Source organism: Actinoplanes sp. NPDC049265 (assembly GCF_043197135.1).
GTDB lineage: Bacteria > Actinomycetota > Actinomycetes > Mycobacteriales > Micromonosporaceae > Actinoplanes.
In genome coordinates, this window is sequence record NZ_JBICSP010000005.1 from 1 (window position 1) to 56,672 (window position 56,672).

At 69.7% G+C, this 56,672-nt stretch carries 53 protein-coding genes and 1 riboswitch (1 of these 54 running past the window's edge); of the genes, 22 read left to right on the plus strand and 31 right to left on the minus strand.

The genetic code is table 11. From position 1 onward, the window contains the following. Positions 1–942: hypothetical protein (locus ACGFIO_RS14550; RefSeq protein ID WP_392826427.1), on the minus strand; the 942-nt coding region annotated here is incomplete at its 3' end. Positions 943–1,102: 160 nt separating this feature from the next. Between ACGFIO_RS14550 and ACGFIO_RS14555 the strand changes: the two genes are divergently transcribed. Both ACGFIO_RS14555 and ACGFIO_RS14560 read left to right on the plus strand, forming a co-directional pair. After that, the gene (locus ACGFIO_RS14555; protein ID WP_392826429.1) at positions 1,103–3,829 is read left to right on the plus strand and encodes a right-handed parallel beta-helix repeat-containing protein; all 2,727 of its coding nucleotides are present in this window, start codon (positions 1,103–1,105) and stop codon (positions 3,827–3,829) included. A gap of 17 nt (positions 3,830–3,846) precedes the next feature. Next, complete coding sequence (locus ACGFIO_RS14560) at positions 3,847–4,533, plus strand: hypothetical protein (RefSeq protein WP_392826430.1); 687 nt, start codon at positions 3,847–3,849, stop codon at positions 4,531–4,533. Positions 4,534–4,566: 33 nt separating this feature from the next. Here ACGFIO_RS14560 and ACGFIO_RS14565 read toward each other — a convergent pair whose 3' ends face one another. Beyond that, positions 4,567–4,740, minus strand: a complete 174-nt coding sequence (locus ACGFIO_RS14565; RefSeq protein ID WP_392826431.1) for a zf-HC2 domain-containing protein — start codon at positions 4,738–4,740, stop codon at positions 4,567–4,569. A gap of 64 nt (positions 4,741–4,804) precedes the next feature. Next, entirely contained in the window at positions 4,805–5,413 is a 609-nt protein-coding gene (locus ACGFIO_RS14570; RefSeq protein ID WP_392826433.1) for a sigma-70 family RNA polymerase sigma factor, read from the minus strand. A gap of 240 nt (positions 5,414–5,653) precedes the next feature. On the opposite strand from ACGFIO_RS14570, the gene ACGFIO_RS14575 reads away from it, so the two are divergent. Continuing rightward, positions 5,654–6,295 (plus strand): response regulator transcription factor, encoded by a 642-nt coding sequence (locus ACGFIO_RS14575; RefSeq protein ID WP_392826434.1) that lies wholly within the window; start codon positions 5,654–5,656, stop codon positions 6,293–6,295. Positions 6,296–6,345: 50 nt separating this feature from the next. On the opposite strand, the gene ACGFIO_RS14580 is transcribed toward ACGFIO_RS14575, so the two are convergent. From ACGFIO_RS14580 to ACGFIO_RS14600, 5 genes are all read right to left on the minus strand, one after another. After that, entirely contained in the window at positions 6,346–8,220 is a 1,875-nt protein-coding gene (locus ACGFIO_RS14580) for a S8 family serine peptidase (RefSeq protein ID WP_392826435.1), read from the minus strand. 393 nt (positions 8,221–8,613) lie between these two features. Next, positions 8,614–9,381 (minus strand): ABC transporter permease, encoded by a 768-nt coding sequence (locus ACGFIO_RS14585; RefSeq protein WP_392826437.1) that lies wholly within the window; start codon positions 9,379–9,381, stop codon positions 8,614–8,616. Next, positions 9,378–10,217 carry an ABC transporter ATP-binding protein gene (locus ACGFIO_RS14590; protein ID WP_392826438.1) on the minus strand — a complete coding sequence of 280 codons (840 nt, stop codon included), beginning with the start codon at positions 10,215–10,217 and terminating at the stop codon, positions 9,378–9,380. Before ACGFIO_RS14590 ends, ACGFIO_RS14585 begins: the two co-directional genes overlap by 4 nt. Beyond that, entirely contained in the window at positions 10,214–10,660 is a 447-nt protein-coding gene (locus tag ACGFIO_RS14595) for a Clp protease N-terminal domain-containing protein (RefSeq protein ID WP_392826439.1), read from the minus strand. Before ACGFIO_RS14595 ends, ACGFIO_RS14590 begins: the two co-directional genes overlap by 4 nt. Next, a complete protein-coding gene (locus ACGFIO_RS14600) occupies positions 10,660–10,884 on the minus strand; it encodes a hypothetical protein (RefSeq protein WP_392826440.1) in 225 nt (74 codons plus the stop codon). The genes ACGFIO_RS14595 and ACGFIO_RS14600 overlap by 1 nt, the downstream gene beginning before the upstream one ends. Before the next feature lie 123 nt (positions 10,885–11,007). Between ACGFIO_RS14600 and ACGFIO_RS14605 the strand changes: the two genes are divergently transcribed. Together ACGFIO_RS14605 and ACGFIO_RS14610 are read left to right on the plus strand one after the other, a co-directional pair. Then, on the plus strand, positions 11,008–11,427 hold the full coding sequence (locus ACGFIO_RS14605; protein ID WP_392826442.1) for a YciI family protein: 420 nt from the start codon (positions 11,008–11,010) through the stop codon (positions 11,425–11,427). Between the two features lie 29 nt (positions 11,428–11,456). Continuing rightward, entirely contained in the window at positions 11,457–12,641 is a 1,185-nt protein-coding gene (locus ACGFIO_RS14610; RefSeq protein WP_392827067.1) for an RNA polymerase sigma factor, read from the plus strand. 4 nt (positions 12,642–12,645) lie between these two features. Here the strand turns inward: ACGFIO_RS14610 and ACGFIO_RS14615 are convergent, their stop codons facing one another. From ACGFIO_RS14615 to ACGFIO_RS14645, 7 genes are all read right to left on the minus strand, one after another. Then, positions 12,646–14,232 carry an ABC transporter permease gene (locus ACGFIO_RS14615; protein WP_392826443.1) on the minus strand — a complete coding sequence of 529 codons (1,587 nt, stop codon included), beginning with the start codon at positions 14,230–14,232 and terminating at the stop codon, positions 12,646–12,648. Position 14,233: 1 nt separating this feature from the next. Next, positions 14,234–15,124, minus strand: a complete 891-nt coding sequence (locus tag ACGFIO_RS14620; protein ID WP_392826445.1) for an ATP-binding cassette domain-containing protein — start codon at positions 15,122–15,124, stop codon at positions 14,234–14,236. Between the two features lie 12 nt (positions 15,125–15,136). Next, complete coding sequence (locus tag ACGFIO_RS14625; RefSeq protein WP_392826446.1) at positions 15,137–15,757, minus strand: helix-turn-helix domain-containing protein; 621 nt, start codon at positions 15,755–15,757, stop codon at positions 15,137–15,139. A 194-nt stretch (positions 15,758–15,951) separates the two neighbouring features. Beyond that, the gene (locus ACGFIO_RS14630) at positions 15,952–17,196 is read right to left on the minus strand and encodes an FxsB family cyclophane-forming radical SAM/SPASM peptide maturase (protein ID WP_392826448.1); all 1,245 of its coding nucleotides are present in this window, start codon (positions 17,194–17,196) and stop codon (positions 15,952–15,954) included. A 69-nt stretch (positions 17,197–17,265) separates the two neighbouring features. After that, the gene (locus ACGFIO_RS14635; RefSeq protein WP_392826450.1) at positions 17,266–18,045 is read right to left on the minus strand and encodes an ATP-binding cassette domain-containing protein; all 780 of its coding nucleotides are present in this window, start codon (positions 18,043–18,045) and stop codon (positions 17,266–17,268) included. Further along, positions 18,042–19,064: an ABC transporter permease gene (locus tag ACGFIO_RS14640; RefSeq protein ID WP_392826452.1), complete on the minus strand. Its 1,023-nt coding sequence runs from the start codon at positions 19,062–19,064 to the stop codon at positions 18,042–18,044. The genes ACGFIO_RS14635 and ACGFIO_RS14640 overlap by 4 nt, the downstream gene beginning before the upstream one ends. 2 nt (positions 19,065–19,066) lie before the next feature. After that, on the minus strand, positions 19,067–20,119 hold the full coding sequence (locus ACGFIO_RS14645) for a sugar ABC transporter substrate-binding protein (protein WP_392826454.1): 1,053 nt from the start codon (positions 20,117–20,119) through the stop codon (positions 19,067–19,069). Positions 20,120–20,277: 158 nt separating this feature from the next. On the opposite strand from ACGFIO_RS14645, the gene ACGFIO_RS14650 reads away from it, so the two are divergent. From ACGFIO_RS14650 to ACGFIO_RS14670, 5 genes are all read left to right on the plus strand, one after another. After that, entirely contained in the window at positions 20,278–21,276 is a 999-nt protein-coding gene (locus tag ACGFIO_RS14650; RefSeq protein WP_392826455.1) for a LacI family DNA-binding transcriptional regulator, read from the plus strand. A 203-nt stretch (positions 21,277–21,479) separates the two neighbouring features. Next, on the plus strand, positions 21,480–21,992 hold the full coding sequence (locus ACGFIO_RS14655) for a metallophosphoesterase family protein (RefSeq protein WP_392826457.1): 513 nt from the start codon (positions 21,480–21,482) through the stop codon (positions 21,990–21,992). A 326-nt stretch (positions 21,993–22,318) separates the two neighbouring features. After that, the gene (locus ACGFIO_RS14660; RefSeq protein WP_392826459.1) at positions 22,319–22,609 is read left to right on the plus strand and encodes a DUF3311 domain-containing protein; all 291 of its coding nucleotides are present in this window, start codon (positions 22,319–22,321) and stop codon (positions 22,607–22,609) included. A gap of 2 nt (positions 22,610–22,611) precedes the next feature. After that, a complete protein-coding gene (locus ACGFIO_RS14665; RefSeq protein ID WP_392826461.1) occupies positions 22,612–24,381 on the plus strand; it encodes a sodium:solute symporter in 1,770 nt (589 codons plus the stop codon). 346 nt (positions 24,382–24,727) lie between these two features. Then, the gene (locus ACGFIO_RS14670; RefSeq protein ID WP_392826462.1) at positions 24,728–27,796 is read left to right on the plus strand and encodes a discoidin domain-containing protein; all 3,069 of its coding nucleotides are present in this window, start codon (positions 24,728–24,730) and stop codon (positions 27,794–27,796) included. Between the two features lie 269 nt (positions 27,797–28,065). On the opposite strand, the gene ACGFIO_RS14675 is transcribed toward ACGFIO_RS14670, so the two are convergent. From ACGFIO_RS14675 to ACGFIO_RS14690, 4 genes are all read right to left on the minus strand, one after another. Then, complete coding sequence (locus ACGFIO_RS14675; RefSeq protein ID WP_392826463.1) at positions 28,066–28,266, minus strand: DUF397 domain-containing protein; 201 nt, start codon at positions 28,264–28,266, stop codon at positions 28,066–28,068. Between the two features lie 204 nt (positions 28,267–28,470). Further along, on the minus strand, positions 28,471–29,376 hold the full coding sequence (locus tag ACGFIO_RS14680; RefSeq protein ID WP_392826465.1) for a helix-turn-helix domain-containing protein: 906 nt from the start codon (positions 29,374–29,376) through the stop codon (positions 28,471–28,473). Positions 29,377–29,801: 425 nt separating this feature from the next. Continuing rightward, positions 29,802–30,566: a 23S ribosomal RNA methyltransferase Erm gene (erm, locus tag ACGFIO_RS14685; RefSeq protein ID WP_392826466.1), complete on the minus strand. Its 765-nt coding sequence runs from the start codon at positions 30,564–30,566 to the stop codon at positions 29,802–29,804. Positions 30,567–30,778: 212 nt separating this feature from the next. Then, positions 30,779–32,254: a cation:proton antiporter gene (locus ACGFIO_RS14690; RefSeq protein WP_392826467.1), complete on the minus strand. Its 1,476-nt coding sequence runs from the start codon at positions 32,252–32,254 to the stop codon at positions 30,779–30,781. Between the two features lie 29 nt (positions 32,255–32,283). After that, positions 32,284–32,381: riboswitch (ZMP/ZTP riboswitch) on the plus strand. Between the two features lie 21 nt (positions 32,382–32,402). Between ACGFIO_RS14690 and ACGFIO_RS14695 the strand changes: the two genes are divergently transcribed. Continuing rightward, entirely contained in the window at positions 32,403–33,818 is a 1,416-nt protein-coding gene (locus tag ACGFIO_RS14695; RefSeq protein ID WP_392826468.1) for a glycine hydroxymethyltransferase, read from the plus strand. A gap of 860 nt (positions 33,819–34,678) precedes the next feature. On the opposite strand, the gene ACGFIO_RS14700 is transcribed toward ACGFIO_RS14695, so the two are convergent. From ACGFIO_RS14700 to ACGFIO_RS14710, 3 genes are all read right to left on the minus strand, one after another. Beyond that, positions 34,679–34,819 carry a hypothetical protein gene (locus ACGFIO_RS14700; protein ID WP_392826469.1) on the minus strand — a complete coding sequence of 47 codons (141 nt, stop codon included), beginning with the start codon at positions 34,817–34,819 and terminating at the stop codon, positions 34,679–34,681. 66 nt (positions 34,820–34,885) lie between these two features. After that, a complete protein-coding gene (locus ACGFIO_RS14705; RefSeq protein WP_392826471.1) occupies positions 34,886–35,080 on the minus strand; it encodes a hypothetical protein in 195 nt (64 codons plus the stop codon). A gap of 63 nt (positions 35,081–35,143) precedes the next feature. Beyond that, positions 35,144–36,949, minus strand: coding sequence for a DUF1996 domain-containing protein (locus tag ACGFIO_RS14710; protein WP_392826472.1), 1,806 nt, complete (start codon positions 36,947–36,949; stop codon positions 35,144–35,146). A 34-nt stretch (positions 36,950–36,983) separates the two neighbouring features. Between ACGFIO_RS14710 and ACGFIO_RS14715 the strand changes: the two genes are divergently transcribed. The 3 genes from ACGFIO_RS14715 (at position 36,984) to ACGFIO_RS14725 (ending at position 39,594) form a co-directional block, all read left to right on the plus strand. Beyond that, on the plus strand, positions 36,984–37,964 hold the full coding sequence (locus ACGFIO_RS14715; protein ID WP_392826474.1) for a sensor histidine kinase: 981 nt from the start codon (positions 36,984–36,986) through the stop codon (positions 37,962–37,964). Between the two features lie 228 nt (positions 37,965–38,192). Further along, complete coding sequence (locus ACGFIO_RS14720) at positions 38,193–38,846, plus strand: response regulator (RefSeq protein ID WP_392826475.1); 654 nt, start codon at positions 38,193–38,195, stop codon at positions 38,844–38,846. Between the two features lie 46 nt (positions 38,847–38,892). Next, positions 38,893–39,594: a hypothetical protein gene (locus ACGFIO_RS14725; RefSeq protein ID WP_392826477.1), complete on the plus strand. Its 702-nt coding sequence runs from the start codon at positions 38,893–38,895 to the stop codon at positions 39,592–39,594. Between the two features lie 182 nt (positions 39,595–39,776). Here the strand turns inward: ACGFIO_RS14725 and ACGFIO_RS14730 are convergent, their stop codons facing one another. The 7 genes from ACGFIO_RS14730 to nhaA form a co-directional block, all read right to left on the minus strand. After that, complete coding sequence (locus ACGFIO_RS14730) at positions 39,777–40,640, minus strand: alpha/beta fold hydrolase (RefSeq protein ID WP_392826479.1); 864 nt, start codon at positions 40,638–40,640, stop codon at positions 39,777–39,779. Between the two features lie 185 nt (positions 40,641–40,825). Then, positions 40,826–41,467 carry a hypothetical protein gene (locus tag ACGFIO_RS14735; RefSeq protein WP_392826481.1) on the minus strand — a complete coding sequence of 214 codons (642 nt, stop codon included), beginning with the start codon at positions 41,465–41,467 and terminating at the stop codon, positions 40,826–40,828. Then, positions 41,467–41,985, minus strand: a complete 519-nt coding sequence (locus ACGFIO_RS14740) for a SigE family RNA polymerase sigma factor (protein ID WP_392826482.1) — start codon at positions 41,983–41,985, stop codon at positions 41,467–41,469. The genes ACGFIO_RS14735 and ACGFIO_RS14740 overlap by 1 nt, the downstream gene beginning before the upstream one ends. Before the next feature lie 62 nt (positions 41,986–42,047). Further along, a complete protein-coding gene (locus ACGFIO_RS14745; protein ID WP_392826484.1) occupies positions 42,048–42,518 on the minus strand; it encodes a hypothetical protein in 471 nt (156 codons plus the stop codon). An 84-nt stretch (positions 42,519–42,602) separates the two neighbouring features. Next, a complete protein-coding gene (locus tag ACGFIO_RS14750; RefSeq protein ID WP_392826486.1) occupies positions 42,603–43,655 on the minus strand; it encodes a glycoside hydrolase family 3 N-terminal domain-containing protein in 1,053 nt (350 codons plus the stop codon). A 150-nt stretch (positions 43,656–43,805) separates the two neighbouring features. After that, on the minus strand, positions 43,806–44,864 hold the full coding sequence (locus ACGFIO_RS14755) for an aldo/keto reductase (RefSeq protein WP_392826488.1): 1,059 nt from the start codon (positions 44,862–44,864) through the stop codon (positions 43,806–43,808). A 9-nt stretch (positions 44,865–44,873) separates the two neighbouring features. Beyond that, complete coding sequence (nhaA, locus tag ACGFIO_RS14760; RefSeq protein ID WP_392826490.1) at positions 44,874–46,094, minus strand: Na+/H+ antiporter NhaA; 1,221 nt, start codon at positions 46,092–46,094, stop codon at positions 44,874–44,876. A gap of 160 nt (positions 46,095–46,254) precedes the next feature. Between nhaA and ACGFIO_RS14765 the strand changes: the two genes are divergently transcribed. Together ACGFIO_RS14765 and ACGFIO_RS14770 are read left to right on the plus strand one after the other, a co-directional pair. Further along, the gene (locus ACGFIO_RS14765; RefSeq protein ID WP_392826492.1) at positions 46,255–46,818 is read left to right on the plus strand and encodes a copper resistance protein CopC; all 564 of its coding nucleotides are present in this window, start codon (positions 46,255–46,257) and stop codon (positions 46,816–46,818) included. 275 nt (positions 46,819–47,093) lie between these two features. After that, on the plus strand, positions 47,094–47,903 hold the full coding sequence (locus ACGFIO_RS14770; RefSeq protein ID WP_392826493.1) for an RNA polymerase sigma factor SigF: 810 nt from the start codon (positions 47,094–47,096) through the stop codon (positions 47,901–47,903). A gap of 184 nt (positions 47,904–48,087) precedes the next feature. Here ACGFIO_RS14770 and ACGFIO_RS14775 read toward each other — a convergent pair whose 3' ends face one another. Then, positions 48,088–48,444 (minus strand): nuclear transport factor 2 family protein, encoded by a 357-nt coding sequence (locus tag ACGFIO_RS14775; protein ID WP_392826495.1) that lies wholly within the window; start codon positions 48,442–48,444, stop codon positions 48,088–48,090. A gap of 22 nt (positions 48,445–48,466) precedes the next feature. On the opposite strand from ACGFIO_RS14775, the gene ACGFIO_RS14780 reads away from it, so the two are divergent. The 6 genes from ACGFIO_RS14780 (at position 48,467) to ACGFIO_RS14805 (ending at position 55,744) form a co-directional block, all read left to right on the plus strand. Then, positions 48,467–48,820 (plus strand): DNA polymerase ligase N-terminal domain-containing protein, encoded by a 354-nt coding sequence (locus ACGFIO_RS14780; RefSeq protein ID WP_392826497.1) that lies wholly within the window; start codon positions 48,467–48,469, stop codon positions 48,818–48,820. A gap of 55 nt (positions 48,821–48,875) precedes the next feature. Next, on the plus strand, positions 48,876–51,710 hold the full coding sequence (locus tag ACGFIO_RS14785) for a GH92 family glycosyl hydrolase (protein WP_392826498.1): 2,835 nt from the start codon (positions 48,876–48,878) through the stop codon (positions 51,708–51,710). Between the two features lie 37 nt (positions 51,711–51,747). Next, entirely contained in the window at positions 51,748–52,725 is a 978-nt protein-coding gene (locus tag ACGFIO_RS14790; RefSeq protein WP_392826499.1) for a DedA family protein, read from the plus strand. 113 nt (positions 52,726–52,838) lie between these two features. Beyond that, positions 52,839–53,681, plus strand: a complete 843-nt coding sequence (locus tag ACGFIO_RS14795; protein ID WP_392826501.1) for a hypothetical protein — start codon at positions 52,839–52,841, stop codon at positions 53,679–53,681. A gap of 567 nt (positions 53,682–54,248) precedes the next feature. Next, on the plus strand, positions 54,249–54,866 hold the full coding sequence (locus tag ACGFIO_RS14800) for an HAD-IA family hydrolase (RefSeq protein ID WP_392826503.1): 618 nt from the start codon (positions 54,249–54,251) through the stop codon (positions 54,864–54,866). After that, positions 54,866–55,744, plus strand: coding sequence for an SDR family NAD(P)-dependent oxidoreductase (locus ACGFIO_RS14805; RefSeq protein ID WP_392826505.1), 879 nt, complete (start codon positions 54,866–54,868; stop codon positions 55,742–55,744). The genes ACGFIO_RS14800 and ACGFIO_RS14805 overlap by 1 nt, the downstream gene beginning before the upstream one ends. On the opposite strand, the gene ACGFIO_RS14810 is transcribed toward ACGFIO_RS14805, so the two are convergent. Next, a protein-coding gene (locus ACGFIO_RS14810; RefSeq protein WP_392827069.1) for an alkaline phosphatase family protein crosses the window boundary here: on the minus strand, positions 55,641–56,672 show its 3' portion. It continues 882 nt past the right edge of the window; 1,032 of the gene's 1,914 nt are visible here — the last part of the coding sequence; its start codon lies beyond the right edge, outside the window; its stop codon occupies positions 55,641–55,643. The two genes, ACGFIO_RS14805 and ACGFIO_RS14810, sit on opposite strands and share 104 nt — an antisense overlap.

Sequence of the window (56,672 nt, forward strand, 5' to 3'; positions counted from 1 at the left end):
ATCGTCGCCGCGATACTGAAAAGTCGTAACCTGCCCATCCGCCACCTGCCGAACCAAATGACCATCCGACGAAAACTCCGTCACGTCACCGTTCGGATCAGTCAGGCTGTAACGACCGCCCGCCAGCTTGTGATAAGCCGCCGCCTGCGACTCATCCGCACCCGTCCACTGCTTGATCTCAACGCCATCGGACCCGTACAAAACATGCTGATCACCAGTCGTCGCGACATAATCGTCGCCGCGATACTGAAAAGTCGTAACCTGCCCATCCGCCACCTGCCGAACCAAATGACCATCCGACGAAAACTCCGTCACGTCACCGTTCGAATCGGTCACGGTGCGGCCGCCGCCCGGGCGGCTGTGCTCAGCGGCGTCCGGTTGTGGGCCGGCGGTGTGCGGCCGCACCGCCTCGCCGTCGGCGTTGTATTCGGTGACCGCGCCGCTCGGGTCGGTCAGCGTGTAGCCGCCGTCGGGTGACTGGTGGAAGGTCGCCGCCTGGGCTTCGTCGGCTCCGGTCCACAGTTTGAGCTGAACGCCGTCCGCGCCGTAGAGCACATGCTGGTCGCCGGTGGTGGCGACGTACTGGCCGCCGGGGCGATGTTCGAAGGTGGTGACGTGGCCGTCGACCGTCTGGCGGATGAGCTCGCCGTCGGCGGTGTACTCGGTGACGGCGCCGGTGGGGTCGGTCAGGCTGTAGTCGCCGTCGGACAAGCGGTGGTAGAACGCCGCGCTGGACTCGTCGAGGCCGGCCCACTGCTTGATCTGCACGCCGTCGGAACTGAAGAGCGTGTGGTGGTCGCCGGTGGTGGCCACGTACTGGCCGGCCGCACGGTAGTCGAACGTGGTGACCTGACCGTCCGGTGCCACCTGACGAATGGCCTGGCCGGCCGCGTCATAGTGCATGACCGATCCGTCCGCCTGGTTCACCTGATGATCCGCCATCGATTTCTACACCCCTCAAGCGAGCCACACGCGGCCATGCGGACACGGCGCTTCCACAGATTGCCAGAGAGGTACGGACATCCATCAGTGGCCGAATTAGACGACATCGTCGATCCCGCGCGTCCGTGAACCGGGGGCCCGCGCCGGCCGTTAGGTATATATGGTTGCCACCACTCCGCCGCGACCCCCGCAGGTCAAGGGGCGCGCCACGCAGCGGGTCGCGAGCAAGGGATGGGGCAGTCATCGCACCATCACCGCGGCCTTACGGGCGGCCTCCGCCGGTGAGGTGATCAGTGTGGGGCCGGGCGTCTACCACGAGAGCGTCCTGATCGACCGGGACGTCAGCATCATCGCCGACAGCGAGCACGGCACGGTCGAGGTCGTCTCGCCCGGTGGCCCGGCGCTGGTCAGCCGGGCCGCTCAGGCGGTGGTGCACGGGTTGACGTTGCGCGCCACGCCGGGTTCGGCCGCCGTACACACCAGCGCCGGCGAGCTGGCCATGGTGAACTGCGACATCTCGGCCGGCTGGTTCGAGGCCGAGGGCTGGGCCAAGCCGACCCTGCACGGGACCCGGGTCCACGCGACGAGCGGCATGGGTGTCCGCGTCCACGGCAACGCCCAGCTGAACCTGTTCAACTGCACGGTCGAGGAGATCGACGGTGACGGGGTCGTGGCCGGCCAGTCGGCCCGGGTGACGATGCACGGGACCACGATCGTCCGCCCGACCGGCAGCGGCGTGGTGCTGGCCGAGCAGGTGACCGCCGAGCTGGAGAAGTGCACTGTGGCGCACACCGGCGGGGTCGGGGTGCACGCCCAGGAGCAGGTCCGGATGTGGATCCGGGAGGGCCGGTTCAACGACACCACGGGGGACGCGGTACGGCTGGTCGGGCAGCCGTACGAGGGTGATGGCAGTGCCGCCGCGGACGCCCGATCGGACAGTGACGCCGACCGTTGTGTGGCCGAGGTGACCGACACGGCGATCGCCCGCAGCGGCGCGCACGGCGTTTCCGCCTACGGCGCGGCGCGGCTGACCGTGCGTACCTCCAAGTTCGATGCGGTGGCCCGCAGCGGCGGCTATGCCGATTCGGGGGCCCGGCTGACGATGTCGGACTGCGAGGTGACCGGCAGCGGCAGTACGGGGCTGGTCGCCCGTGGGACGGCCCGGCTCGACGTGGCGGCCTGTGCGGTCGGCCGGTCGGGCGCGAACGCGCTGTTCCTGGACGGTGACTCGGCCGCGGTCGTTCGCGAGTGCACGCTCAAGGCGTCGACCTACAGCGCGGTGCACATGGCCGGGAACGCGTCGGCCGAGCTCGACCGGTGCACGGTGACGGGTACGCCACAGCACGGCGTCCGGGTGACCGGGCGGGCGATGCTGCGGATGTCGGGGGGCCGGATCGAGCGGGCCGAGATGAACGGCATCCAGGTCGAGGAGGACGGTGACGCCACTGTCGCCCATGTGGCGATCGAGAGTGTGGCCGTCGGCATCCGGGTCGAGACGTCGCACCGCCCGCTGTTCGTGGACTGCGCGGTGACGAAGACCTCGCAGGCGGGCATGGAGGTGGCGTCGGAGGCCGGGCCGACGGTACGGGACAGCCGGTTCTCCGACAGCGAGGGCGCCGGCATCTTCCTCGACCGGGACAGCGCGGCCACGATCGAGGACAGCACGGTCCTGGACGTGGGTGGCAGCGGGCTGGTGGCCTGGACGGGCGCGCGGCCGATCGTGCGTACGCTGCGCATCGAACGCCCGGGCAAGAACGGCGTCTACCTCAACGCCGACTCCCGCGGTTTCCTCGACGACCTGTACATCTCCGCCGCCGAGTTCCCGGCCCTGTACATCGGGAAGGGCGCGACGCCGCGGATCCGCCGTGCGCACGTGGACAGCTCGGAGCGTGACCTGAATCTGGCCGACGGCGCCGAGCCCACCTTTGCCGACTGCACGGTCAGCAACGTACGCAACTCGAGCATGCCGGCGTCGAACGCGCCGGCCGTGCGCGCGGTCGCCGGCGGGGGCGGCGCGGGGCCGGCCGCCCCGGACGGCCAGAAGACCGAGGGTGTCACTGAAGCCTTGGACATCGGGGCGCTGCTGCACCGGCTGGACGACCTGGTCGGCCTGGCCGGGGTCAAGAACGATGTGAGCACCCTGGTCAAGCTGATGCAGATGGTGAAGCGACGGCAGGAGATGGGGTTGTCCCCGCCGCCGTTGTCCCGGCATCTGGTGTTCGCCGGCAACCCGGGCACCGGCAAGACCACCGTGGCACGCCTCTACGGTCAGATCCTCAACGCGCTCGGCATGCTCTCCCGGGGCCATCTGGTCGAGGTGGACCGGGGTCAGCTGGTCGGCGAGTATGTCGGGCACACCGCCCCGAAGACGCAGGCGGCGTTCAAGAAGGCGATGGGCGGCGTGCTCTTCATCGACGAGGCGTACGCGCTGGTGCCCGAGGGGCAGTCCAACGACTTCGGGCAGGAGGCCATCTCGACGCTGGTCAAGCTGATGGAGGACCACCGCGATCAGGTCGTCGTGATCGTCGCCGGGTATCCGGGGTCGATGGGCCGGTTCATCGCGGCCAACCCGGGCCTGTCGTCGCGGTTCAACCGGACGCTGACGTTCGTGGACTATCTGCCGGCCGAACTGGTCGAGATCGTCAGCCATCAAGCCGGCGAGCACGAGTACACCCTGCCCGAGGACACGGTGTCCGCGCTGGCCGAGTACTTCGAGTCCAGCGAGGGCGCCAACCGGTCCGGCAACGGCCGGTTCGCGCGGCAGGTCTTCCAGGAGATGACGGAACGGCACGCGTTCCGCATCGCCGAGGTCGACAACCCGACGAAGGAACAGCTGAGCGCCCTCCTGCCGGTCGACGTGCCGGTGCGGGTGGGCGTGGGCGACTGAGGAAAGGAGTTTCGGCCATGGCCGAGGACAATCTCGACGACAAGGTCTGGAACCATACCGGCGACACCGACAAGGCCGAGAACTACTGGAAGAACGACGGCGATGCCGGCAATCCCCTGTCGTGGCACGATACTTTCCCGAGTTCCGAAAACGGCGACACCTCGACGCCGACGGATGTCACCCCGCCCGATCTGACCTGGGTGCCGGAGAAGTGGCCGCTGCCGGCGACGGGCGACCTCGGTTCCGACAACGGCGCCGAGGGCGGCGGCGGTGACACGCCGGTGGTGGCCGACTTCTCGGTCGACATCGGCACTCTCGACGATGCCCAGAACGCTCTGCTGCCGAAGGCCGACACGGCCCTCAAGAGCTACACCTCGCTGAAGACGTCGACGGCGGGCAAGGTGGACTGGATCTTCCAGCAGGAGCACTCGGGTGACCTCGGTACCGAGTCGGTGCAGACCGCCGGCTCGTCCGCGGGCGGCTCGGGTCCGTCGTACCACGACGAGAAGGTCGAGGCCAACGCCGAACTGGTCAAGCAGACACCCAAGATGAAGGCCGTGCTGGACAACATGCTGCTGGCCATCGCCGACTCGGTGAAGCTGGCCGGCGACTACACCAGCTACATCAACACGGCCGCGCAGACGTACGTGTACGCGGACAAGCAGGCGTACATCAAACCGAACGGCACGCCGCCCGCTGCCTGACGGGCCGGGCCGGGGCAGCGGGGCCGGCCGGGGTCACTCGATCAGCGCGAGCGCGGCGAGGACCTCGATCACTTCGTCCGCGCTGTCCCGGCAGCCCGCGCAGATTTCGAGGTGACGGTGCACGGCGTCGCTTTCCACGGGATCGAGCGCGCCCGCGAAATGGGCGCCGAGCAACTCGTCGACGTGGTCGGCGTGGTCTGCAACCAATATCAGATCCTGGGTACGTCGGGTCGTGGCTCGTACGCTCGTGGCGACCCAGACAACGGAGGAACTAGACCGGCGGTTCACCGTTCCGAGTGCCAGATCCACTGTGCTGTCCCGGCCGGAAGTCGAAGCCTCGTTTCACCAGTGCCTCACGCAGGGCACGGAGCGCATAGTAGGTCCGCGACTTGACCGTCCCTTGTGGAACATCGAGCAGTTCGGCCACCTCGGCGACCGGTCGTTCCCGGAAGTAGATCTCGACGACCGCGCTGCGGAGTCGCTCCGGGAGGGCGGCCAGCGCGGCCCGCACCTCCTGGGCGTCGAGCATACGGTCGACGGCGTCCTCCTGCCGGGCGTACGACTCGATGTGCTCGAGGGAGACCTCGTTCGGCCGGGCGTCGGCGGCGCGGATCTGGTCGATGACGATGCGCTTGGCCACGGTGAACAGCCAGGCCCGGCTCCAGCGGCCGTCGTCGTTGCGGGCGTCCGGATTGTTCCAGGCCCGCAGCATGGTCTCCTGCACGATGTCCTCGGCCCGCTGGACGTCGCCGTTGGTCAATCGCGTGACGAAGCTGAGCAGAACAGGGGCGTGCACCTGCTGCAGGTGCCGGAGCGCGTCGGTGTTCTCGTCGTCGGTGAACCGCGGGACGGAAGAAACAGGTTTCCCCACGGCAGTCATGCTGGAACAACCTTTCAACGTTGTCATGTCGGTGATGCGGTTTTCCGGAGCCTGTGGACGGTAAGGCCACCATGTCTGCCCATAGGGGCCGAACGGACACCTCTGGACCACCTCCGGAACGGCCACAAGCCCCTCTTCGGAGACGACCTCGAATCCCCTCCTCGATTCATGAACCGGGGTACCCCCTGGACCGTCTGGTTAGCGGATTCCCGCAGGCGCGGGCGACCGCATGGAGGAGCCGTGTACCAAGTTGCGATCGTGGTGGAGCACCCGATCTCCCGCGCAGGCATGGAGAAGCTGGCGTCCGACGAGAGCGGGATGCACGTTGTCGCCGCCGTCGAGTCGGTCGAGGAGCTGCAGGACCACGGCGGCCGGTACGACATGGTCGTTCTCGACCTGCCGCAGATGACGTCGGCGGCCCTCGACACGGTGGCGAAGGCCGCCGCGGCCGGGCCGACCCTGGTCAGTTCGGTCTGGGACGGCTCGCCGTCGCTGCTGGCGACGGTCCGGGCGGGCGCCCGCGGTTGCGTGAGCCGGCTGGCCGAGCAGCGTGACGTGCGCGAGGCGATGCGCGTGACTACCCAGGGTGGCTTCTACCTCTGCCCCCGGATGGTCGGCAAGTTCCAGGTCGAGCTGGCCAACGCGGGCGCCGAGGAGCAGAGCGGGCTGGCGCCACGAGAGATCGAGACCCTGCGGTTCATCGCGTCGGGTTACACGCATTCGCAGATCGCCACCCGGATGGGCCTGTCGCAGGCCACCGTCAACACGTACGCGAAGCGGATCCGCGCCAAGCTCAACGTGAACAACAAGGCCGACCTCACTCGGATGGCCATCGAACTGGGTCACTTCTCGCAGGGGCGCCGGAGCTCCTCGGCCGCCTAGAACGGAGCAGCCGCACACCGGAAGGTGTGCGGCTGCCGTCGTACCGGCGGTCAGAGAACGTCGGTCACCGCTGTCTCGGTCTTCCGCGGCTTCTTCTCGGCCGAGCCGGCCGCCGAATCCTGCACCACGGTGGTCGCGGACATCGGGCTCACCAGCGGACGTGCCGCCTCGGTGGGCGCCGGCGGAACGGCCGGTGCGGCCGGAATCCCCGGTTCGACCGGCGTGAGCGTGGTGGTCGGCGCGGCCGGCGGAAGCAGCACCGCTCCGGGCGGCGCCGGCGGGATGTGCTGCGTCGGCGGGGCGGGCGGCGCCGGCGGAATGTGCTGCGTCGGCGGGGCGGGCGGCGGAGGCGGCGGACCCTGGCGGTCCCCCAGCGCCGGCTCGGCCTCGGCGTTGTCGTCCTCCTCGTTGTCCAGCAGCATCTTGCGGATCCGCAGGACCAGCAGCACGGCGGCCGCGGTGGCCACCAGCGCGATGATGATGAGCAGCGTCGATCGTCCCTTGGCCGGCTCGCCCAGGCGCATCGACTTGCGCTCACCGGTTTCGGCGGCGGCCTCTTCCGGCAGCACCTTGGTCACCGAGACGGCCGGGTTGATCAGGCCCCAGCCGTACCGGCCGTCCGGCTGGACGTCCCGCACCTTGTCCGACGTGACCTGGATGCGGTGGGCCACCTGGTCGGCCGACAGGTCCGGGTAGGCCGACCGGATCAGCGCCGCCTCACCGGCCACGAAGCCGACCGCGTAGCTGGTGCCACTGACCGCGATCGCGCCCGTACCCGTGATGCCCACGCTGCTCACGTTCACACCCGGCGCCACGACGTGCACGCCGCCGCTGCGGTAGTCGGCCGCGGCCTGACCGTCGACACCGATCCCGCCGACCCGGAGCACTCCCGCGCTCACGTCGGCCTTGGTGTTCACCGGCACGGACGAGAGCGCCGCACCGGCCACGACCACGACGCCCTTCTCGATCGCCTGGTTGGCCGCCTTCGCCACTTCCGGGTCGGTGAGGTCGACATACGCCCCGAGCGCGATGACCGTGGCGCCTTCGGAGACGGCCGAGCCGATGCCGGCGGCGCTGTCCGAGGCCCGTGCCTTGCCGTCCTTGGCGGTGACGCGTACCGGCATGACCGTCGCGTCCGGCGCCATCCCGGCGACCCCGCTGCCCTGGTTGGCCTGGGCCACGATCAGCCCCGCCATCGCCGTGCCGCTGCCCAGGCAGTCGGTGTCGCCTCGCCCGCTGCCGCCGACGATGTCGGTACCGACCGCGACGTGTCCCGCGAGCTGAGGCAGGCTGCCGTCCACGCCGGAGTCGACGATGGCCACCAGCTGCCCTTTGCCGCGGCTCTGGGGCCAGGCCTGATCGGCCGCGAGCCGCAGGGCGGCCCAGTCCGACCGGGTGCTGGAGGCCGAGGTGGTCGCGCACTGCCCCGGCTTCGGCTTGGGGGCCTGGCCGCTCTTGGCCTTCTTGCCCTTGCTCGGCTTGGTCGCGGCCGAGTTGCCGGTCCCGCTCGGCGTGGTGGAGCTTTCGGTCCGCCCGGCCTCCGGCGCCGGCTTGGGCTGGGCACTGCGCGGCGACTTGGTCGGCAGGACGCCGTACTGCACGGTCGAGCCGTTCGCGTCCCAGGGCAGCACCAGCATCCAGCCGGGCCGGAGGCTGGCCGGGTCGGTCAGCAGTCCGCCGTCCGGCTGCTTGCGCCCGGTGTTGAGGTTGAACAATTCGGTGGACCGCTTGCCGTCACCCAGCAACCGGGCGGAGATCTCGGTCAGGTTCTCCGGTTTCCCCTGATACTTCGAGGTCACCGTGTAGTACTTCACGTACTCTTGATCGGCTTTCGCGGCCCAGGCCGGCGTGGAGAGGCCGGCCATCACTATCGCCGCCGCCGCGCCGAGGACGACACGAGCCGCTGATCGTCTGATCCAGGACATCCGTTAACTCACCTTGCCGTCGGGGCCTACGACTTTTCCCGCCTACACGACGAGGCCCACCCGGAGCGGGTTCATCGACTGCCCGAATTTCTCGTCCGCCGATGTTCACCCAGCTCAAGTTCAAGGGCTTGATATACCCGCGTCCGTGCGGGTACAGACCGTATGCTCCCGCGGGCACCGGGCTGGGGCCCATCAGAGATGGCCCGAGCCCTTCCGGCATCGTGCGCGCAAGCCCACCCCAAAGTGGTAGCCCAGCCCGCGGATACCGCCCAAATTCACAGTGGTAGCCACGAGCGGTGTCCGGGTCCCACATAACGCCCGGACCTACCACCCCAAACCACAGTGGTAGCCAGGGGCTGGGTCTGGATTCCGCATGACGCCCGCACCCACGGGTCAGCCGACGCTCCGCAGGAGGCGGGCGCGACGGGCGGCGACCCGGGAACCGGACTCGAGGCGGGACATGCGCCGCAGCAGGACCGGAGCGGCGACCAGCCCGGCCAGCGACCACGCGCCGAGGATCAGGGCGGCGGTGGACAGCTGCCACGTACCCCCGGCCAAGGTCGCGCCGCGCATCCCTTCGCCCAGCCAGTAGACCGGGAACACCTTCGCCGCGGTGGCCACCCACGTGGGCAGGGCGGTGATCGGCACGAAGATGCCGGAGGTGGCGACCAGGGCCAGGACCGGCAACGACAGCACGCCGGCACCGCGTGAGCTGCTGATCAGCGAGCCGAGGACCGCACCGATCGTCTGGGTGGCGATCAGCCCCAGCGCCACGACCCAGATCAGGGTGGGCCATTGGACGGTCAGCCCGGAGAAGAGGATCAGACCGGGGGCGAGCAGGATCGTCAGGTAGGCCAGCACGGTGGCGGAGACCGTCACCAGTTTTCCGATCAGATATCCCCGTATCCCGTCGGGAATCGCCTTGGCCCTGAGCAGGGTGCCGTCCTCGCGGTCGGCGGCCAGGTTCTGAACCATGAGCAGCGTGCCGAAGGCGACGAACATGCCCAGCGTGCCGGGCAGGATCAGGGTGCCGCGGTCGCGCAGCAGCACGACGGCCACGAGCGTGGCGACCGGCCAGAACAGGTTGCCGATGAGCTCGGTGCCGGTGAAGGCCTGACGCAGTTCGATCAGGCCCTGCCGGAGGCCGGGGCGCGGGTTCATGACTGCCTCACCAGGGCCAGGTAGGCGTCCTCGAGGGACGCTCGGCGGACTTCGAGGTCGGCGAGGTCGTCGCCGTACTCCCGGAACAGGTTGTGGACCAAGCGGGTGGAACCGTCGGTGAAGCGGCTGAAGTGTTCGCCGGCGACGGTCCAGCGCACCTCGTCGCGGCCGGTCAGGGACGCGACGGTGCCGTCGGCGACGATCCGGCCGCCGATGAGGACGACGATGCGGCCGGCCAGCCGTTCCGCCTCGGCCAGGTCGTGGGTGGTGAGCAGGATCGTCGTGCCGGTGTCGCGGGCGAGCCGGCCGAGCAGGTCGTGGAACTCGCGGCGGGCCGACGGGTCGAGGCCGGCGGTGGGCTCGTCGAGGAACAGCACGTCGGGCCGGCCGATGATGCCGATGGCCAGGTCGAGGCGGCGCCGTTGACCACCGGACAGGGTGCGCACGAGTTGCCGGGCCTGGTCGGTGAGCCCGACGGCGGTGAGCACCTCGCCGGCGGTCATCGGGGTCGCGTACCCGGTGTAGTAGCCGCCGAGGCAGCCCAGCAGTTCACCGACCCGCCACTTGCCGTGGTCGCGCCACGATTGCAGCACGACGCCGAGACGGGCGCGCCAGCGTTCGTCGCCACGGGCCGGGTCGGTGCCGAGGACCGCGGCGTGGCCCGCGGACCGCGTACGGAATCCCTCGAGAATTTCGATCGTCGTGCTCTTGCCCGCGCCGTTGGGGCCGAGCAGCGCCAGCACCTCACCCGGCCGGCCCATGAAGGTGACGTCGTGCAGGACGTCGGTCGGCCCGTAGCGCATGCGCAGGTTCTCTACCTCGATGGCGGCGGTCATGAGAGTGACTCCCGGACCTGGGCCAGCAGGGCCGCCCGGTCGACGCCGGCCTGGTCGAGCGCCCGCGGCACGGTGCCGGCCTCGGCCGAGAGGATGCCGATCAGCAGGTGGCCGGGCCGCGGCGCGGAACGGCCGGCGGCGCGCATGGCCCGGTCGAGGGCGAGTTGCACCGAGGCGCCGGGGTGGAGCTTCCGGTCGGGGTCGGGGCTGGCCGAGGCCACGTCGAAGGCGGTCGCCGAGACACCGACGGTGCTGAGGCTGTGCTCGAACTCGCGGTCGAGGGCGGCCCGGAAGGCGTCGTGGTCGAGGCCCGGGAGAGGGAGGTCGGGGAAGGGCAGGACGGCCAGCAGCAGGTGTTGTGCCTCGACGGTGGCCGACCGGTCGTGCCGGGCCTCGTCGACGGCCCGATCCATCACCCCGGCGAACCAGGTCTTGAAGTTCATCATCGCCTCCGCAACGTGACGCCGGCGGCGACCAGCCGCCGGAAGTGCTTCTTGTGGACCGCCTGCCGGGTCACGCCGAGCGCCTCGGCGACCCGTGGCCAGCCCCACCCGGCCCGCATCGCCTGTTCGACGGCGGCGTCCTCGATCTGGTCGGCCAGACGGCGCAGGGCGACCACGGCGGCCAGGGCGTCGGCGGGGTCCCGGGGCAGGACGTCATCGGACATGTAAGCAACCGTAGTTGACTAAGCGCGAAATAGTCAACCTAAGTTGCTCAACGCGATTGTCGATCCGGCGCGGGTCCCGTACGACCGGGGAGTGAGAAGGTCGGGACGACGAGAGGAACCATCATGGCGAAGTACATGCTGATCATGCGGGCCACCGACGAGTCGGTCGAGGCGATGAGCAAGGTGTCGTTCGACGAGATGCTGACCACCATGGGGCGCTACAACGAGGAGCTGAAGAACGCCGGCGTGCTGCTCGCCGCCGAGGGGCTGGACGAGGCGGCCAAGGGCGTGGTCATCGACTTCACCGGCGAGAAGCCGGTGGTCACCGACGGCCCGTACGGCGAGACCAAGGAACTGTTCGGCGGCTTCTACCTGCTCGACGTCCCCTCGATGGCGGAGGCGGTCGAGTGGGGCAAGCGGATGCCGCTGATGAACGGCAGCAAGCTGGAGATCCGCCGGGTGCCCTCGATCGACGAGTTCCCGCAGGACAGCGAGTGGGTGGCCAAGGAGCGGGCCTGGCGCGAGCGCACCGGCCAGCTGTGAGTCCGGCGACGCTGGAGGCCGTCTGGCGGATGGAGTCGGCCCGGATCGTCGGCTCGCTGGCCCGGTTCACCGGCGACTTCGCCCTGGCCGAGGACGTCGCCCAGGAGGCGCTGGCCGAGGCCCTGGTGAGCTGGGCCCGCGACGGCGAACCGGCCAATCCGGCCGGCTGGCTGCTCGCCACCGCGCGGCGCCGGGCGGTGGACGCCTTCCGCCGCCGGTCGCTCCGCGAGCGGAAGTACGCGCTGCTGGCCGGCGAGGAGTCCTACGAGCTGCCGTGGGACCCGGACCGGATCGACGACGACGTGCTGGCGCTGATGTTCGTGTCGTGCCACCCGGTGCTCTCTCCGGAGGCCCGGGTGGCGCTCACCCTGCGGGCGGTCGGCGGCCTGGGCACCGAGGAGATCGCGCGCGCGTTCCTGGTGCCGGTGCCGACCGTGCAGGCGCGGATCACCCGGGCCAAGAAGACGATCGCCGCCGCCGGTGTGCCGTTCGAGCTGCCGCCGGCCGGCGAGCGCCGGGAGCGGCTGGGCGGCGTGCTCAGCGTCCTCTACGTGATCTTCACCGAGGGCTCGACCGCCACCAGAGGCGACGACCTGCTCCGGCCGGACCTGGCCTACGAGGCGATCCGGCTGACCCGGATGCTGGTCGCGCTGCAGCCGGACGAGCCCGAGGTGTCCGGCCTGCTGGCGCTGTGCGAGCTGACCGCCGCCCGGTTCCCGGCGCGGACCGGGCCGGACGGCGAACCGGTGCTGCTGGAGGACCAGAACCGCGCGCTGTGGGACCGGTCGGCCATCCGGCGCGGGCTCGCGGCGCTGAAGCGGGCTTCGCGCAACGGCCTCGGTGCGTACGGGCTCCAGGCCGCGATCGCCGCCGCCCACGCCCGGGCGCCCTCGGTGGCCGAGACCGACTGGGAGCGGATCGTGCTGCTCTACGAGGCGCTCGGCCGGGTCGCACCGTCGCCGGTCGTGGACCTGAACCGGGCCGTCGCCGTGGCCCTGGCCGGCTCGGCCGAGGCGGCGCTGTCCATCGTGGACGAGCTGGTCGCCACCGACCGGCTGGCCGGTTCGCATCTGCTGCCGACCGTACGCGGAGAACTGCTCACCCGGCTGGGCCGCACCGCCGAAGCCCGCGCCGAACTCGAGCTCGCCGCACGCCTCTGCGGCAATGCCCAGGAGCGATCGGTGCTCCTGGGCAAAGCCGCGGCATTGGGCTGAGCGGTCAGGCCGGGATGGCCCGCCGGCGCAACGCCGACGCCCCCGCCGCCACCAGAAGCCCGGTCACCACGGCCAGAACCACCAGCGGTGTCCAGGTGATGTCGCTGCCGGGCAGGTGCGGGACGTGCGTGAACGGGCTGACGTCGAGCAGCCACTGGTCGAGCCGCAGGGCGCTGCCGACCACCAGAATCAGCAGGCAGACCGAGAGCGCGCCCCAGGCCAGCCCGGACAGCCGCGGCAGGAGGCCGAAAAGCAACACCGACACGCCGGCCAGCACCCACACCGCCGGCAGCTGGGCCAGCGCCCCGGTCAGCGCGTCGCCGACCACGTTGTCACCGACGATCGCGGTGTACGCCAGCCCCGACACCAGCCCCTCGACCAGCAACAGCACGGCCGGTCCGAGCAGCGCGAAGAGCAGGTGGCCGCCGGCCCAGCGCCACCGGCTCACCGACGCGGTCAGCACCATCTCGGCGTGCCCGGCCGTCTCCTCGTCGCGCATCCGCAGCGTGGCCTGCACGGCGTAGCACGCGCTGATGATGCCGACCATGCCCGCGATCGACGCGAGGTAGCTGTTCACGATCACGTCGCTGCCGCCCATGCGCGCGAAGATGTCGGCCATCGCGGTGCCCCGGCCGATGTCGGCCACACTCTGCCCGACCGCGCCGAAGACCAGGCCCAGCGCGGCGAAGGCGGAGGCCCAACCGATCAGCAGGCCGCGGTGCAGGCGCCAGGCCAGGGCCAGAGGAGTACGCAGGGAGCGCGCCGCCGTGGCCGGCCCAGGGCGAGAAGGGAACAGCCCCGCCCCCACGTCCCGGTGCCCGAGCAGCACCACCCCGGTGACAGTGGTGGCCGCCGCGAACAGCACCGCGAGGACGGCCGGCCACCAGTCGGCCTCGCCGTACGGATAGATGTGCTGCACCCACCCGATCGGCGACACCCACGACAGCCAGGACAGCGGCCCGTCACTCATCGCCGACAGGTCGCCGCCGAGCCGCAGCACGTAGGCCAGCCCGACGGCCAGCACCCCGATCGACCGCGCCCCGCGCGCACCCCCGGTGAGCTGCGCGGCCACCGCCGCGACCCCGGCGAACGCCCAGCCCGCGGCGGCCATCGCGACCCCGGACCAGATCGACCCGGCGACCGGCAGGTCCCGTCCGATCAGGCCGAGCGCCACGATCAGGCCCAGCACCAGAGCGGCCCCCATGGTGGTGATCAGGGCCGCGGCCAGTGGCGCCCGCCGCCCGATGACGCCGGCGCCGACCAGGTCGACCCGCCCGGCCTCCTCGTCGGCCCGGGTGTGCCGGACGACGGTCAGCACCACGAACACGCCGAGCATGACCGGCAGGAACCCGGCCCGCCAGATGGCCAGCTCGGCCACCGTGTCGCCGTGCAACTGGCCGTAGAGGGCGACGAACCCGGCGTTGGTCCGGCTGATCCGCGCGTAGTCCAGCCGCTCGGCGTCGGTGCTGAACAGGCCCTCGATGGTGGTCACGTAGGCCGCCGGCAGGATGCCCAGCACTAGTACCCAGAGCGGCATGATGAAGCGGTCCCGGCGCAGGATGAGCCGGATGAGTTTCCCCGTGCCGGTCATGTCACGCCCCCGCCTGGTACTGCCGCAGGAACAGTTCCTCCAGCGTCGGCGGCTGGCTGACCAGGTTGCGTACGCCGACCTGGACCAGGGCCCGCAGGGCTTGGTCGAGCGCGCCGGTGTCCACCTCGAAGGCGACCCGGTCACCGTCGACGCTGAGGTTGTGCACGCCGGCCAGCGTGGCCAGGCCGTTGGGCGAGCCGGCGAGCTCGGCCCTGATCGAGGTGCGGGTGAGGTGGCGCATCTCGTCGAGCGTCCCGGTCTCGACCGCCCGGCCCTCACGGATGATCGTGACCCGGTCGCAGAGCGCCTCGACCTCGGACAGGATGTGGCTGGAGAGCAACACCGTACGGTCGCCGCGCTGTTTCTCCTCGCGGATCACCTCGCGGAAGACCTCTTCCATGAGCGGGTCGAGGCCGGAGGTGGGCTCGTCCAGGATCAGCAGCTCCACATCGGACGAGAGGGCGGCGACCAGGGCGACCTTTTGCCGGTTGCCCTTGGAGTAGGCCCGGCCCTTCTTGCGCGGGTCGAGCTCGAAGCGGTCGAGCAGGGCGTCGCGGCGCTTGGTGTCGACGCCGCCGCGCAGCCGCCCGAGCAGATCGATCACCTCGCCGCCGCTGAGCGTGGGCCAGAGCGTGACGTCGCCGGGCACGTACGCGAGCCGCCGGTGCAACGCCGTGGCATCCCGCCACGGGTCGCCGCCGAGCAGGGTCGCCGTGCCACCGTCGGGCCGCATCAACCCGAGCAGGATCCGGATGGTGGTGGTCTTCCCGGCGCCGTTCGGGCCCAGGAAGCCGTGCACCTCCCCGGTCCGCACCCGCAGATCCAGCCCGTTCAGAGCGGACGCGCGCCCGAACCTCTTGATGAGCCCCTCGGCATCGATGGCCTCGGTCATGGCTACTCCTCGCTAGTCCTGTTCAGGAATGAGGGAATCCAGTGCCTTGAGTGCCTGCTCGCCCTGCTCGACGGTGAGCAGCGGCCGGCTGAAGATCTCGACCGACGCGCGCAGCATGCGCCGGTGCCCGGCCGGCGTCGTCGTGTCCTCGCCGAGCACATGTGAGATCTGATCGCGCATCAGGAACATGCTGATCTTCATGGCGATCAGCACCGCCAGATAGGCCTCGGGGTCGGAGGGGTGGAAGCCGGCGCGGCTCAACCAGAGCCGCCCCGACTCCATCGCGGCGTCGAACAGCGCCGTCGAGTCGCCCTCCATCATGGAGCGCACGAGGTACGACTGGAGCCGCATCGCGGTCGGGTGCACCGCGGCGAGGATGGCCGGATCCATCATCGCGTCCGGTCCGAGCAGGCGTTCGCGGAGCTCGGTCATCTTGCCCATGGCGTACTCGTCGCACGCCTCGCGCAGCCCGTCCTTGGAACCGAAGTGGTGCCGGAGCAGGCCGGACGACACGCCGGCCCGGTCGGCGATGTCGCGGACGGTGGCGGCCGCGACCCCGCGCTCGGCGAACAACTCGATCGCGGCGTCCCGGATCCGGGCTCGTGCCGTGAGGTCCCCGTTTTTACTACTCACGTGTGCAGGCTACTACACAAGCGTGTAGTCGGCACCACCCCAACCCGGGCGATGCGTATTTGTGCTCAGAGCGCTCTGAGCACAAATACGCATCACTCCGGGCCGCGCTCAGCAGCTCAGTGGACCGCCTCAGTGGACCGGCTCAGTGGACCGGCTCAGCGAACCGGCTCAGCGAACCGGCTCAGCGAACCGGCTCAGCGAACCGGCTCAGCGGACGGCCGCGCGGCCAGCCCCTTCAGGTCGGCCGCGAGCCTGGTTCGGATGTGGCCGATCAGCAGACGGAGATCGGCGCAGTAGACCGAGGGCTGACGGAAACCAGCCCCCGGCCGATAGCGATGCGCATAGTGGCCGCCGCCGCACACCCGGTGCACCGAGCAGCTCAGGCACTCGTCCGACAACGCCCGCGGGCCGATCTGGCGGGCCACCACACCGGGATCGTCGAACGCCGCGTCGAACTCGTCACGGGTCACGTCCAGGCCGGTCGCGCCGGCACCCTCGTACGCCGACTTCAACGCGTCGACCTGCTCGATCGCGCCGTCGGTCTCGATCACCAGCGTGGCCGACGGGCTGAGACCGACCTGCTCGCCCCCGCCGCTGCCGCCCAGCACCAGGCGCATCACGTCCTCGAAGATCCGCACCCGCGGCGCCGCCAGTTGTGCGTACCAGTGGTCGAACGCCGCGACCAGCCATTCCCCGTACGCCGTGGGTGAGGCGCCGGCCGGCAACCACGGTCGCGACCGGTGATTGGCGTGCGGCAGCAGGAAGTCGATCACCGGCGGTTCGAAGGCGGCCAGTTGCTCGTACGTCGCCACCGGATCGGTGTCCGGCGCGATCGTGCACAACAGCCCCGCGTAGAGCGATCGGTTCTCCGGCCGTAGGAGCAGACGCAGACCATCGCGTACGGCCGGGAAGCTGCCCGCCCCGCCCCGGAGCTTGCGGTGCCGGTCGTGGTCGGCTTGGGTGCCGTCCAGGCTGACGCCGCAGCTGATGTCGTGTTCGCGCAGCACGGCCAACGTCGCGTCGGTCAGGCGTACCCCATTGGTCTGCATGCCGATCTCGACCGTGACGCCCTCGGGGGCGGCGGCGCGCAACTCGGCGGCCAGCTCGCCGAGCCGTCGCGGGCCGTAGAGCAGCGGCTCACCACCGTGCAGGATCACCCGGACCCGGGCCAGCCGGTGGCGCTCGGCGTGCCGGCCGATGGCCTCGGCCGCGGCCCGGCGGACCGGCTCGGACATCATCCGCGGCCGGTCGCGCCAGGTCTGGTCGGCCTGCTCGTACACGTAGCAGTAGTCGCAGGCCAGGTTGCAGCGCTGGTGGACCTTGAGCACGACCTCACGAAACGGCGTCGGCGTCCACCCGGCCGCTCTGAGCGCGGCCGGGTCGAGTTCGGCGTACGGCCACCGGGCCGCGGATCGATGCACATGCGTAGCCGGCCACACGCCGCGAGAGTACTTCCACCGCTCGCTGATGCGTATTTGTGCTCAGAGCGCTCTGAGCACAAATACGCATCACCCGGGCCCGGCGTGCGGTGGCGGCGGTGCGGCGCCGGTCATGATGGCCACGGCCTCGGACATGGAATGCGACTCCGGGGTGATGACCGTGGCCCGGCGGCCCAGGCGCTGGATGTGGATCCGGTCGGCCACCTCGAACACGTGCGGCATGTTGTGGCTGATCAGGATGACCGGGAGGCCACGGTCGCGGACGTCGCGGATCAGCTGGAGCACCCGGTTGCCCTCCTTGACGCCCAGCGCGGCGGTCGGTTCGTCCAGGATCACCACCTTGCTGCCGAAGGCGGCCGACCGGGCCACCGCCACCGCCTGCCGCTGGCCGCCGGAGAGCGACTCGACGGCCTGGCCGATGTTCTGCAGCGTGCCGATGCCCAGCTCGGACATGTGCCGCCGGGCCTCGGAGCGCATCGCCGACCGGTCCAGCATCCGGAAGACCGAGCCCAGCACGCCGGGTTTGCGCTGCTCCCGCCCGAGGAACAGGTTGTCGGCGATGTCCAGCCCGGGGGCCACGGCCAGGGTCTGGTAGACGGTCTCGATGCCCGCCTCGCGTGCCTCCATCGGGTTGCGGAACACCACCCGCTGCCCGTCCAGGAAGATCTCCCCGCTGTCCGGCACCAGCGCACCGGACAGGGCCTTGATCAGGCTGGACTTTCCGGCGCCGTTGTCACCGATCACGGCCAGGATCTCGCCCGGGTAGAGCTCGAGATCTCCGCTCTCGATGGCCGTCACGCGTCCATAACGTTTCGTGAGCCCGCGGGCCTGAAGAACCGGAGTCGTCATGACTTGACCTTCCGAATCCACTGGTCGAGCGAGACGGCGACCAGGACCAGCAGGCCGATCGCGAATCCCTGCCAGACCACCTCGACGCCGCCCAGCTGCAGGCCGTTGCGGAAGACGCCGACGATGAGCGCGCCGATCAGGGTGCCGAGCACGCCGCCGCGGCCGCCGAAGAGGCTGGTGCCGCCGAGCACCACGGCGGTGATCGAGTCGAGGTTGTACTCGGTGCCGACGTTCGGGCTGGCCGAGGCCAGGCGGCCGATCAGGATCCAGCCGCCGACCGCGTAGAGCAGGCCGGCCACCGTGTAGACCGAGAACAGCACGCGGTTGGTCCGGATGCCGGCCAGGCGGGCCGCCTCGATGTCGTCGCCGGTGGCGTACACGTGCTTGCCCCAGGCCGTGCGCCCCAACGCGTAGTAGAAGACCGCGAAGAGCAACAACATGATGATCGAGCCGTACGTGAGCCGAAAGCCACCGATCGGGATCGTCGAGCCGGTCCACGACATGATGGCCGGCATGTCGGAGCCGCGTACCGTCTCGCTCTCGCTGATCACCGAGTTGAGCGAGAAGAAGATGGTCAGCGTGCCCAGCGTGACGATGAACGGCGGCAGTTTGATCCGGGTGACCAGGAAACCGTTCAGCGCGCCCATCGCCGTTCCGCAGATCAACCCCAGGATCAAGGCCACGACTCCGGGTACGCCGAGCTTCACGCAGAAGTTGGCCATCAGAATCGACGAGAACACCGCGATGGCGCCGGTGGCCAGGTCGATGCCCGCGGTCAGGATGATCAGGGTCTGCCCCAGGGCCAGCACCGCGATCACGGTGACCTGAGCCAGCACCAGGGACAAGTTGGGCGCCGAGAAGAAGCGCGTGTTGACGATCGAGAAGGCGATGATGGCCACCACGAGCACGGCCAGCGGGCCGAGCACCGGGTTGCCGTGCAGGATGTGCTGGATCCGCAGTCCGAGCGAGTCGTGCTGACGGGTCTCGAACTCGGGTTCTTTCACTGCTGCCGTCGTCATGATCAGCCCCAGCAGTTCTGCTTGCCCCAGGCCGAGTCCTTGGCATCGACTCCGGTCTGCGGCTGGTCGGTGATCAGGGTGGCGCCGGTGTCCACGAAGTCCTTGCCCGCGGACGCCTGCGGCTTGGTGCCGTTCTTGGCGAAGTCGGCCACCGCGGCCACGCCGTCCTCGGCCATCTTGAGCGGGAACTGCATCGAGGTGGCGCCGATGACGCCGGCCTTGACGTTGTCCACGCCCGGGCAGCCGCCGTCGATCGAGACGATGGTGACCGTCTTGTCCTTACCGGCCGCCTTCAACGCCTGGTAGGCACCGGCCGCGGCGGGCTCGTTGATGGTGTAGACCAGGTTGATCGCCGGGTCCTTCTGGAGCAGGTTCTCCATCGCGGTACGCCCACCGTCCTCGGCGCCGTCCGTCACGTCGTGCCCCGAGATCCGCGGGTCGTTCTCATCCCCGATCCGGTTGTTGTCACCCACCGGGATGCCGAAGCCCTCCAGGAAGCCCTGGTCGCGCTGCACATCGACGGAGACGCCGTTCGGGTTGAGGTCCAGCATGGCGATCTTGGCCTGCTTGCCGTCCTTGGCGAACTTGGCTTTCGCCCACTGCCCGATCAGCTTGCCCGCCTGCCGGTTGTCGGTGGCGAAGGTGGCGTCCACGGCGTTGGCCGGATCGGTCGGCGTGTCCAGGGCGATGACCAGCATGCCCTGCTGTTTGGCCTTGTCGATGGACGGGACGATCGCCTTCGAGTCGCTCGGGGTGATCAGGAAGCCCTTGGCGCCGGCCGAGATCAGGTTCTCGATCGCCTGCACCTGGGCCTCGTTGTCGCCGTCCTGCTTGCCGGCGAAGGACTGCAGCTTGACGCCCTGGGCGGTGGCCGCCTTCTGCGCGCCCTCTTTCATCTTGACGAAGAACGGGTTGGTGTCGGTCTTGGTGATCAGACCGACCACGGGCTGGTCGCCGCCGCCTCCGCCGTCGCCGCCGCACGCGGCGACCCCCGGGATCAGCGTCAGGGCGGCGCATGCGGCCATCGTGGACCGCAGCGTCCGGTAATGGCGCATGTTACCTCCAAATCGATTTAGCAATCGCGCTCAATCAGCGGGGTGCGTAGCACCTGACGCGAGACAACGTTGTCTCCACTAGACGCCGAGGCGCATCGAGTGTCAACAATGAGTTTCAGACTTATTGCCATCTGTGATCACCGTGGAGGTGAGCCACCGTGGCCGGCGGATCGCGGCCCACCATGAAGGACGTCGCACGGACCGCCCGGGTCAGCCTCAAAACGGTGTCCCGGGTGGTGAACGGCGAACCCACTGTCGCGCCCGACCTGGCCGCCCGGGTCCACGCCGCCGTCGAATCCCTGCACTACCGCCCGCACCTCGGCGCCAGCATGCTGCGCCGCAACGACCGCCGCACCCGCACCATCGGCGTGCTCCTGGCGGACTTGGCCGGCCCGTTCTCGGCGGCACTGCACCGCGCCATCGCCGACGAGGCCAGCCTGCGCGACGTCCAGGTCCTGGCCGGCAGCACCGACGAGGATCCCCACCGCGAACGCGAACTGACCGCCGCGTTCACCCAGCGGCACGCCGACGGCCTGATCGTCGCCCCCAGCGGCCCCGACCAGTGCCACCTGCGATCACTGACCGACATCCCGGTGGTCCTGGTCGACCGCCCCAGCCCCGGCCTGCCCGCCGACACCATCCTGGCCACCAACACCGCAGGCGCCCACGATGCCGTCCGTCACATGCTCGCCCGAGGTCACCGCCGGATCGCCTTCCTGGGCGACCACGACGGCGTGGCAACCGTCCGGGACCGCTACCGCGGCTATCTCACCGCCTTGACCGACGCCGGCGTCCCCGCGGTCGAGCCGCTCGGGTGGGCGGAGGCCACGGCTCTGGCTCTGCTCGACGGCCCCACGCCACCGACGGCCATCTTCACCGCACACCACCTCCTCACCATCGACGCCGTCCGAGCCCTGCGACTCCGCGGGCTGCATCGCCGCATCGCCCTGGTCGGCTTCGACGACTTCCCCGCCGCCGACCTGCTCGACCCCGGCATCACCGTGGTGGCCCAGGATCCGGCCCGGATGGGCCGCACGGCCGCGCGGGCCCTCCTCGAACGCATCGACGGCATGACCGGCCCACCCCGCGAGTTCTGGATCCCGACCAACCTCATCCGCCGCGGCTCGGGCGAGATCCCGCCACCAGTCGCAGGTTGACGTGCCCACCGACCGGCGTTGTTGTCCGCGCCCTCGGCGAACGCCGCCTCCTCGCCGCGGCCGACGCGGTCGCCCGCCCACCGGCTTCGGACCGCAGCCCCCGGCCCCATCACGTCGACGGAGCCCAGCGCCGCATCTTCGCCGCCTACCGCCAGTCGTGGTGACCCTCCGGGCGTGGATGGAGGCGCCGTAGGGTGAGGTGGGTGCGCCTGGTGATGATGTCTGACACCCACAGCCGGAAGCTGCCGCCGCAGCTGTGGGCGGCCGTCGACGCGGCGGATGTGGTGTTTCACGCCGGGGACTGGGTCGATGAGGGGACGCTGGACGCGCTCGGGGAGCGGGCACGGCGGCTGGTCGGGGTGTACGGCAACAATGACGGGGCCGGGCTGCGGGCGCGGCTGCCGCTGGTCGCTCGGGTGGAGATGGGCGGGGTGCGGTTCGCGGTGGTGCACGAGACGGGGGCCAAGCAGGGGCGGGAAAAGCGCTGCGCCGCCGCCTATCCGGATGTCGACGTGCTGGTCTTCGGGCATTCCCACATCCCATGGGACACCACCGCCGACACCGGGTTGCGCCTGCTCAATCCGGGCTCACCGACCGACCGGCGCACCCAGCCGCACGCGACCTACCTGACCGCGACCGTCGCCGGCGGCTCGCTCTCCGACGTCGTCCTGCACCCCATCCCCCGGCTTGGCGAGCCGACGACCGCTGCGGGGTAAACCGTGCGGCCGCCGTCCTCGGCGCCGATCCTGGCCCCGACCGCGGCGTTTACTGGCGGCAGCGCCGGTCGGAGGCGACGTTCGCTGCCCGGCTCTTGGCCGGTGTCGCGAGACAACGTCACCCCGGCCAGAGGGCCAGAGGTATCGATTGTCAACAATCGGATGAGGTGCATTCGGCCTAATGACACCCGGGCCGCCTGGACGGCCGATTTTTGCCCGGCCATCTTGATCTCTCACCGCCGACGGGCGACGGTGTTGATCCGAGCACACTGTTGATACGTATCAAGGTTCATCCAGGTCATACTCTGTCCGACCAGGGAGCAGGCATGTCAGCTACCCGCTTTGGACCACCCACCGACTGGCCTCCGGCCGCCGGACCTCGACACAGCGCCTCGGAAGATCACCGGACCCGGTCACAACGCACCAGACGCCGCCGCAAGGACGCCAGCCCGTGGAATTGGCTGCTGCTCATCCCGATCGCGCTGCCGCTGCTGCCATTTCTCTACAACCGCGTCGAGCCGACCCTGTGGGGGCTGCCGTTCTTCTACTGGTGCCAGCTCGGTTTCGCCTTCCTGGCCAGCCTGATCCTCGCCATCGTGCACATCAAGGTGCGGTAGCCGTGGGAGAGAACGCCGTTCAGATCATCGTGTTCGTGATCGCCTTCCTCGGCGTCACGCTGCTCGGCTTCGCGGCCGCGCGGTGGCGCCGGCCCGACTCCATCCACAGCCTCGAGGAATGGGGCCTGGGCGGGCGCGCCTTCGGCAACTGGGTCACGTTCTTCCTGCTCAGTGGCGACGTTTACACCGCCTACACGTTCGTCGCCGTGCCCACCCTCGTCTACGGCGTCGGCGCCGCCGGCTTCTTCCCGGTGCCGTTCCTCGTGATCGTCTATCCGATGGTGTTCATGGTGCTGGCGCGCTTCTGGTCGGTCTGCCACGTGCACGGCTTCGTCACACCGGCCGAATTCGTCCGCGCCCGGTTCGGCTCGCGCGGACTCGGCACCCTTATCGCCGTTCTCGGCATCGTCGCCACTATGCCGTACATCGCCCTGCAGCTACTCGGCATGGAGGCGGTGTTCGAGGTGATGCACCTGCCCAAGGGCTGGCCGCTCACCGTGGCCTTCCTGGTCCTGGCGGTCTACACGTTCAACTCGGGCCTGCGCGGCCCGGCACTGGTGTCGATCGTCAAGGACACCCTGGTGCTGTGGGCGGTGTTCTCCGTCCTGATGATCGTCGCGATGACACCCGGCAGCTGGGAGTCGGTATTCCGGATCGCGGAGCTCAGATTCGCGGCCACGCCCAGAGTCGACGACGGTGTACTCCTTCCCGCATCGAGCCAGCTCAACTATGTGACGCTCGCCTTCGGCTCGGCCGTGGCGTTGTTCCTCTACCCGCACACGCAGACCGCCGTGCTGGCCGCCCGCAACCGCGGCACGTTGCGACGCAACCTGGCCGCCCTGCCGATTTACACGCTCAGCCTCGGCGTCCTCATGCTGGTCGGCTTCGCCGCGTTGTACGGCGGCAAGGGACCGATCGGCGGCAACCCGAACACGGTGGTCCCGCAGTGGTTCGCCGAGAACGCGCCGGCCTGGGGCGCCGGACTGGCCTTCGCCGCGATCGGCGTGGGCGCGATGGTGCCGGCCGCCATCATGTCGATCGCCGCCGCGAACCTGTTCACCCGCGGCATCTACCGCGAGTACATCCGCCCCGGCGCGAGCCAGCGGGAGGAAACGTACGTCAGCAAAGCGTTCTCGCTGACCGTCAAGTTCGGGGCCCTGCTGGTCATCCTGCTGCTCAACACGCAGTTCGCCATCGACCTGCAACTTATCGGCGGTGTGGTGATCATGCAGACACTCCCGGCGGTGGCCCTCGGCCTCTACACGCGCTGGTTCCATCGTTACGCGCTCGTCGCGGGCGTGTTCGCCGGCCTGGGGATTGGCATCCTGATGCTCTATCAGGTGCCGAAGCTGGGTGGCCCGGCCGGAAGCACAGTGGTACGCGAGCACTTCGGTGGGTCGGCGTGGCCATTGGCCAAGATCGGCATCGACAGCGACGCGAGCATCTACGTCGGCGTCGTCGCCCTGGCGGTGAACCTGCTCATCGTCGTGGTCGCCACCCCCATCCTCCGGTCGATCTTCCCGGACCGCCCCGACCTCACCGTCGAGGACGACTACGTGGCCGACGAGGGCGACTCGAACGTGCGCCGGATGACCGAGATCCTGGACGGTTCCCCGATCGGCGCCGAGGAACCCGCGTCCGACCCTCGCTACCACCCGGCCGCGGCTCGCGCCATGACGGCCCAGCGATTCGTCAGCCTGCGAGCCCCGGCCGGCCGACGCGACGACCGGGCCGAGAGCCGGTCCGGCGAAGGGCAACACTTCGCTCCGTAACGTTCTCGTCCCGTGGGACACCACCGCCGACACCAGGCTGCGCGTGCTCCATCCGGGCCCACCCCGAGAAGTCGTAAACCGTCGAGGACCTCGCCGGTTTGGCCGCCCCGCGGCCTTGGAGTCGCCCGCCCGGCCCGGCGGGAGCGAGGGTCTGTGCCACCCACCCAGGCACGACATCCTGTTCTTGATCTTGGGGGTCTCGGTGACCAGAAGATCTGCGCCACCCGGCTCTTGATCTAGGAGGTGGAGTACGGGATGGGAGCGTCTCTATAACGAAGAAGACTCCGATTTGTCGTGGTGGGGCGTGGCGGGATATTGATTAGCTCTGCCGCGTCGTGGAGGTCTGATGGTGTCGTTGTCCCGCCGTCGGTTCCTCGCCTATAGCGGGTTCGTCGGTGCGGCCGCGGCCATGCCAGAGCCGCTGGGCGCTATCGCCGTGCCTGATCCGCTGCAAAGTTCGCCCAAGAGCGACGCCGTCTCCGACATCTATCACCGTGTGTTGCATCTGCACACACGCTGGGTGGAACAGCAGTGGGATTCGGGGATCAAGGCCTACAGCGGCGCCGACTTCCGGTTCACGGCCGTGCTGGGCAATGCCGTGCTGCTCACCGACCGGCACTACGACGCCGAGCTGGCCGGCGTGGCGCGAGGGACGCTGCTGGAGCGCACGGTGGCGACGATCCGGCGGTTCGCGGCGACGAACCGGCTGGCCGGCGGCGACGAGTGGGGCAAGCAGCTGTTCTGGGACTCGACGTTCGAGCTGTACTTCGTGCTCGCCGCCCGGCTGCTCTGGGCCGAGCTGGACGAACGGACGCGGACGCGGGTGGCGGCGATCGGGTCGGGGCAGGCCGCGTACGCGTTCGGGCTGGCCTACGCCGATGATCCGCTGAGCGGCGACTGGACGCCGAACGGGGCGGCCGGCGGCTGGGCCGGTGACACCAAGCTCGACGAGATGGGCGTCTACGCGCAGGCCATCGCACCAGGGCTGGCCTGGGGCAAGGACGACGCGGCGCTGCACGAGCGGTTCGCGTTCTGGGCGTCGAACGCGAGCGGGCTGCCGACCGCCGACCGGGCCAACCTGGCGCGCCTGGACGGGCTGCTGATCAAGGAACGCAACCGCGCCCACAACATCCACGACACGTTCATCGTGGAGAACCACGAGACCGTCAACCCGCACTATCAGGCCGAGATGTGGCGGACGGCGGGACGCGCGGCGATCCACTTCATGGCGGCCGGCAAACCGGTGCCCGAGGTGCTACTGCACCAGCCCAACGGCCAACAACTGTGGCGTACGCTGCGGCTGCTCGCCTCGGACGCGGGCGAGCCGGTGATGCCGATGATCGCCGACCGATACCACCTGTACGGGCGGGACGTGCTGCCGCTGGCTTACCTCGCCCAGGTGATCGGCGACCGGCACGCCGCCCGGGCCGAGGCCGACCTGGCCGCGCGGCTGGAACCCTACCTGCGCCACGACCCGGAATACCGGCTGGCCAAGTTCAGCGGCGAGGACAAGTACGAGCCGGAAGCCCGGGCCGAGATCGCCATCTCGTACCTCTTCCACCGCCGCCGCCCGCGGCCCACGTCACCGGTGTCGAGCAGCGAGTTCTTCGCCCGAGCGAGCGGCACCCGCGACTTCGGCACCGTCGTCGGCCTGACCGCGCACCAGTCGCCGGCCGCCTTCGCCGCCGCGGTGACCAAGACCGGCTACGTCAACCTGCTGTGGCAGCCGCGCCACGACAATTGGCTGGTCGACACGCGCGCCGCCGCTTTCCTGCCGGCCTCCGCCCGCAACCCGGAGGAGACCTGGACGCGGGCCTACGACCGGCTACGGGACGGCGTCGACGCCACCGCCACGGTGCTCACCTTCGGTGACAATTTTGCCGGGTACGCGACGCTGCCGACCGGAACGGTGGTGTACGCCAGCACCGGGGTCGGCACCGACGAGGGCCCGCTGACGTTGTTCAACCTGGACATGCCGGGCGTGCCCGGGCTCACCGGCCGGCGCACGTTCACCAGCGCGACCGGCACGATCACGCTGGACGGCAGCGCCGGTGGGGGTGGTGACGGCGGGGTCGACGAGCTGCTGTTCGAGCCGCGTACCGCCCGCTACGTCAGGATGCAGGCGCGTTCCGCGGCCAATCAGTACGGCTACTCACTGTGGACGTTCAGCGTGCTCGACGAGGCCGGCGCCGACCTCGCCCAGGGCGCGCTGCCCGCGGCGTCGTCGTCCGACGTCAGCTATCCGGCCTACAACGCGACCGACGGCAACCCGGAGACCCGCTGGGCCGTCGACCGCACCCAGCGCGAACGCCAGGACAGCTGGTTCGCGGTCGATCTGGGTTCGCCGGTCACGGTGGCGGGGGTCAGGCTTTTCTGGGAGTCCGCGTACGCCACCAGGTATGTGATCCAGACGTCGATGGACGCGATCGGCTGGTCCGACGCGGTCGCCGTCCCCGCCGCGCATGAGATCGGCGGCGGCTGGGTCGACATCGACGGCCGCGCCGCCCTGGTCACCCACGGCACCGACCGCCCGATCACGGTCACCGCGACCGGGGTGATCGCGGCCACCGGCCCGGCGTCGCCGGTGCTGATCGAGGGGTACGCCCACACCGACCTGGACCTGCCGGCCCTGTCCCGCCGCCGCATCCCGCGCACCCCGCCGTCGTTGCGCGCCAGCGACGCCGACGGTTACCTGACCCTGTTCAACCTGTCCCCCGACCCAGTCCGCGGCGCGACGGTTGTCATCCCGTCCACGCGTCGGCTCTACTTCGGCCCGCAGGTGGTCCGCCGGGACGGCCTGGCCTGGTCGGTGACCCAGCCGGCGGCGACCGGCCGGGTCGAAGCGCCCCGTTTCGTGGTGGCCGGCACGCCGCCGATCGGCACCCGTTTCGAGGTGGCCGGCTCGCACCGGGTCACCGTCACCGCGCCGCAGGGCCAGGCGGTGTCGCTGATCCTCGGGGCGGGCGCATGGTCGGCCCCGGTCCAGCTGGCCGCGGGCAAGTCGCGCACCGTGGTGGTGCCGGGCGGCCCGGCCACGCCGACGTCCGACCTGGCCCGCGCCTGCACGACGTTCCCGACGTCACCGCTGCCGGTCGGCATGACCTCCCCGGCCAACGCGGTCGACGCCGACCCGTCAACGTCGTGGCGCCCCGGTCCGACCGGTCGCATGGTCGTCGACCTGGGCGCGGTGCGATCGGTGTCGGCGTTGCGGTTGACCTGGACGCGCGGCGCCCGCCCGCCGATCCGAGTGGAGCGCTCGACCGACGGGGTGTCCTACCCGACGGTGGCCCGGGTCAGGAAGCCGGGCCGCCTGACTGAGATCCCGCTGGACACGTCGGCCCGCTATGTGGCCGTGGTCGTCGACGGCTGGCGCCGCGGCGACGCCGAGCTGGTCGAGCTCACCGCCTTGGGCTGACCCGCGGTTGGTCCGGGATTCCGGCCGACCGGTGCGGGACCAGCCACCGGGTGCGGCGAGGAAAGAACGTTCTGTCCATGCGAAGCGACAAGTCCGAGGCGCACTGGACGCCCGTCAATGGCGGTCGTGCTCGACGGGGCTCGTCGCTCGGCGGCGTCGTACCCGGCTCTGAGCGGTGCCGTTCCGTGCGCGCGGTGACCGGGCCGGGCGGGCCGGCACCTATGGGAAGGGCCGACAATTGAACGAACGTTCAGGCGGGGCCGCGCCGGTCAGACGAATTCGCCGCGGTTGACGCCACCAAGGAAATCGCGCCACTCCTGTGCTGAGAAAAGGAGCACGGATCCGGGGTTCTTGGAGTCGCGAAGAGCAATGGAGGTGCCGCCGTCGACGGGTGCGACCTGGACGCAGTCGCCCGAGGTGCACCGGCTCGAAACAACGAACTCAAGATCCCGCATGGATGATTCAGTCATCTTTGACTCCCATTACGCAGGGTAGCCGCGCGTCGCCCATGGGGGGTACCGCACGTGCTACCCCAACCCCGGGCGGTCGGCGCCAGACTAACAAATTCTGCGCCTGGACGTCGAAAAAACGATCAAGACGTTACGTCCGCGATTTACTCCGTAGAGTGACATAAGTCCGAAAAGCGCATTATAACTGTTCTGCTGGATCTTTGGTTACTCACCGACAGGATGAGCGGACGCCAGCTCATCCATGAACTCGATCGAGAGTTGTTGGTCGAGCGCTCGCTGCGACAAGGCATCAAATGCGTCTTGATAGCCTTTCAGTTCCTCCTCGGACTCGCGGAAAGCGTACTCGTAAAGGGCCTCGATGTAGACCGTCGAGGTGAGACTGGAGGGCGAGTCCACCGCAGCTTCGGCGGTAAATTCGAGAATGGTGAATCCGCCATTCATTCCACTGTGGGCACCAGCCGAGAACGGGATGATCCGAATGGATACGCGTGGTTCCCGGGCCAGCGCCGCCAGCCGCGCGATCTGTCCGCTCATCACCTCGCCCCCGCCGACGATCCGGTGGAGCACCGCCTCGTCGAGAACGATCTCGATCCGCGGCGACGCGTCCCGCCGCAAGATTTGCTGCCGTCGCATTCGGGTGGCGACCGTCCGCCGCACGTAGTCCGGATTTTCCGGATGGAAGGTCGTCGTGACTGCCGTCGCGTAGGCCTCGGTCTGACAGATGCCGGGGATCGCCAAGGGGTGGAATATCTTCACCAGCTCGGCCGCGCCCTCCAGGCCGATCAGCTTCTGCATCCCCGGTGGGATGGAGCTGTCCTCCCACCACCCGCGGCGGCGGCTGCTCTGGGCCAGCTCCATGAGCTCGTCGCGAACCGCCGGTCCGACCTGGTAGATCTCGCAGAGGTAGCGCACGTCGCCGATAGAGGCCTTGCGTTGCGCGTTTTCCAAACGGCTGACCGTGGAGGCCGCCACTGACAGGCGACGGGCCACATCGGTAACTGTCAGGCCGGCGGCCTCGCGATAGCGCCGCAGCGCGCTGCCGAGCTGGCGGCGGCGGACCATCGGCCCGGGGTCATCAGACAATCGGCTCACCTCCGACGGATCGGCCACAGTGCACTCCCGTCATGGCAACTGCCACGCGGCAACAATATCTTGGCAAGTAGTCATTGGCAATTGCCAATGGATCACGCAGCATTGAACTATGGCAAAAGATTGATGACCAGAGGCGGCCCATGAAGGGGGGGTGATCGCAAACCGGCGGTGCGACTCGCCGCGCGTACGCCCTGTGGCTGGGCCGGTGTGGAAGACCGGCCCAGCCGAGGAAACCCTCCAGGATCCGAATCCCATCAGGACGGTAACCAATGGACAACGTTATCAGGCATCCCTGCTCGTCAGGAGCGCGATCATGAAGGTCTGGTCGGACGTCTCCTCAATCGTGAAGATCGCGATCATCCTCTTTGTCCTCGGCTTCGCGTTGGGGCTGTGCGCATTCGGTTCGTTGCAATCCCACTCCGCATCCGATGAGCCCGCGGCGGTCAGCCGGCATCTCGTTCGAGCACGCGGAACAGGGTGAGCCACTGTTCCGGCCAGACGGCGCCTACCGTGACGTCCGCTCCGACGCGAACCGCCCGGCAGGCGCCGGTCGCCGGTCGGCCGTAACGCCGGCGCAGTGTGGCCGGCAGTGAACCGCCGACACCGGAGAAGCCCAACTCGACGAACTGTCGCCAGGCGGGCATCAAGGGCTCCGGCACCAGCGGGATCTCGCGGTGGACGAGGCGCAGGATCGCGCCGTCGACCGCCGGGACCGGGCGGAACGCCGTACGCGGAATGGCCGGCCCCAAGTGCCAGTCGTGGGTCGGCCAGGTCAGTAGGGTCAGCCGGGACCAACGGCCGTAGTCGCCGGTTCGTTTGCGGGCGTACTCGCGTTGTGTCACCAACGTTGCGTGCCGCAACGGCTCGGCGGTCAGGCACCATGAGACCACCGCGGCCGTCAGGGCGAACGGCACGTTGCCGACCACGACGAACGGTGACCGTGGCGGCTCGGCTCGAAGGAAGTCGCCGGCCACCACCGAAGCGCCGGGCACCGGGGTAAGCAGGGCCGGGTCGACCTCGTAGGCGATCACCCGACCGCACCGCGGCACCAGCATCCGGGTCAGGTGGCCGCGACCGGCGCCCACCTCGTACACCAGGTCGTCGGGCTTGAGATCGGCCGCGTCGCACACCTGGCGGAGGGCGCGGCGGGAGGAAAGGAAGTTTTGTCCATAGCTGCGGCGAGCACGCCGCGCTGACGAGGGCGCCATGACCTGGTCCTTGGGAAAGAAGGAGCAAAGGACTCGGGACGGCCCTGGATGAAGCGAAGAGAGAAGAGAGCTACGCGACCAGGACCGGACGCCGGTCACGCAGGCGGATCGAGTGCAGCGATCCCCGCGCGGGCGTCATCGCCATCGCGAACAGGGCGTGCGTCGTGTGCATCCGGCGACCGTAGCCGCGGGCCGCCGGATGCGACAGCGAATTACCGGGTAGCCGCCTGACGCAGGTCGACCTCGGCGATCAGGTGCCGGGCGGTCGCCTCGTCCAGGCGGCGCTCGGCGACGGCCTGCCCCAGGGCATTGCGCTGTGCGTCGAAGCCGGACACCCCGGCGATGATCTCCTCGCCCGCCTTCCGCATCGCCGCCGTGTCCGCCTCCTCGGCCGCCAGGTCGAGCTTCAGCCGCCGGGCCAGCGCGCGGAGCGTCGTACCCTGAATCAGCAGCGTGCCCAGCGTGACCAGCAACGCGATCACCTGGATGGCGTCCCGCCCGGGCACGTCGTGCGGCACCGCCGCGGCCGCCGCGAGGGTGAGAATGCCGCGCATGCCGGTCCACGACACCAGCAGGATCTCCTTCGACCCGAGCGGCTGGAACGGCTGACCGCGGCGCTGACGCACGTTGTCCTCGAAGCGCGCCTTGAACGTCGGGTCGCGATCCATCCGCAGGTGCATCATCTTCCACTGCAGCGACCAGCGGCCGAACAGCACGAACACGGCGAGCAGCCGGATCGCGATCGCGGCCACGAGCAGGACTCCGGCGGCGAGCAGGGTCCGGCCGAGCCCGAACTCCAGGTCGCTCAGAACAAACTTCAACTGCAGGCCGATGTACGCGAAGACGAACGTTTCGAGCAGGAAGTCGAGCACCGGCCAGACCTGGTCCTCCTGAAGTCGCGTCAGGTGGGCGCCGTCGTACTGATGCTTCGGGTCGAAGGTCAGGTTGGCGGTGACCCCGAACGAGGCGGCCACCACGGCGAGGATCCCGGAGGCGTGGATCTCCTCGCACAGCAGGAAGGCGGTGAACGGCACCAGCAGCACCAGCGAGGTCTCCAGCGTCGGGTTGTGCAGCCGTTTCCGCAGCCACAGGGCACCGACGCCGAGGATCAGCCCGACCACCAGGCCGCCGAACGCGGTGTACAGGAACTTGCCCACCCCGCCCATCCAGGTGGTGCTCTCGCCGCTGACCGCCGCCACCGCGATCGAGAACAGGGTCAGCGCTGTCGCGTCGTTGAGCAGGCTCTCGCCGGTGAGGATCGAGGTGACGCGTCTCGGCAGCCCGAGCTCGCCGCCGTGCGACACGGTGGTGATCGTGTCCGGCGGGGCGAGCACCGCACCCAGCACGAACGCCGCCGCCAGCCCCATCGACGGCAGGATCCAGGACGAGATCAGGCCGAGCGCCGCCGTGGTCAGGACGACCAGGGCGACACCGAGCGTGATGATCGGCCGCAGGTTGGCGCCCAGCGAACTGGCGGCGGCGCCGCGCGCACCCGAGTAGAGCAGCGGCGGAACCACGATGGCCAGGATCAGCTCGCTCTCCAGTTCGAGCCTAGGCAGCCCCGGTATGAAGGAGGCGGCCGCCGCCAGCACCACGATGACCAGCCCCGGTTCGACGCCTCGACGTTTGGCGGCCGCGGACACCGCGATACCGAGCCCGATGATGAGCAGGATCTCCACACCGTTCACGTTGATCAACCTAGGGCACCGGTATGCTTGCGCCGGGCCGTGACTGGCGTGTTCGGATGGGTCAACCATCGTGGAGCGGCCTCGTCGAAGGAGACGAAGACAGCTGCCGCGCGCCTGGGCCTCCACGAACTCGTGATAGGGAGGTCCGATGAACGCCGAATCGACTGCTTTCCGCTCCGCGCTGGATGTTGTGCGCCAGATCGAGCCGCGCATCGCCGACGCGATCGCCCAGGAGCTCACCGACCAGCGTGAGTCGCTCAAGCTGATCGCCAGTGAAAACTACGCGTCTCCGGCCGTCCTGCTGGCCATGGGCAACTGGCTGTCCGACAAGTACGCCGAGGGCACCATCGGCCGCCGCTTCTACGCCGGCTGCCAGAACGTCGACACCGTCGAGTCGGTCGCCACCGAGCACGCCCGCGAGCTGTTCAACTCGCCGTACGCGTACGTGCAGCCGCACTCCGGCATCGACGCCAACCTGGTCGCCTACTGGGCCATCCTCGCCGACCGGGTTGAGGTGCCGGCGCTCAAGAAGTTCGAGAAGCGCCAGGTCAACGACCTGAGCGACGCCGAGTGGGCCGAGCTGCGGGCCGCGTTCGGCAACCAGCGCATGCTCGGCATGTCACTGGACGCCGGCGGCCATCTCACCCACGGCTTCCGCCCCAACATCAGCGGCAAGATGTTCGACCAGCGCAGCTACGGCGTCGACCGGGCCACCGGCCAGATCGACTACGACGCGTTGCGGGCCACGGCGCGCGAGTTCAAGCCCCTGGTGATCGTCGGCGGCTACTCGGCGTACCCCCGCAAGGTGAATTTCCGCATCATGCGCGAGATCGCCGACGAGGTGGGCGCGACCTTCATGGTGGACATGGCCCACTTCGCCGGACTTGTCGCCGGCAAGGTCTTCACCGGCGACTTCGACCCGATCCCGCACGCCCACATCGTCACCACGACCACCCACAAGAGCCTGCGCGGCCCCCGCGGCGGCGCCGTCCTGTGCGGCCCTGAACTCAAGGACCAGGTCGACCGCGGCTGCCCGATGGTCCTCGGCGGCCCGCTGGCCCACGTCATGGCGGCCAAGGCGGTCGCGTTCGCCGAGGCCCGCCAGCCGTCCTTCCAGACGTACGCCCAGCAGATCGTCACCAACGCCCAGGCCCTGGCCGAGGGCCTGACCAGGCGCGGCGTCCAGCTGGTCTCCGGCGGCACCGACAACCACCTGGTCCTGGTCGACGTCCACCCGTTCGGTCTGACCGGCCGCCAGGCCGAGCAGGCCCTGCTCGACTCCGGCATCGTCACCAACCGCAACGCCATCCCCCAGGACCCGAACGGCGCCTGGTACACCTCCGGCATCCGCATCGGCACCCCCGCCCTGACGTCCCGAGGCCTCGGTGTGGCCGAGATGGACCAGATCGCCGAGCTGATGCACACGGTGCTCACCCAGACCACCCCCGCCGAGGGTTCCAAGGCCAAGTACACCCTGGACCCGGCCCTCGCCGACCGCGTCAGCAAGCAGGCCACCGAGCTGCTGGCCCCGTTCCCGCTCTACCCCTCAGTCGACCTGGGCTGAGTTTCAACCCACCAGGCCTCGGCGGCCGGTCACCCCGTCCGCCGAGGCCGGCAGTCTCACCCCACTTGCCGGGCCAGGCAGTCTCACCCCACTTGCCGAGCCAGGCAGTCTCACCCCATTCGCCGAGGGCAGCGGTCTCACCCCATTCGTACGACGAGGCGCGGGCGGAGTTCGCGGGCCGAGGCGGGTCGCGGTTCTCGAAATCAAGAACAAGCTGTCGCAGCCGAGTGGGTGGTGCTGACCGCAGCTCCCGCCGAGGGTCGCTTCGCTCCACCTGCGTAAGTGGTCACCCTCCGAACCAGGCCGCCGCCCCAGCCCCGCTGTCGGCGACGCGTGAATGCTGGATTCGGCCGCCGTTGACACCCGCCCTACTCGACGGGGCCCCGAGGTGCTCTTCCTGACCATAACGCCGGCTACACGGCGCCAACAGCAAGAGCTGATTCCCGCACCGCCTGCGTTCCGAACGCGATTCGGCTTGGGCGTGTGCCATCCCCCGACCGGCCCCTCACGCCGGACTCTCCGCATTTCCCGGACCCGCACGCCGCACGCCGCACGCGATCCTCTGACCGGTCTCGCGCCCCAAGCCCGCAGATCCGGGCGCTCGGCGTACGCATCGCACTCGACGACTTCGGCACCGGGCACCTCACGCCCTGGACCTGCCCCAAGCCACGGACCTGCCCCAAGCCACGGACCCGCCGCACGCCACCGACCCGCCGCACGCCACCGACCCGCCACACGCCACCGACCCGCCACACGCCACGCCCGCTCACGCCCCTCGAACGCACGCCTCTCGCCGCCACGCTCTCGTGCTCGCCGGACGTCCTCGATCGGCGGCAACCCCACTTCGGTGGTTGGGTGGGCTACTCGCCGAGGGCTGCCTTGATGCCCGTGCGGGTCACCGCTGCGAACAGGAGGACCAGCCACGCGACGACTGCCCACCAAGGCAGGGCACTCAGCCCGTTGCTGATCTCATAGGCCACATTCAGCAAGGTCTCGGTCACGGCAGCTAACAGTCGGTCGCCTCCCCCAGAAGTTGAGGACTTCCTCGCCGGTCCAGTCCGCCAGGGTCACCAGGCCATGCGTACATGCGGCTTGCCGTCGTGATGGTCAGGCCCGGACAGCTTGACGTGCACGTTGCCGGATAAATCGGCCACGGCGAGCAGCCGGTCCGCGAACTCGATGCACTCAGACATCAGCTCGGACATGGCTTGGAGGCCGGCGGCAGCGGTCGGAGCACCGGCGGCGCTCGGGTTGTCGGACATCGTGTGCTCCTCTCGGGCGATGGGGCGAGTCACGGTAGATGACTCGCCCCCACTGCTCAGAAATCAGAACTGTCCTGCGGTGTTGCATGGAGTGACCTGTACCACACAGTTCTTCACTCGTTCCGCCATAGCGGTGTCTTCCCAGGCGAAGAAGGCGTCGCCGTGCATGGACGAGGCCTTCCCGGAGGAAAGGGCGAAACCGTCCTTCGAACCAGAGGTCGGGTAGGCGATGGAGAAGGTCAGTGCCGGGATCGGAACCGGGTGGGTGGCCGTGCACTTGCCGCCCTGACCGAAGGCCACGTGGTCCCTGTGGTTGGGGCTGTCCAGATGCTTGCCGTCCCAGCAGTCTGGGAAGCGAAGGGTGAAGTGCAGCTTGCCCCCGTCACAGACCGGCCAGTTGCCGTCGGTGCTGCGGCTCGCGCCGTCTTGCGGACCGCCGGCGCAGTAGAACTGATTGACTGCACCCTTCGGGGTATCTACCTGCTTCTTCGGGTCGCCGACGAGCATGCGCAAGCCGAACGGCATCGGCATGGTCTTCGACTTGTCCTCGAGCAGTGAGCCGTAATAGACGACGACCTCGTCGGGCTCGACCGCGACACCATGTTCACGCAGCTCGGGAACCCAGTAGGCCGAGTGGTCCTCGATTGGCTTGCAGCTGGAGGCGGTGAACTTGGTCAGGCTCTCGGGCGTGCTGAACGCATCAAGACCCTTGTTGCCGAAGATCGAGTGCATGTGCGAGGCGCCCGCCATATTCGGGAAGACGATCGGGTCGTCCGGCTTGGCGTGACTGAACTCGCACGTCGCGTTGAACTCGGCATTGTGGCCTTTACCGGCCGGGACCGGGCGAGGCTTCAGCTCCTTGAACTCGGCAACCTGCGCATCCCACCGCGCCTGGTCCACCGGGATCCAGCCGGCCGCCGGCGGTGTGGCGGTCGCCGGCGGTGTGGGATCGGACGGCTTCGGCCCGGATGACGCGGGGTCGGACGGCTGCGGGCTCGCCGGAGCCGGAGCCGAGCTCGCCGAGGCGGTCGGTGACGGATCGGCGCCGTCACCGCCGACGCTGAACCAGTTGAGGTTCACGAAATCCATCGGCTGAGCGCTCTTGAGCATCAGGAACACCGCGTGCTTGCCGCCGGACGACGAGCCGGTGACGGTGGCCGTCCGCCAAGCGGCCCAGCCGCCCGTGTAACTGACCGGGACGGTGGCGAGCACCATGCCGGTCTGCGAGTCGAGCCGCATCTCCACCGAGCCGGGCCGGTCGCGATAAGCCGCCGAGAACCGCAACGAGGTGCTGACCGTACCCGCCGGGCCGAGGTCGACGCCGTCGAAGCGCATCCAGTCGCCGTTGGCAAGCCAGCCGACCGCTCGGCCACCGCCGACGTCACTGCTGCCCTCCTGCTGAACGCCGGACTGTGCGGCGTAGGAGGCCGCGCGGATCGCACCGGCCGGGATGCCGGTCTCGGCGGCGTCGACGTTGGGGACGAGCCATAGCGCGGCAGGCACGCCGACCAGCAGCGTGATGGCCGCACCGAGCAGCACAGCCGGCCGGGGCAACCGCCGCCGAGGCGCCTGCGGCAAAGAGCCGAGTGACACGGAACCCTCCAGAGCGTGAAGTAAGAGGTCGAGCCGCGGGGCCGGCTCGTCGGGGAAGGACGCTAGGGCCTTCGCCCAGCGAGGCTCTGGGTCTAAAGTCCTAGGCGCGCTTGGGCGCGAAGGACCACCATTCTTGGCATGAACCAGCCAGCAGGAGCCCATGTCCGATCCGGCCGTTCGGGATGCCGAGGCAGCTGCCACCGCGGATTGCCTTCGAGCGCTGCTCATCACCCGCACCGCAGCCGCGACCGCCGCGGCCGTCGTGCTGACCGCCAATGATGCGAACCCCTGGCCCACGGCGGGAGTGGTTGTGTTGACCTCGGCGGCCGAGTTCGCGCTCCGGGGCTGGTGGCTGACCGGCCTCAGCCGACGGCTGACGCTGCTCGTCTTCGACTTCGCCGTCCTGATCGGAGTGCTCGCGCTGAGCGGAGGCGGCGCGGCCTTCTTCGGGTACGCAGCGACGTTCTCAGCCCTGGCCGGGATCCTGCTCGGCGTCCGTGCCGTCCCGCTCTGGCTGGGTGTCGGTACACAGGCTTGGGCAGTGGGCGTCGCGGCCGGGGCAAGCTTCGTGATGCCGCCGGCCATCGCGACAGCTGGTGTCGCGGCGGCTGCGATGCGTCACGTACTCATCCGCCGGCGGGTGCGCGCTACCGCCGAGGTCGAGGCCGCACTGCAGTCGGCCGCCGCCCTCGAGCGCGCTCGCCTGGCTCGTGAGCTGCACGACTCGGTGGCCAAGACGGTGCGTGGCATGTCCCTGGCCGCGCTGGCACTCCCCCGGTCCCTCAATCACCAGCCGCAGGTGGCCGCGCAACTGGCCGATGCCATCTCGTCGGCAGCCGAGGCGGCCGAGCGAGAGACTCGGGCGCTGCTGTCCGGGCTGCGGCTCGATTCGGCAGCGGCGGATTTCGCGGACACCGTCGACCGGCTGTGCGCGGTGTGGTCGGCGGAGACCGGAGTCCCGGTCGACGTTGAGGTGCCACGCGTCGAGCCGTCCGTGGCGGTGCGTTACGAGCTGGTCCGGATCCTGCACGAGGCGCTGACCAACGTGGCGCGGCATGCTCGGGCCGGGCGGGTGCTCGTTCTGGTGCGTCGCCAGGAGCAGGGGCTGTCCCTGGTGGTGCGCGATGACGGTGTGGGGTTTCACGTCCCGGAGGATCTGTCGCTAAGCACCATGGGTGACCACCACGGCTTGATCGGCATGACAGAGCGCGCCCGCACCGTCGGCGGCAGCCTGGATGTCGCCTCGACGCCGGGCCGCGGCACGATCGTGACCGTCCGGGTGCCGACGTGATACCCGCGACGGGACGCGTGGTCAAACGATCACCACGACCGTGCGTGCATCGACATGGTCACCGTATCCGTGCAGGCGCTGACACGATCACTGCGACCGTCCGGGTGCCGACGTGATATCCGCGACGGGACGCGTGGTCAAACGATCACCACGACCGTGCGGGTGCCGACATGATCACCGTATCCGTGCGGGCGCTGACACGATCACTGCGACCGTCCGGGTGCCGACGTGATCACCGTGCTTGTGGTGGATGACAACGCTAGCGTTCGGGCTACGCTGCGGCCGCTGCTTGAGGCTGACGGCGGAATCAGTGTGGTTGGCGAGGCTGACAACGGTCGAGCGGCCCTGATCACGGCGGCCCGGCTGCGGCCTCGGGTCACGCTTCTGGATTACCGGATGCCGATCGCGGATGGGCTGACTGTGATCGAAGAGCTTGCGCAGCGGACGGCGGTGCTGGTGCTGACCAGTTCGCCCGAGCCTGAGCTGATCGAGCCGATGCTGCAGAAAGGGGCGCGGGGTTACTTGGTGTACGGGCAGTTCGATCCGGCTGACCTTCCCCGGGCGGTTCATGCCGTCGCGGCGGGGCAGGGGTGGCTTACCCCGACGGCCGCTTCGATTGCGGCGGCTGGTCTGCGCAACGCCTACGCGCGGCAGCAGGATGAGCGGAGCCAGGCCGAGCGACAGCGCAGCATCCGGGATTCCTTTGGGTTGACCGCGCGTGAGGAGCACGTGCTCGATCTGCTGTGTGCCGGCCTCACCAACGCCGCCCTCGCGACGCGTCTGGGCGTCAGCGAAAAGACAGTGAAGAACCACTTGAACAGCGTCTTCGCCAAGCTGGACGTGCGCACTCGCACCGAAGCCATGATCCGGTGGCAGTCGTGAACGGGCCCGACCAGGAGAGCGTTGTGGTACGAGCTTGGAGGCCGTCGTGAACGAGGCGCGTACGTGGTGGGCGTCCGGCGCATTGGGTGTTCTGGTGCTCGCGTCCTCGCTGCTGGCGCCTCGTCTGGTGGCCGAGCGTCGGGAAGCGCCGGACTCGGCCGCAGCCGGCAATTCCGCGGTGGCGGCGCCGAATTGGTCGGCGGCGGGCCCAGATTCGTCGGACCAGGCGTCGTTGCCGGTCAACCCGTCGGCGCCAGTCAACCCGTCGACGCCGGGGCAGTCGTCGTTGCCGGTGCCACGGGGGCTGACGCCTTCGGCGCCGTTGGCCAGTCAGTCCAAGCCTCAGGTCGCGGCTACTTCCAAGGCAGCTTTTCGGCCGATCCGCATTGCCGCCGCGGCGCCGGCCAACAAGCTTGTTGACGTCGAGAAGGCCGATTGTCCGACGTGCGCGTCCGGCAGCCGGGTGCAATACGTCGGGCAGGGGCATGCGGTGGTGCTGCGGTTGCGCGACGTTCCGGTGGGCGGTCGGCGGACTCTGGTCATCGTGTACGAGTCGGAGAACACGCGCCCGCTCGATCTGGTGCTACCGGACGGGACGACGAAGTCGCTCACGTTGCCGGGGCGAGGAAACTGGATCACGCCGGCGCGGTTTGAGGTTCGGGTTGACGTGCCGGCCGGAGACTCGGAGATCACCTTCTTCCACGCCACCGATCCGGCGCCCGATTTAGACCAGTTCATCCTCCAATGAGCTGCCATGAGGACCGACACCAGCGAAGCAGCCGACTGGGCCCCGATTCAGACCAGCTCATCATCCAATCAGCTGCCGTGAAGACCGACACCAGTGAAGCAGCCGACTGGGCCCCGATTCAGACCAGCTCATCATCCAATCAGCTGCCGTGTGGGTCGAGGCCGGTGAAGCAGCCGGCTGGGTCAGGAGAGACCACGGACGGACGAGTTCGCGGTCAGGTGGGTGAGGATCAGGTCAGCCACGTGGTCGGGCTGGTTGACGGCCAGCATCATGTGGCCGAGGCCGGGGACCGGTTGCAGGCGGGCATTGGGGATTGCCGATGCCAGGGCGGCCGCGTGTGGGGGCGGGAAGATCGGGTCGGAGTCGGCGGACAGGACCAAGGTGGGGGACTTGATGGCGGAGAGGGATGGGGGCTTTTCGGGGCCGTCGCCGGCTCGGTAGTGGTTTGCGGCGTGGGTCCAGTCTTGGGCGCGCTCGACGGCCTGCTTTGCCATGTGGCGGGCCGCGGGGCGGTCGAAGTGGGGGCTGTTGGTGAAGAGGCTGTAAAAGCGGATCTCTACGTCTATGCGTTGGGCGGCTGTGGTCCTTGGCAGGTCGTCCAGGGCTTCTGCGCCGGCCAGGAACGCGGGATCGGGAGGTGGCAGGCTGGCAGGGTCGCCATCTAGTGGTGTGGTGTTCATCAGGGTCAAAGTGCGGACTCGATTGGGCATCGCGGCGGCCAGCCATTGGGCCATGACGCCGCCGCCGGAAGTTCCGACTATGTGGGCCGTCTCCACGGAGAGGCCGTCGAGCACTGCCACGGCGTCGGTGACCATGTCGAACATCGTGTACGGCGAGGCGTCGAAATCGACCAGGTCGGACTGGCCTACGTCGCGGTGGTCGTACTGGATGACCTGGAAGCCGGCCTCCACCAGGCGGCGGACGAACCTCGCCGGCCAATGCACCGCCTGCGCGGCGGCGCCCATGACCAGCAGGATGGCGGGATCATCCGCGGAACCCGACCGGGACGTCCAGAGGCGCAAGCCCTGTGAGGTCACATAGGTCATCCACCGGACCGTACCCGATGGACGCGCATGTAGGGGGACCGCCGAAAGATCGGACCGGAGAACACCGGGATCGCCGACACGCGCCACGTCGGCCCGGCGCGTGCACGACGGCCGGGCGACGCGTGGCTGATGCCTGCGAGTTCAGCGACCGCACGAAGAGCCCAACCGTGGGCACGCAAGGCGGCTTAGTCGAACCCGCAGAACGGCGGCTTGCCGCTGATGATGCCCAGGTCCTGGCAGTGATAGCCGCTGCCCTGGCTGTGGTATCGCCAGCCGGTGCCGGGCTTGTACTGGAACAGGTAGAACCCGTCGCCCCGGTTCGGGCCCTGGGGCTCGGCCGTGGCCCAGGTTCGCCAGCACTCCACGCCCGCGGCCGGGAAATGCCAGTCCTTCGGCAGGGCTTCATCTTCCGGCGCCTCCCGGGCGATCCGCTCGAAAGTCTTCGCCGAAGGACAGTTCGGATATTTCGGCCCGTCGCTGGTCGGGGTTGAGGACGGCTTCTTCGACGACGGCTTGGCCGACGGCCGTGTCGCGCCGGGATCGGGGGAGCTCGGCGAGATGCTGGGCGCCTCCGACGTGGGGGTGGTGCTCGGCGTCGGCGCCTGGGTGGCCACGGGGGCCGACCGGTCGGGCCGGTTGCCGGCGAGGAACGGGATGGTCCCGGCGACGACGCACACCACCACAGCCGCCCCGACGCCGGTGGCGATGCGGTTGCGTCGTTGCACCTGCCGCGACCGGTGCAGCGACCGCTCGTACATGTCGGTGGCCCCGCCGTGCTCGGCCAGGTCGGACATGGCCTGGCGCAGCGGCCCGAGGTTGTCGGTCATCACGCTTCCTCCATCACGGCCGAGAGCAGGTCGGGCGCCAGCTGGCGGATGCGGGCCAGCGCCTTGCTGGTCTGGCTCTTGATCGTGCCGACCGAGCAGTGCAACAGGTCCGCGGCCTCGGCCTCGCTGCGGTCCTCGAAGTACCGCAGCACCAGCACGGCCCGCTGCCGGCGGGTGAGCTGGGCCAGGACCTGGTGCAGGGCGAGTTTCAGATCGGTGCGGTGGGCGTGGTCGCTGCCGGGCTGGACCACGTCGGCCAGCTCGCCCGGCAGCGACTCGGCCATCTTCCGCCGCCGCCAGCGGCTCACCTGCTGGTGATACATGGCGGTCCGGGTGTACGCCTCGAAGTGCCCGGGATCCTCCAGGCGGCGCCGGCCCCGATGGGTACGGGCCAGCGCCTCCTGCACGAGGTCCTCGGCGAGGTGCCGATCACCGGTGAGCAGGAACGCCGTCCGCAGCAGGGCCGGCGACCGGGTCCGGACGAAGTCCGCGAAAAGGTCATCTATCGAGTTGGACATGCTCGGCTTCTGCTCCCCGTACGCCGGCCGACTGTGCCGTACACCGTAATCGGTGTCGACCATCATCCGGGGTACTGGCAGAACGGCGCGGGCTCGTGGATGCCGATGTCCTCGCAGTGGTAGCCGCTGCCCTGGCTGTGGTAGCGCCAGCCGGTGCCGGCCTTGTGCTGGAACAGGTAGAACCCGTCGCCGGTGTTCGGTCCCTTCACGTTGGCCGTGGCCCAGGTCTTCCAGCACTCCACCTCAACGAAGTGCCAGTCCTTGGGCAGGGCCTCGTCGGTCTTCCCGATCACCTGCTCCAGAGTCTTGGCCGACGGGCAGGGGGCATTTCGGTCAGCCGACTTGGTGGCAACCGGACGCGGTGTCTTCTTGGCCGGGGCCGGGGCCGAGGTCGCCGGCGAAAAGGAGACCGCGGGAGCCGCCCCGGTGCCGGAGTTCGACGACGGCGGAGCCGCGGCCGGCGTCGAACCGCAGGCGGTGAGTCCGAACAGGACGGCGGCGACGGGCAGCAGCAGACGGTGACGAGCAGACATGACTGGTTCCCCCGGATCGGTCGTGGCTTACATCCGGGTACATGCGATCCACGGCCGGCAGGTTGCCGCCGGGAGGAAAAAACTTCAGCAGGAAATCTGGCGGGCGCGAATCTTGGCCCGCAGCACGTGTCCGGCGGCGTCGTCGACCCGCGTGGCGAAGGCCGGATCGGTCCGCGCCCGGGTGATCAGCGCCTCGGCCATCGGCTGCGCGTCCTCCGGGCGGATGCTCAGGGCCAGGTCGCCGCCGGCGGCCACGAACCGGACGGCCCGCTCGCCGGGACTGATGGTGGCGGCGGCCTTGGCCGCGCCCAGGTCGTCGGAGACCACCAGGCCGTCGAAGCCCATCTTCTGGCGCAGCAGGCCGGTGATGATCGGCTTGGAGAACGCCGCGATGTCCTTGCCGTCGAGTTTCGGGTAGGACGCCGAGGACATCATCACCGACGCCGATCCGGCCTTGATCCCGGCGGCGAACGGTTGCAGGTACGGGTCGTTCGCGGTCGCCGTGGCGTCCACGGCCTGGGCCGAGGTGTCGGTGTTGAACCGGGTGCGGCCCAGGCCCGGGAAGTGTTTGAGGACGGTCAGCACGCCGCTGTCCTGCGAGGCGGTCACCGCCACCTCGATGTCCTTGGCCACCTCGGCCGGGTCGGAGCCGTACTGGCGGTGGAAGTTGCCGATCGGCGGGTTGGCCTCGCCGATGTCGGCCGGCACGGTGTCCGCGACCGGGGCGAGGTTGATGGTCACGCCGATGCCGGCGAGGCGGCGGGCGCTGTCGCGTACTTCGTCGCGAAGTTTGTCCGGCGGACCGTTGCCCAGCCGCTCGGCCGAGGGGATCAGGGGGAAGTCGCCGCCCTTGAGCGTTTGCACGCTGCCGCCCTCCTGGTCGAGGGCGACCAGGAGTGGGGTGGTCGCATTGCCCTGCAGGGCCTGGATGTCGGCTTTCAGCGCGGCCGCGGGCCGGGTGCTGCGCCCGGCCAGGAAGATGCCGCCGAGCTGGTATCGCTTGATCTCGTCGGCCAGGCCCCGGGGCGAGTCGACGTCCGTACCGATCATCAGCAGTTGACCGGCCTTTTGCTCCAGCGAAAGCCGGCAGGACGAAGGTTGCGGCGAGGACGGCGACGAGGACGGCAAATCCGACATTGACGGATTTGAGGAAATCGCGGGAGGAGACGGTGGCGCGGCGGCCTCGCCGCAACCTGAGACGACCGCCGCAACCGCCGCGATCACCCACCACAGTCGTGGACGGATGGTCGAGGCGGTCGCGGTCATCGACGTCACGCTACCCGGCGTCTAGCGACGACGGAGGTCCGGGTTGGCGAGTGCCGGCGGGACATAGCCGGCATCGGCCGGGTTCACGTTCGTACCCGGCGGAACGATCTCGTCGATCCGGTCGAGCACCTTCTGGTCCAGGGTCAGGTCGGCCGCGCCCAGCTGCGAGGTGAGCTGGTCCATGGTCCGGGGCCCGATGATGGCCGAGGTCACCGCCGGGTGCCGGATCACGAACGCGATGGCCAGGTGGACCAGCGGGACGCCGGCCTCGTCGGCCAGGGCGCCCAGCGCGTCGGCCGCGTCCAGCTTGCTCTGGTTGGCCGGCAGCGACATGTCGTACCGGGCCGGGATGCGCTGGGCCCGGTGACTCTTCGGCACCTCGGGCGCGTTCTTGCGGTACTTGCCGCTGAGCCAGCCGCCGGCCAGCGGGCTCCACGGCAGGATGCCCAGGCCGTACTTCTGTGCGACCGGCAGCAGGTCGGCCTCGATGCCGCGGACCAGCAGCGAATACGGTGGCTGCTCGGTGCGGAACCGCTCCAGGCCGCGCCGCTCGGCCGTCCACTGCGCCTCGACCACGCGGTAGGCCGGGTAGGTGGACGAGCCGAACGCCCGGATCTTGCCCTGGCGCTGCAGGTCGGTCAGCGCGGACAGGGTCTCCTCGTCGTCGGTGTCGGGGTCCGGCCGGTGGATCTGGTAGAGGTCGATGTAGTCGGTCCGCAGCCGGCGCAGGCTGTCCTCGACCTCGCGGACGATCCAGCGCCGGGAGTTGCCCTGCTTGTTCGGGTCGCCCTTGGTGCCGAGCGGCGCGTCGGCCGGTACGCCCATCTGGCCGTGCACCTTGGTGGCCAGGATGACGTCGTCGCGCTTGCCGCCGGCCAGCGCCTTGCCGACGATGACCTCCGACTCGCCCTGTGAGTAGACGTCGGCGGTGTCGACGAAGTTGATCCCGGCGTCCAGGGCGGCGTGGATGACGGCGATGGACTTGTCGTGGTCGGGCTCACCGAGGCTGCCGAACATCATGGCGCCGAGGCAGAGCGGACTGACCTGCATTCCGGTACGTCCGAGGCTGCGATATTCCATGACTCGAACCTATGCCCGATCTTCGTCCTGGTAGACGTCCGGCACCCCGTCGGCGTCCGCGTCCACGCTCTCCTCCGCCGCGATCCGCCGGTAGTGACGGTTGCGGAGGCGCAACAGCACGGTCGCCAGCAGGGCGGAGAGCAGGGTGCCGGCCAGCACGCCGAGTTTGGCCTGGTCGTTCTTCGCGGTGCCGGCGCCGAAGGCGAGCTCACCGACGAGCAGCGCCACGGTGAAGCCGATCCCGCCCAGCAGGCCCAGCCCGAGGACGTCCCACCAGCTCATGTCCTTCGACTTTTCGGCCCGGGTGACGCGCTGCACGAGCCAGGTCGCGCCGGTGATGCCGATGGCTTTGCCGAGGATCAGTCCGAGGGCCGCGCCCAGCGTGATGGTGCTGATGCGGAAACTGAACGCCACCCCGGCGGCGAAGAACGCGAAGACCGGTACCGCGAAGCCGGCGGACAGCGGCCGCAGGCGGTGCTCCCAGCTCTGGGCCACTCCCGGCCGGACCGGCACGGTGAAGGCGAGCAGCACTCCGGCGACTGTGGGGTGAATGCCCGATTCGTGCATCAGGAACCAGGTGAGCACGGCCAAAGGCAGTAGCAAGATCCGAAGACGCCCGGTTTGCGCCAGAAACCCGAAGAGTGCCAGTGGCAGGAGCGTGCCGGCGAGCGGCAGAAGGTGCAGCGAAGAGGTGTAGAAGATCGCGATGATGGCGATGGCCAGCAGGTCGTCGACCACGGCCAGGGTCAGCAGGAAGGTGCGCATCGCGGCGGGCAGGTGGGTGCTGATCAGCCCGAGCACGGCCAGCGCGAACGCGATGTCGGTCGCGGTCGGGATGGCCCATCCGCGCAGGTCCGGGGTGCCGGCGTTGACCAGGACGAAGATCAGCGCGGGTACGGCCATGCCACCGGCCGCCGCGACCACGGGAAGGGCCGCCCGCCGCGGATCCCGCAGGTCACCGGCGACGAACTCGCGCTTGAGCTCCAGCCCGGCCACGAAGAAGAAGATCGCCAGCAGGCCGTCGGCCGCCCACCCGGCCAGGCTGAGTGGGCCGGCACGGAGGTCGGAGAGTCGTTCGTACGCGCCCGCCCACGGGGAGTTGGCCCAGATCAGCGCGATCGCGGCGGCGCCGGCGAGAAGCAGCCCGCCGACCGTCTCGGTGCGCAGGAGCTCGGCGATCCGCCCGGCCTCGGGCCAGCTGCCCCGGCTGAAGAGTCTCGGTGTGGCCACGGTGGTTCCTCCGGTGGGCAGGCGGACAACATCGCCGACCAGACTTCCCGGCACACCTGCCCGGAAGCCTACCTTTCGGCGGGAACTCAGCCGACCGATCCGGCGACCAAAACTCCGGATGATTGGATCGTCCTAGTCGATCGAGATAAGGACATTTCGCATGCGCATCGCCCGCATCGTCACCGCCGCACTGGCCGCGACGGTCGTCGCCGTGGTCAGCACCGGCACCCCCGCCCTGGCCCACAACTCGCTGATCAAGGCGGTGCCGGCCAAGAACGCGACGGTCAAGGAGTCGCCGGCCTCGGTCGAGCTGTCGTTCCTGGAGGAGCCGCTGAAGCTGACCATCGAGGTCGTCGACGCGCAGCACCAGAAGGCGGCCGCCTCGGGCCCGTCGGTCAAGGGCAAGACGGGCGTGCTCGCGTTGACCGATCCACTGGCCAACGGCACCTACAGCGTGCGCTGGAGCCTGGTCTCGGACGACGGCGACCCGATCAAGGGCACCTACAAGTTCACTGTGGACAGCCCGGCCACGCCGTCGCCTTCGCCGTCGGTTTCATCCGCGGCATTGGAACCGGCACCGGCGGCCACGTCGGCCACTCCGGTGGCGGCGGACGAGGGCTCGTCCTCCGGGTGGATCATCGCGATCATCGCGATCATCGCGGTGGTGCTGGTGGTTGCCGCGGGTGCGATCTTCCTGGCCCGTCGCCGCAAAACCGCTGAGTAGGTACGCCTTTCCGACAAAACACCAGCAATCGCGTGCGCCCGATCGCACTGCGCTCCAATGTGAGCATGTGACTACTCAAAGTGACTCATACTTTCGGCTAGTCACGCATGGCCCTCTCGGCTAAGGTCGTCAACTGAACGGCTAAACCATGCATAACCAAGACCACCTTTGGGCATCAGCCCGGGCACTTGCCACCAGCTGAATTGGACGCCTGGCCTACCGGGCCCACGATCCACCGGGCCGGCTCTCCGGACAGGTGACAGGAAGGACTCAGCATGACCGTCACGACGCGGACCAGCGCCGAGACGCTGACCGAAGAGGTGGCGCTCGCCCCCGCGGACAGCGCCGCCGACCTGCTCAACGCCATGGCCGCAATGCCCGCCGGACACCCGTCCCGGGCCGCCATGCGGGACCGGGCCATCGAGGCGTGGCTGCCTCTGGCCCGCCACCTGGCCCACCGCTACTCCGGCCGCGGCGAACCCACCGACGACCTCGTCCAGACCGCGAACGTCGGCCTGATCAAAGCCATCGACAAGTTCGACCCCGAACGCGGCGTCGACTTCGCCGGCTACGCCATCCCCACCATCATCGGCGAGATCAAACGCCACTTCCGCGACCGCACCTGGTCCGTCCGCGTCCCCCGCCGCCTGCAAGAACTCCGCCTGCAGATCACCGAGGCCAACGCCACCCTCACCCACAACCTCGGCCGCAGCCCCACCGTCGCCGACATCGCCACCCACCTCGGCGTCACCGAAGAAGACGTCCTGGAAGGCCTCGAAGGCGCCCGCGCCTACAACGCCACCAGCCTGTCCACCCCGATCAGCGCCGACGGCTCCACCGAGTTGGGCGACACCCTCGGCGGCGAGGACTACGAGTACGAGTTGGCCGAGACCCGCGTCGCGCTGGGGCCGGCGCTGGCCACCCTGGACGAACGCGAGCAGAAGATCCTCACCCTGCGCTTCTACGGCAACCTGACCCAGTCGCAGATCGCCGACCAGGTCGGCATCTCCCAGATGCACGTCTCCCGCCTCCTGACCAAGGCGCTGACGAAGCTGCGTACTCACCTGGCGACGGACACCATCTAGACGCACCACCCCCGCCACAGAAAAGGCCGGTCCCTCCTCCCCGGGCCGGCCTTTTCCCTGTCCTCAGCACGGTTGCCGGATCCCGCAAGAGCAAGATCACGGCCGTTTCTCTGCCCTATGTCTTCCGCCGCGGGAGCAGCGGTCCGCACCACCCACCCCGCTACGACCGGCCCTTGACCTTGATCTAGAAATAGTCCCTCAGGTGTGCGATGAGGCCGTCGCGGAGGCGGAAGATCTGGACCAGGGACATCGTGCGCGGGCCGGCCGGGGTGTCGAGGGCCACGTCCATCTCGGCCACGAACACTTCCGGATCGGTCGATTGGTGCAGCTGGTATCGCGTCTGGGGGATGTTGATCGTGCCGCCGGGGTCGCGCTGGTAGACGCCGATGCCCGCGCGGATGGCGTCGCGGCCGGTCAGGCGATCGGGGACGAGCGGCGTCTCGTAGATGCCGTCCTCGGTGAACAGGGCGGCGACGGCGTCGGGGTCACGGCCGAAGGCGCCGGCCCGCAGGTAACGCTGGTGGATCTCATCGATGCTCACTCTCCATGCTATCCCTGAAGGCATGGGTGATCGCCCGGTATTTGTGCTGCACGACCATCGCAAGCCGCGGCCGCACTTCGACCTGCGGTTGGAGGAGGACGGCGTCTTGCGCAGCTGGGCGGTGCCGCGCGGGCTGCCGACCGAGCCGGGGCGCAACCGGCTCGCGGTGGCCGTTCCTGATCATGCGCTGGAGCACGCCACCTACACCGACGCGGACAAGAGCATCGCCGACGACGGGTGGTGGGAACTGGCCGATAGCAACGAGAAGCGGCTGGTCTTCACGTTGCACGGCCGGGACGGTGTCCGGCGGTACGCGCTGATCCACACCGACGGCGTGAACTGGCTGTTGCATCTGACCAAAGATCAACCTTCTTGACACATTGGTACGCCTGAATGGAAGCTGACCTGACAACGATGTCAGGGAGCTCACCGTGCGTACACTTTCCGTACTGGCCGTCGCGGCACTCGCGGTGACCGCCTCCGGCACGGCGGCCCACGCCGCAGCTCCGGTCCCGATCGTGACGGACCCCGTCGCCCACGTGAACCCGCTGATCGGCAGCACCAACCTGGGCAACACCTACCCGGGCGCGGTGACACCGTGGGGCATGGCGGCCTTCAGCCCGCAGACCACGCGCGGTGACCAGACACGCACCCCAGCTCCGGGCGGTTATCAGTACACGGCCACCCGGATCCGCGGTTTCAGCCTGACCCACCTCAGCGGCGTCGGCTGCTCGGGCGCCAACGGCGACCTGCCGATCATGCCGGTGACCAGCGCGATGACCACGTCACCGGCGGCCGACACCAACGACGCCGGGTACGCGAGCGACTTCTCCCACGACACCGAGGTGGCCAAGCCCGGCTCCTACGCCGTCACCCTCGCCAACGGCGTACGAACCCAGCTCACGGCCACGCCCCGCACCGGCCTCGGCGTGTTCGAGTTCCCCGCCGGCCAGCCCGCCACCCTGTTGTTCCGGACGTCCATGTCGGAGACCGGCAGTTCGGACGCGCACATCGAGATGGCCGGCCGCACCATCACCGGCTGGGTCGACGCCGGCAACTTCTGCGGGCCGCAGAGCGAGAACAACCGCAAGCCGCTCTACCGCCTGCACTTCTACGCGCGGCTCGACCGGCCGGCCCAGGCCACCGGCACCTGGAAGGACGACACGCTGACGCCCGGCTCGACCGCGGCCGGCGGCGGCACCGGGTGGGACGACACCGGCCACGCCGTCGCCGGCAAGGGCTCCGGCGGCTACGTCACGTTCCCGGCCGGCACCACCCGGGTCGGCGTCAAGATCGGCATCTCGTACGTGTCGGCCGACGGCGCTCGGCGCAACTTCACCGACGAGGCCGAGCCGCTGACCTTCAGCCAGGCCCGCGCCAACGCCCGGGACGCGTGGAACGCGAAGCTGCGCCGGATCGGCATCGGCGGCGGCACCGACGCGCAGACCACGACGTTCTACACCGCGCTCTACCACTCGATGCTCGAACCCACACTGACCAGCGACACCGACGGCCGGTACCTCGGCGCCGACGGCCAGGCCCACGCCCTCACGGCGGGACAGCAGCACCAGTACGGAACGTTCTCGGGCTGGGACGTCTACCGCGCCCAGGTGCAGCTGCTCGCGATGCTCGACCCGCGGACCGCTTCGGACTACGCGCAGTCGCTGCTCAACTATGCCGGCCAGCGCGCTGGCGAGTGGGACCGGTGGCTGCTGCAGCACGGCAAGACCAGCGTGATGTCGGGCGATCCGGCGGCGGCCGCGGTGGCCGGCATGTACGCGTTCGGGGCGCGGGACTTCCAGGTGCGGGAGGCGTACGAGAGCCTGAAACACGCCGCCACGGTGCCGACCGCGAACGATCAGAGCGACGCCGGCTGCAACGTGGAGTGTGTCGGGCAGCGGCCGTCGCTGGACGAGTACCAGCGGCTGGGCTACGTGCCCGCCGACGACTGCCACTGCTGGGGCGGCGCGGCCGAGACGCTCGAGGACGCGGCCGCCGACTACGGCATCTCGCGGCTGGCCACGGCCCTCGGCGACGATGACAACGCCGGGCTGTTCCTGCGCCGGTCGCAGAACTGGCGCAACGTGTTCGACCCGGCGGCCAAGGCCGACCCGGGCCTCGAGCACAACATCCGCGAGCGGATCAACGCGATCACGGCCTCCGGCGAGAACGCGCCGGGTGAGGGCAAGGCCCAGGCCTTCGACGGCGACAAGGGTACGAAGTGGCTGACCTTCGACACCACCGGCTGGATCGCGGCTCAGCTGTCCACCCCGCTGACCGTGACGAAGTATGCGTTGACCTCGGCCAATGACGTCCCCGAGCGGGACCCTCGGGACTGGATGCTGGAGGGGTCGACCGACGGAACCACGTGGACCGTTCTGGACCGGCAGAGCGGCGTGAACTTTGCCGGCCGAGGCGTCACCCGCGAATTCTCCGTCGCCGACCCCGGCGCGTACTCGCACTACCGACTGTCGGTGACGGCCAACGGTGGCGCGCCGATCGTGCAGCTGGCCGAGCTCGAACTGGCCGACCCCGCGGTGCCCACGCCCACGCCCGCCGACGGCCCGTTCACCGGCTGGATGCGCGACCGCTACCGCGACGGGACCTGGGCGCCCGGCTTCAGCCCGTCCACCGGCACCGGCTTCGTCGAGGGCAGCAGCGCCCAGTACACCTGGATGGTCTACTCCGACCTGGTCGGGCTGGTCGACGCGATGGGCGGCAAGGACGTCGCGGTGCGACGGCTCGACGCGTTCTTCCGTACGCCCGACGGCGCCTTCGACCTCAGCGCCACCACGGGCACCCGGTTCGACGCCACCAACGAGCCCGACATCCAGACGCCGTTCCTCTACAACTATCTGGGGGCCGCGTACAAGACCCAGGAGACCGTACGGGCGATTCTCGATCAGAAGTGGAACGACGGCACCGGCGGCATTCCCGGCAACGACGACGCCGGCACGATGAGCGCCTGGTACGTCTTCGCCAGCCTCGGCCTCTACCCCACCGTCCCCACCCGCGCCGAGCTCGTGCTGACCACCCCGCTCTTCCCTCGCGCGGTCGTCCACCTGGGCAGCGGCAAAAAGCTGGAGATCGTTTCCGCCGGCGCCGGCAAGTATGTGGACCAGCTTCAGATCGATGGGGTACGCACAGAGCACGGCTGGTTGCCGTCGGCGACCGTGACAACGGGCGGGAAGTTGTCCTACCGATTGTCCGACCAGCCCAACCTGACCTGGGCCAGCCGTCCGGGGGACGTCCCGCCGCAGAACTGACGTTTGAGAGTTGCCCGGGCGGCTACCGTGTGGGGCGATGCCACCTCACGACGAGCTGCCCGGGTTCCTGGCGGGCGTAGCTCCCCTTCTGGACAAGTACAGCTATTTCGCCGTCGCCGCCGTGATCGGCGTGGAGAGCTTCGGCGTGCCCGCACCCGGCCAGACCATCATGGTGGCAGCCGCGATCTACTCCGGGGCGGGCCGGCTCAACGTCTTCGCGGTCGGGGCGATCGCCTTCGTGGCCGCGGTGCTCGGCGACAACATCGGCTACTGGATCGGGGTGCGCGGCGGGCGTCGCTTGGTGCACCGCTTCGGCAAGTACGTGTTCATCACGCCGGCCCGACTCGAACGGGCCGAGAAGTTCTTCGTCCGGCGCGGCAACCGGATCGTCGTGGTGGCCCGCTTCATCGACGGGCTGCGCCAGCTCAACGGCGTGATCGCCGGCATCACGGCGATGCCGTGGCGGACGTTCCTGCTCTACAACGCGGTCGGCGCGGCGCTCTGGGTCGGCTGGTGGGTCACGGTGTCGTACTTCCTCGGCACCCGCCTGATCGACATCATCGAGCACGCGCACCGCTTCAAGTGGATCGCCATCCCCCTGATCATCCTGGCGATCGCGGCCTACGTCTTCTTCCACATCCGCCACATCCGCCGCCGCCGGGCCCGCGAGGCCGACGAGCCCGCCGCCCCCACGCCCGCTGCGTCCACCACCACCGCTTCGGCCACCGCCCCCTCGGCTCCCGCGACCGCCGCCGCCGAACCCACCACTCCCCCCGCCACCGCACCCACCACTCCCCCCGCCACCGCACCCACCACTCCCCCGGCCACCGCACCCACCGCGACCGCCGCCGCCGAACCCACCGCGACCGGGGCCGCCGAGACCAGCGGCACCGAAGACGTACAACGCAACGGCACCCGGCGGCCCGGCCCTGCGGGCACATTGAACGGCGCGAACGGCCTCGGACGGGACGACCCCGCCGACGTCGCGCAATCCGTTTCCGGCCCTCCCGCCTGATTTCCCAGGTCGTGATCGGCATCACCCGAAGTTGTTCACCTTGGGTATTTAAGGTGAACGCGATTCGTACGGGAGTTGTCGGGTACGGCAACAGGAAAAGGGAGTGATGGACCATGACCGCAACCGCCACCACAGCGCTGGACAAGCGGCGCACCAAGGCGGCGGCCGCCCACACCGCCGCCCAGCGGGCTGACGCCTCGGTCTCGGAGCTGGACCAGCGACTCAAGAACAACATCGAGCTCACCAAGCAGCAGCGTCGCACGCTGCGCAACCTCGAGGCCGAGACGACCCGCGTCAAGCGACTGCTCAAGAACTCGGCCAAAGAGAAAGGCCAGTTGAGCAAGCAGCGGGCCAAGGCCACCAGCAAGGCCAAGCGGGCCACCGCGCGCGCGACGGCGGCCGAGACGAAGTACGACAAGGCGGTACTGGCCGACCTGGTCCGCCGCGAGAAGCAGCGGGACCGCGAGACGTCCGCCCCGGCCACGCCGCCGGTGGCCACCACTACCCCGGTGGACAAGGCGATCGCCCCGTCCACCACCCCCGCCGAGAAGGCCGTCGTCCCGGCCCCCGCCGAAAAGTCCGTGGCACCGTCCACCGCCCAGCAGGCACCGTCCACCGCTGAGAGAGCCGTGGCAGCGTCCACCGCTCAGAAGGCACCGTCCACTGCTCAGAAGGCCGTGACAGCGTCCACCGCTCAGAAGGCCGTGGCGCCGTCCACCGCTCAGAAGGCCGCCCCGCCGGCGAAGACGACGCCGGCCCGCCGGACCAGTGGCACGTCGACCCGACGCCCAGCCGCGACGACCGACCCGGCCCCGGAGAAGCCGGCCGCCGGCACCGCGACCGCCGTGCGCACGGCCGCCCGCAAGACCGCGGCCAACGCCGGCGCCCGGTCAACGACCGGCCGCACCACAGGCGCCCGCACCTCCCGCACCCGCGGTGGAGCGGCGCAGAACTGAACAGGAGCGTGCCGCCACCGCCTGAACGAAACTGTTTCGTTTCGCAGAGCACGAGCCGCCGACCGCGCGCGTAGCCCAACCTGAACGAAACAGTTTCGTTTCACACAGGACTGCCCGCGCACAAACCAGCCTGAACGAAACAGTTTCGTTTCACAAAGGGCGCGGCCCCACTACCCCGCGCGCCGACCCGTCTGGACGAAACGGTTGCGTTCCGCAAAGAGCGCAGCCCGACCTCCCGCGCGCCGACCCGCCTGAACGAAACGGTTGCGTTTCACGCAGGGGTAGGCCGCCGCCCGCGCCGGTCCTGAACGAAACGGTTGCGTTTCGCAAAGAGCGCGGCCCTACTACCCGCGCGCGCCAACCCGCCTGAACGAACGGTTGCGTTTCGCGCAGGGGAAGGCCGGCGCCCACCTGAACGAAACTGTTTCGTTTCGCGAAGGGCGCGTCGTTGAACCGCACGCGGGGCAGCTCAGTCTGATGTGGACAAAGTGGCCTTGGTCATCATCCGACATGCCGGCGACCCGAAGCGGCCAGACTGGAGAGCACGGCCGAGTGATGGAGGCGCTGGTGGCGGACCTGGATGTGGCGGCGGTCCTGTTCGACATGGATGGCACGCTGGTCGACTCGGACTCGGCCGTGGAGCGGGCCTGGCGGGCCTGGGGCGCGGAGTTCGGGGTCGACGGGGAAGCGGCCATCACCCTCGCGCACGGCAGCCCCAGCGAACCCACGGTCCGCAAACTGCTTGCGGCGGCGGGCGAGGACGAGATTGTCGCGGCGGTGGGGCGGCAGATGGCCCTGCAGTACGACGACGTCGGCGACATCGTGCCTACGCCGGGCGCTCTGGAGCTTATCGCGGCCCTGGACCGCAACGGTGTGCCGTGGGCGGTGTTCACCTCGGCCGACAAGCGGCTGGCGGAGGCGCGGCTGGGTGCGGCCGGCATCGTCGCGCCGCTGCTGGTGACCACCGACGATGTGCGGGCGGGCAAGCCCGATCCGGAGGGCTGGGTGCGGGCGGCCGCGCTGGTCGGCGTACCCCCGGAGAAGTGTCTTGTCGTCGAGGACGCCGAGGTGGGTCTGCGGGCGGCGCGGGCGGCGGGGGCGAAGACGGCGGCGTTGCGTGGTCTGGCGGGTGATCTGCCCATTTCGTCCTTGTCCGAGCTGATCGGCGCGCTCAGACTGCGGTGATGGAGCGATTCGCGTTCGCCGGACGGACCTGCGTGATCACCGGAGCGGCGAGCGGCATCGGCGCCGCGCTGGCCCTCAACATCGCCGCCCGCAAGGCCCGGCTGGTGCTGGTCGACCGGGACGCCGGCGGGCTGGAGCGGGTCGCGCGACTGTGCCGCGAGGTGGGCGCCCCGGTGGTCGACGAGCACGTGATCGACCTGGCCGACGGCGGTGATCGGCTCGACCTGGCGGCGGCGGTGGCGAGCCGGCACGGTGGCGCCGACCTGCTGATCAACAACGCGGGGGTGACGATGACCGGCACCTTCGAGCAGAACAGCATGGCCGACTTCGACTGGCTGCTGGAGATCAACCTGCACGCCCCGATCCGGCTGACCAAAGCGTTCCTGCCGCAGCTGCTGCGCCGGCGGGGCGGGCACGTGGTCGCCATCTCCAGCCTGTTCGGGCTGTTCGCGCCGGCGGGACAGGTGGCCTATGCGACAAGCAAGTTCGGGTTGCGGGGGTTCACCGAGGCGCTGCGCCACGAGCTGCGTCCGCGCGGCGTCGGCGTGACAGTCGTACACCCGGGTGGGATCCGCACCAACATCGCGATCAGTGCCCGCCGCAGCGAACCCGACCCGGATGGCACGCAGGCGGCCGACGCGCTGCGCTTCACCGAGCGGGCGCTGCGGATGCCGCCCGAGGAGGCGGCCCGGCAGATCGTGGCCGCGGTTCAGTCGCGCCGGCCGCGGCTGGTCATCACCGGCGCGGCGCGGGCGATCGACGCGATGGTGCGGCTCATGCCCGCGCGCTACTGGAATCTCGCCGAGACAGTGGCGTCTCGGCTAGAAGGATCGGGGACGGCTCGACGGCGGCCGGTTCCGCCCGCAGGCCGAGCATGACCAGCCACGCGACCAGCTGACGGTGCACGGCGTCGGAACCGTCCAGCTCGTCGGCGGTCAGCGGCCAGTCGCGCGGGTGGACCAGGACCGCGTCGGTCTGCCAGCCGCCCAGCCCGCCGTGCGAGCCGACCAGTTCCTCGAACGCCGCCACCTCCTGTGTCACTGGGTCGACCGCGCTGATCAGCACCAGGTCGCCGACGTGGGCCGACTCCTGGTGCCGGAGCAGGTCGGCGGCGGCCCGGGGGCCGTACAGCGTCAGCGGGTCCTCGCCGGTCACCAGGCCGTCGCGGAGGCGGTGGCGGCCCGCCGTGCCGAACGCGACCGGCCCCTCGTCGGCGTCGTTGACCACGACCAGGCCGATGCCGGGGTGAGCGGCCAGGCCCGAGACCAGGCGGGGGTACGCGTGCTCGATCTGCGTCAGCGTCTGCCGGCCGACGGTGTCCGGCAGGTAGATCAGGGACAGGTTGCCCGAGGAGACCACGGGCACCTCGGGCGCGGACAGCCGCTCGACCACATCGTCCAGCGTCTCGCCCCAGCGCTGCCGGAACGTGGCGCCCTGGCTGTGGCCGTGGTCGGAGACGACGACCAGGTGATAGTGCCGGGCCGCCTCGGGCGCCAGCCGTTCCAGCACGCCGAGCATCCGGTCGAGGCTTTCCAGCTGGCGCATCGATTCGGGGCGGGCCGGGCCGGCGTGGTGCGCCACCTCGTCGTAGTCGACCAGGTTGCAGTAGACCACCGGGGCGCCGCGGGCCATCTGCTCGGCCACCAGCGACACGTTCACGTCCCGCAGCAGCATCGACGCCGGGCGCAGGGCGAGGAAGTTGCCCGATCGGCTGACCCGGGGCAGCAGGTTGCGCCGCCGCTGCAGGCGGGCCTGGTGCAGCTCGACGATCACCTCGCCGACCCCGAGGACCAGGGCCCGGGTGAA

What these genes read in the sequence shown, in the direction of transcription:
- ACGFIO_RS14755 (WP_392826488.1), bottom strand. Translation starts at nt 44,864, where the DNA reads ATGGAATATCGCAGCCTCGGACGTACCGGAATGCAGGTCAGTCCGCTC.
- ACGFIO_RS14705 (WP_392826471.1), bottom strand. Translation starts at nt 35,080, where the DNA reads ATGTCCGACAACCCGAGCGCCGCCGGTGCTCCGACCGCTGCCGCCGGC.
- ACGFIO_RS14740 (WP_392826482.1), bottom strand. Translation starts at nt 41,985, where the DNA reads ATGTCCAACTCGATAGATGACCTTTTCGCGGACTTCGTCCGGACCCGG.
- ACGFIO_RS14615 (WP_392826443.1), bottom strand. Translation starts at nt 14,232, where the DNA reads ATGACCGGCACGGGGAAACTCATCCGGCTCATCCTGCGCCGGGACCGC.
- ACGFIO_RS14560 (WP_392826430.1), top strand. Translation starts at nt 3,847, where the DNA reads ATGGCCGAGGACAATCTCGACGACAAGGTCTGGAACCATACCGGCGAC.
- ACGFIO_RS14675 (WP_392826463.1), bottom strand. Translation starts at nt 28,266, where the DNA reads ATGACTGAATCATCCATGCGGGATCTTGAGTTCGTTGTTTCGAGCCGG.
- ACGFIO_RS14580 (WP_392826435.1), bottom strand. Translation starts at nt 8,220, where the DNA reads ATGTCCTGGATCAGACGATCAGCGGCTCGTGTCGTCCTCGGCGCGGCG.
- ACGFIO_RS14635 (WP_392826450.1), bottom strand. Translation starts at nt 18,045, where the DNA reads ATGACGACTCCGGTTCTTCAGGCCCGCGGGCTCACGAAACGTTATGGA.
- ACGFIO_RS14745 (WP_392826484.1), bottom strand. Translation starts at nt 42,518, where the DNA reads ATGTCTGCTCGTCACCGTCTGCTGCTGCCCGTCGCCGCCGTCCTGTTC.
- ACGFIO_RS14660 (WP_392826459.1), top strand. Translation starts at nt 22,319, where the DNA reads ATGTCAGCTACCCGCTTTGGACCACCCACCGACTGGCCTCCGGCCGCC.
- ACGFIO_RS14555 (WP_392826429.1), top strand. Translation starts at nt 1,103, where the DNA reads ATGGTTGCCACCACTCCGCCGCGACCCCCGCAGGTCAAGGGGCGCGCC.
- ACGFIO_RS14770 (WP_392826493.1), top strand. Translation starts at nt 47,094, where the DNA reads ATGACCGTCACGACGCGGACCAGCGCCGAGACGCTGACCGAAGAGGTG.
- ACGFIO_RS14640 (WP_392826452.1), bottom strand. Translation starts at nt 19,064, where the DNA reads ATGACGACGGCAGCAGTGAAAGAACCCGAGTTCGAGACCCGTCAGCAC.
- ACGFIO_RS14795 (WP_392826501.1), top strand. Translation starts at nt 52,839, where the DNA reads ATGACCGCAACCGCCACCACAGCGCTGGACAAGCGGCGCACCAAGGCG.
- ACGFIO_RS14790 (WP_392826499.1), top strand. Translation starts at nt 51,748, where the DNA reads ATGCCACCTCACGACGAGCTGCCCGGGTTCCTGGCGGGCGTAGCTCCC.
- ACGFIO_RS14605 (WP_392826442.1), top strand. Translation starts at nt 11,008, where the DNA reads ATGGCGAAGTACATGCTGATCATGCGGGCCACCGACGAGTCGGTCGAG.
- ACGFIO_RS14600 (WP_392826440.1), bottom strand. Translation starts at nt 10,884, where the DNA reads ATGTCCGATGACGTCCTGCCCCGGGACCCCGCCGACGCCCTGGCCGCC.
- ACGFIO_RS14595 (WP_392826439.1), bottom strand. Translation starts at nt 10,660, where the DNA reads ATGAACTTCAAGACCTGGTTCGCCGGGGTGATGGATCGGGCCGTCGAC.
- erm (WP_392826466.1), bottom strand. Translation starts at nt 30,566, where the DNA reads ATGGCGCCCTCGTCAGCGCGGCGTGCTCGCCGCAGCTATGGACAAAAC.
- ACGFIO_RS14765 (WP_392826492.1), top strand. Translation starts at nt 46,255, where the DNA reads ATGCGCATCGCCCGCATCGTCACCGCCGCACTGGCCGCGACGGTCGTC.
- ACGFIO_RS14670 (WP_392826462.1), top strand. Translation starts at nt 24,728, where the DNA reads ATGGTGTCGTTGTCCCGCCGTCGGTTCCTCGCCTATAGCGGGTTCGTC.
- ACGFIO_RS14780 (WP_392826497.1), top strand. Translation starts at nt 48,467, where the DNA reads ATGGGTGATCGCCCGGTATTTGTGCTGCACGACCATCGCAAGCCGCGG.
- ACGFIO_RS14750 (WP_392826486.1), bottom strand. Translation starts at nt 43,655, where the DNA reads ATGTCGGATTTGCCGTCCTCGTCGCCGTCCTCGCCGCAACCTTCGTCC.
- ACGFIO_RS14805 (WP_392826505.1), top strand. Translation starts at nt 54,866, where the DNA reads ATGGAGCGATTCGCGTTCGCCGGACGGACCTGCGTGATCACCGGAGCG.
- ACGFIO_RS14585 (WP_392826437.1), bottom strand. Translation starts at nt 9,381, where the DNA reads ATGAACCCGCGCCCCGGCCTCCGGCAGGGCCTGATCGAACTGCGTCAG.
- ACGFIO_RS14730 (WP_392826479.1), bottom strand. Translation starts at nt 40,640, where the DNA reads ATGACCTATGTGACCTCACAGGGCTTGCGCCTCTGGACGTCCCGGTCG.
- ACGFIO_RS14695 (WP_392826468.1), top strand. Translation starts at nt 32,403, where the DNA reads ATGAACGCCGAATCGACTGCTTTCCGCTCCGCGCTGGATGTTGTGCGC.
- ACGFIO_RS14610 (WP_392827067.1), top strand. Translation starts at nt 11,457, where the DNA reads ATGGAGTCGGCCCGGATCGTCGGCTCGCTGGCCCGGTTCACCGGCGAC.
- ACGFIO_RS14620 (WP_392826445.1), bottom strand. Translation starts at nt 15,124, where the DNA reads ATGACCGAGGCCATCGATGCCGAGGGGCTCATCAAGAGGTTCGGGCGC.
- ACGFIO_RS14570 (WP_392826433.1), bottom strand. Translation starts at nt 5,413, where the DNA reads ATGACTGCCGTGGGGAAACCTGTTTCTTCCGTCCCGCGGTTCACCGAC.
- ACGFIO_RS14590 (WP_392826438.1), bottom strand. Translation starts at nt 10,217, where the DNA reads ATGACCGCCGCCATCGAGGTAGAGAACCTGCGCATGCGCTACGGGCCG.
- ACGFIO_RS14735 (WP_392826481.1), bottom strand. Translation starts at nt 41,467, where the DNA reads ATGACCGACAACCTCGGGCCGCTGCGCCAGGCCATGTCCGACCTGGCC.
- ACGFIO_RS14645 (WP_392826454.1), bottom strand. Translation starts at nt 20,119, where the DNA reads ATGCGCCATTACCGGACGCTGCGGTCCACGATGGCCGCATGCGCCGCC.